This is a genomic window from Microbacterium terricola, from assembly GCF_027943945.1.
GTDB lineage: Bacteria > Actinomycetota > Actinomycetes > Actinomycetales > Microbacteriaceae > Microbacterium > Microbacterium terricola.
This window is the reverse complement of sequence record NZ_AP027141.1, coordinates 684,593-741,251: the sequence shown is the minus strand read 5'-3', so window position 1 is coordinate 741,251 and position 56,659 is coordinate 684,593. Positions and strand designations below refer to the sequence as shown.

The following is a 56,659-nucleotide window of genomic DNA, read 5'->3' as shown; positions in this document are numbered from 1 at the left end:
CGGCGGTGGTCGATTCGAGCGCCTGCATGAGCGCGAAGGCCAGCCGATCGCGATCGCCGTCGGGGCTCGCATCGTCGCCGCCCGCCAGCATCCCGCCGTCCACGACGATCTCGCGGTGCACGGGCGAATCCGCCGCGATGAGAGGCACCCCGAGCGTCAGGGCGTCGAGCACCCGCCAGGGGAACGACGAGCGGCGCGACGGCGCCACGAACGCGACGGCCCCGGCGAACACGGCGGCGCGGTTCGCGACCTCGAGCGACCCGCGCACGTGCAGGCGGCGCTCCGGCAGCCCCGACGCGGCGGCCAGGTCGGCGATCGCGGGCTCGTCACCCTCCCCCGCGTCGATCACGACCACCGGGATGTCGAGGGCGGATGCGGCGACCGCCCCGAGTCCGGTCGCCAGGGCGTCCGACTCCGCCGTGCCGCCGGCGAGCAGGACGAAGCCGTCGGGAAGACCGAGGTCGCGTCGGCGTCCGACCTCATCCGTCGGCACGTGCAGGTCTGCGGGCGCGGCGCCGGTGACGACGCGGATGCGCTCGCGGAGCGGGGCGATCTCGGCCAGGCGCTCGGCGATGGTGTGCGTCGGCACGACGACGGCGTCCGCGTGCCTGACCGCCCGCTTGAGCATGGCCCTGTGCCAGGCGACGCTCGTCCGCGGCAGCTCCTCCGGCGTCTCCCACGGCCGCAGATCCCACAGCGTCACGACGGTCTGGTCGTTGTCGTGCAGCCTGTCGTGCTTGACGAGCGGGGCGAGGAGGGTCGCGGAGTGGATCATCCCGTCGCCGATCCCCGCCGCGGTGCCCAGCTGCAGCGCTGCGGCCATCTCGCGCCTGGCCAGCGCCGTGCGATGCACCGACGCGAGGCCGGGGAGGGATGCGGCGGCGAACGCCTCCTCGGCGGCGCTCGGGATGATGCCCTCGACCTCGCACCCCTGCGGGGCGCTCTCGATGAGCGCCAGCGCGAGCTGCCGCGACGCGGTGGCCAGGTCGGCGTCAGTGGGAGCGGTGAGCTGGTCGAGCATCACCCGCAGCGTGGCGGTCATCTCAGCCTTCCGGCGACGGGCTCGCGGTCGGCGGATGCAGCGTCTCGTTGAGGTACTGCTGGATGAACGCGAAGTCGGGGTTGTCCGGGTCGACGCCGATGCCGCCCACACTCTCGAGGGTCAGCTCGATCGTGGTGACCTTCTGCTCCTTCGCCTTGATCGCGAGGTCCGAGAGGTACGGGAGGAGCGACTGCGGGATGTCGGTGTTGACGATCTCCGCGCCCGCGGCGGCGACGCTCTGGAATCGGGTCAGCACGTTCGCCGGCGTGAACTGATCGAGGATCGCCACCTGCAGCTGCCGCTGACGCTTCATGCGGTCCCAGTCGCTGGTCGTGTACCGGGATCGGGCGTACCACTGGGCGGTGTCGCCGTCCATGTGCTGCGTGCCCTTCTCGATCCAGCCGGTCACGCCGGACAGGCTGCCGTCGCTGTTCTGGTGGATCGCGCCGGTGGGGAGCCGCTCGCTGACCTTCATGTCGACGCCGCCGAGCGCGTCGATGAGCGCCGCGAAGCCGTCCATGTCGATGAAGACGTAATAGGGGATCTCGATGCCGAGGACGCCCTCTGCGGCATCCTTGGTCGCCTCGATGCCGGGGGTCGATCCGTTGTCGGCCGCGTCGGGGTACATGGCGTCGCCGTCGAGGCACTGCCCGACCTCGGTGTTGAGCTGGTTGATCTTGTTGTCCCAGCCGCAGAAGGCGTCCGAATGACCCGCGTGCCCATCGGGGTACATGTCCTGCATCGGGCCGGCGGAGAACGGCACGTTGCGCGTGTCGCGCGGGATGCCGGTGATGGTCGTCGCGCCCGTCTCCGCGTTGACCGAGACGACCGAGATGCTGTCGAAGAGCATGTGGTCGCGGCCCTTCGCGCTGTCCGCGCCGAGCAGGAGGATGTTGTAGTACCCGTCGGACGGCGGCACGCTCGGGCCGCTCTGGCCGAAGATCGTCGCGATGGTGTCGCGCGCACTGCCGGCGACGCCGGCCGCGTAGGCGGCGCCCCCGCTGGAGAACACCATCAGCACGACCGCGACGAGGGCGATACCGAACCGCGCGAGGCCGCCCGTGCGGACGAGGCGAACCAGCCGCAGGGTGTCGATCGTGAGCACGACCCAGAGGACCGCGTAGGCGAGCAGCAGGCCCTGCGCGATCAGCAGCACGAACCAGTTGGTGGCGAGGGTGACCAGCAGCTGGCGCGAGAGCAGCGCGCCGACGGCGGCCAGCACGACCAGCGCCCACATCACCAGAGTGGCGCCGAGGCCGATCCTCGCGAGGCGGCGGCCGCCCGCGACGGCCTGTGCGCTGCCGGGGATCAGGAAGTTCAGGGCGACGAGCCACCAGCCGCGCCGGGTCATCACCTCACGCGACGACAGGTCCGGGTTGCGCATCGGGCGCTGCTCGATGAGCGTCGGTCTCGGGGCGCGCGCCTGCGTCGCTCGCGGAGGCGCGGCGACCGTCACAGCGATTCCTTGAGCCGGCGGTTCTTCTCCTCGACCTGGGCCTCCAGGTCGGCGGCGTACTGCTCGATCGCGTCGGCGATGGCGTCGTCGGAGGTGCCGAGGATCCGGGCGGCCAGCAGGCCGGCGTTCTTCGCGCCGTTGATCGAGACCGTCGCCACCGGGATGCCCGCGGGCATCTGCACGATGCTCAGCAGCGAGTCCAGTCCGTCGAGGGTCGCGAGCTGCACGGGCACGCCGATGACCGGCACCGCGGTGACCGAGGCGAGCATGCCAGGCAGGTGCGCGGCGCCGCCGGCGCCGGCGATGATCGCGCGCAGGCCGCGGGTCCGCGCCGACCGCCCGTACTGCATGAGCTTGTCGGGGGTCCGGTGGGCTGAGACGACCTCGACCTCGTGGGCGATGCCGAGGTCGCTGAGCGCCTGCGAGGCATCGCTCATCACGCGCCAGTCGGAGTCCGAGCCCATCACGACGCCGACCAGCGGCGCGTCAGAGGAATGCAGCGGCCGAGTCACCCACCCAGGCTAGGGTGCCAGCCTGGAAGTTGCCCGCAACGGCACGCCACCGCGGGCGGTCGTCGCGGGCGGGGCGGCTCGCTGCGCTCAGTCGGCGAAGTGGGATGCTGCGGCCCTGGCCTGGTACATCACGTCGTCGAGCTCGTCGCCGACGACGTTCACGTGCCCCACCTTGCGGCCGGGTCGCGGAGCCTTGCCGTAGGTGTGGACCTTGGCGTCGGGATGGGCGGCCATCACCGCGGCGAATCGCGCATCCAGGGTGTCCGCTGACGGGCCGCCGAGGATGTTGACCATCACGGACCAGGCTGCGCGCGGGGTGGTGTCGCCCAGCGGCAGATCCAGCACGGCCCGCAGATGCTGCTCGAACTGGCCGGTCACTGCACCGTCCTGCGACCAGTGCCCGCTGTTGTGCGGGCGCATCGCGAGCTCGTTCACGAGCAGCCGGTCGTCGGTGGTCTCGAACAGCTCGACCGCCAGCATCCCGGTGACGCCGAGCCCCTCCGCGATGCTCACGCCGATGTCCGCCGCGACAGCGACCAGCCGGTCGCCGGCGTGCGGGGCCGGAGCGACCACCTCGGCGCAGACGCCGTCGCGCTGCACCGTCTCGACCACGGGGTAGGCCAGCACCTCGCCGCTCGGGCGGCGGGCGACCTGCTGTGCCAGCTCCCGCGTGAAGTCGACGAGCTCCTCGACCAGGAGGGCTCCGCCGTTGGCGTCCTCGGCGAGCGCCGCGAACCAGTCCGCCGCCTCGGTCGCGGCCGAGACCACGCGCACGCCCTTGCCGTCGTAGCCGCCGCGCGGTGTCTTCACGACGGCGCGGCCGCCGTGGTCGTCGAGGAATGCCTGCAGCTGATCCGCGTCCGACACCGCCGCCCAGTCCGGCTGCGGCATCCCGAGCTCGGCGAGGCGCGCGCGCATGACGAGCTTGTCCTGTGCGAACTGGAGCGCGTCCGGCCCGGGGTGCACGGCGACGCCGGCATCGACGAGCGCGCGCAGCACCGGCTGCGGCACGTGCTCGTGGTCGAACGTCACGACGTCGACCGCGCGGGCGAACGCCAGCACGGCCTCGGCGTCGCGGTAGTCTCCCACCGCCGTCGCGGCGAGGGATGCGGCCATCCCGGCCTCCTCCGCCAGCACGCTCAGCTCGACGCCGAGCTCCACGGCAGGGGCGATCATCATGCGGGCCAGCTGGCCTCCACCGACGACTCCGACTCGCAGCGCCATGCCGCTCCTTCCCTCGCCTCCATCTTCGCGCACGCCGGCCGCACGCGTGTGCCGTGCGGTGCGAGGCGTCAGGGCAGCGGCGGCGGAAGCAGCTGCGCGTCGCGGTGGGCGAGGATCTGGTTGACCTCGATCTGGTCGACGAGGGCCTCGTGCACGAGCAGGACGCTCGGGATGTTGCGCATCCGGATCGGCTCATCCACCCCGTTCGCGAGCGTGAGGGTGCCGGCCCGCCACAGCCGCTGGAGCGGGCCGCGGCGCACCTGGATCGTGTACCCGCGCACGTGGCTGAGCTCGCGGCGGTGCGCTCCGAACCATCCGCTGCGCTCGATGACCCGGCGGGTGGTGATCGTGTAGGTGTGCGCCCACCAGGCGAGGAACGGCAGCACCACCAGCAGCAGCACGACCGCCCCGGCGGCGGCCAGCAGCATCCAGTCCTCGAACGGATCGGGGAGGTTGCCGTAGAGGTAGCCCGTCGCCCCGGCGACGGCGATGAGCACGAGCGCGCTCCACAGGAGCCGTCGCGCGTGACCGCGGAACCGCGCGACCCGCAGCTCAGGGGTCGGTACGCCGAAGGCCGGCGTCAGGGGGCGCCCACCCACGGTCGGCGGCTGGCTCATGCGTCCATTGTGGGCGGTCGGCCAGGCGTCGAACGCGTGCCGCGCCGATCAGCGCACGTGCACGACGTCGCCCGCGGAGACCGGGATCTCCTCCGGGGCCGCGACGACGAGCCGCCCCTCCGCATCGATCCGCACGGCGGTGCCTTCGAGCGTCGACCCGTCCGGCAGCGACACCCGGACAGCGCCGCCGACGGTCGCGCACAGCGCGGACACGTCCTCGAGGACACCGGAGGCTCCGGCATCCCCGCCGGCATCGGCCAGTGCGGCGAGCTGACCGGAGAGACCGGTGAGCCAGTCCGCGAGCAGGCGGTCCTCGTCGACGGTCACGCCGATGGCCGCGAACGACGTGGCTGTCGCGACGGGCAGGTCGGCGGGGCTCATCGTGGTGTTGATGCCCGCGCCGATGACGACGGCTTCCGGATGCTTCGGCACCACCTCCGCGAGGATGCCGCAGAGCTTCCCGCCGTCGAGGAGCACGTCGTTCGGCCACTTCAGCTCGGCCGAGTGGCCGGTGCCGCGCAGCTGATCGCGCACGGCACGGACCATGGCACCGCCGGCGATGAGCGGGATCCACCCTCGGGCGGATACGGGCAGGTCGCCGACGCGCACGAGCACCGACACGGCGAGCGCGGTGCCCGGCGGGGCCGTCCACGACCGGTCGAGCCGACCGCGGCCGGAGCGCTGGTCGTGGGTCAGCATCACTGACAGGTGCGGATGCGCGCCAGGGTCGTGGGAGACCGCGGCCACGAGGTCGGCGTTGGTCGAGCCGGTCGAGTCGATCACCTGCAGTCGCGGGCTCAGGGCCGCCGCCCGTGGATATCCGTCCATGCCCTCCACCCTAGCCGCGGGCCCCTCGCGTGCGGTCGTCCCGTGGTTGCGGAAGCCCCTGCCCTCGACCCCTGTCGTCTGCCCGCTCGCCCCGCGCCCCCCGTCGTGAGGAGAATCGGCGAATCGAGGGGAACCGGGCGCCCCCGCATCCGCGCCCCGCCGAAAGTACTCACGAAGCCCGGGCGAGAGCGCGGCCCGCGAGTCCTCCCCAGACGCGACTGCGAGCTCGGCCGTCCACGACCCGCCGGATGCCGCACGCACTATGACCGCGGGGACTCCAGCATGCCCCCATGGCTTCGCGCAGAATCCGACCCCTGCTCACGGGCGGCTATATCCACCGCCACGACCTGCGGGATCAGGGATGGCGCCCCGATGCGATCCGCGCCGCGGTGAGCGCTGAGGGACTGGAGATCGTGCGGCGGATGTGGGTGCTGGCCCCGTCGGCGCCACCCCTCCTGCGCACCGCGGCCGGGAGCGGCGGCATCCTCACCTGCGTTTCGGCGGTGGAGCTCTGGGGCGGCTGGCGGCCCGGAGATGATTCAACCCTGCACCTTGCGCTCGATCCACACTCCGGGATCACCGCGCGCGGGGCCCACGTGCACCGGTCGGTCGGACCGGTCCCGCTGCCGCGGCGCCGGCTCGTCGACCGCGTCGAGAACGTGCTCGCGGTGACCGCAACCTGCCTCGGCCACGACGACGCCCTCGCGGTGTGGGAGTCGCTGCTGAATCGGAAGCTCGTGACGCGAGACCGACTGGTCGCGACGAGGTGGCGCGGTGACCGCGCCAGGCAACTGCGGGACGAGGCCCGCGCGACCTCTGACTCCGGCGTCGAAACCCGATTCGTCTACCGGGTGCGGCGCGCCGGCATCCCGGTGCTCCAGCAGGTGGCCATCGCGGGGCACGACGTCGACGCATTGATCGGCTCGTGGCTGGTCGTGCAGACCGACGGCTTCGCGTTCCACTCGGACGCCGCACAGCGGCGGCAGGACATCGCGCACGATCGGACGCTCCGGGCCCTCGGCTACACCGTGTTCCGGTTCGACTACCACCAGGTTGTCAACGAGTGGCCGCGGGTGGAGGCGGAGATCCTTGCGGCGATCGCCCAGGGTCTGCACGTCCAACCCCGCCCCCTGCGGCGGGCACGGCCGTATCGCCTCTTGACGTCGTGAGGATAATCGGCGATCCGAGGAGATCGGGGCGGCCCAGCATCCTCACACTGCAGATTCTCCTCACGAAGCGCGAGGTCCCTCCCGCCCGGGCGGACCGGATGCTGGAACGACAGCACACAGAACAGCCGAAGCCCTTGTGCGAACCCTCCAACCGCTGGCGGAAGCCCGCCGCTAGGGTGGAACGCGTGACCGATCAGCCCGACCTCTTCACGACCGCCGGCAAGATCGCCGACCTCCGCGCGCGCTACCAGGAGGCGGTCGTCGACGCCGAGGCCGTCTCGCACGGCAAGCAGTCCGCGAAGGGCAAGCTGACCGCCCGCGAGCGCATCGAGCTGCTCGTCGACAAGGGCAGCTTCGTCGAGTTGGACGAGTACGTCCGCCACCGCACGACCGCGTTCGGGATGGACCGCGCGCGCCCCTACGGCGACTCGGTCGTCACCGGCATCGGCACCATCCACGGCCGCACCGTCGCGGTGTACTCGCAGGACTTCACCACCTTCGGCGGATCGCTCGGCGAGGTCGCCGGCGAGAAGATCATCAAGGTCATGGAGTTCGCGCTCCGCAGCGGCATCCCGATCATCGGCATCCTCGACTCCGGCGGCGCCCGCATCCAGGAGGGCGTCGTCGCGCTCGGCAAGTACGGCGAGATCTTCCGCCTGAACACTCGCGCCTCCGGTGTCATCCCGCAGATCTCGATCATCATGGGCCCGGCCGCGGGCGGCGCGGTGTACTCCCCCGCCCTCACCGACTTCGTGATCATGGTCGACAAGACCAGCCAGATGTTCGTCACCGGCCCGGACGTCATCAAGACCGTGACCGGCGAGGACGTCGGCATGGAGGAGCTCGGCGGCGCGCACACGCACAACACCCGCTCCGGCGTCGCGCACTACCTCGCCGAGGACGAGGACGACGCGATCGACTACGTGCGCACGCTCGTCGGATTCCTGCCCGACAACAACATGGCCGAGCTGCCGGTGTACGAGACCGGCTTCGAGTTCGAGACGACGGATGCTGACCGCTCCCTCAACACGATCATCCCCGACTCGCCGAACCAGCCGTACGACATCCACCAGGTGATCCGCCACATCGTGGACGCTGAGGACTTCCTCGAGGTGCAGCCGCTGTTCGCGCCGAACATCGTGATCGGCTTCGGCCGCATCGAGGGGCGCACGGTCGGCATCATCGCCAACCAGCCCTCGCAGATGGCCGGCACGCTCAACATCGACGCGGGCGAGAAGGCGAGCCGCTTCGTGCGGTTCTGCGACGCGTTCTCGGTGCCCATCGTCACCCTCGTCGACGTGCCCGGATACCTGCCGGGCACCGACCAGGAGTGGACGGGCGTCATCCGCCGTGGCGCCAAGCTGCTCTACGCCTACGCGGAGGCGACCGTGCCCCTCGTGACCGTGATCCTGCGCAAGGCCTACGGCGGGGCGTACATCGTGATGGGCTCCAAGCAGCTGGGTGCCGACATCAACCTCGCCTGGCCGACCGCGGAGATCGCGGTCATGGGCGGCCAGGGCGCCGTCAACATCCTCTACCGCGGCGAGCTGAAGCGCGCGGCGGAGGCCGGCGAGGACGTCGCAGCCGTGCGCACCAAGCTCGCCAACGAGTACACCTACAACGTCGCCTCGCCGTTCCTGGCCGCCGAGCGCGGTGAGCTGGACGGCATCATCGAGCCCGCCCAGACCCGGGTGTCCATCGCCAAGGCGCTGCGGGCGCTGCGCGGCAAGCGCGCGAGCCTGCCGCCCAAGAAGCACGGGAACATCCCGCTGTGACGGCGCAGGATGCGGGGGACCTGCCGGTGTCGGCGGAGGTGCGCCGTGGCGCTCCGACCGCCGAGGAGCTCGGCGCGCTGATCGCCGTCGTGACCGAGCACTACGCGCGCGAGTCCGCCGATGCCGTCGCGGACGAGCAGCCGACGACCTCCGCGTGGATGCGCACCAGCAGGGCGCTGCGCGCGCCGCTGCGCAGGGACATCGGCTGGGGTCGGTTCAGCGGCTGACGCCCGGCCGGTCGTGTCCCCCGAAATACCTACAGACACACCTCTTGCGCCCGGCGGATACTGGATCTGCTGGAACGCTTCTGCGTTCGGCTGGCCTGTCGTCTCCCCCAAGGACGACGTTCCAGGTTCGGCCACCGCGAACGGTTTTCGGGTAACCGTTCGCAGGCGAGGGGCAGGCGGTATCCGCCGCCCCTCGCCTCTTCTCATCTCACCTCCGCTCCCCGCCCCGAATCACCCCTCCCCCTCCGGGGCGGGGAGCGCGCGGAGGGATCAGTCCTGCGCGGGGTGCTCGATCTCGCGCCAGAGGTCGACGGCATCCTCGTCGGACAGCGCCTGGCCCGCGCCGGAACGGCCCACCACCGTGACGGCCACCGACGCGTGCGGGGAGGTGCGGATGAACAGTCGCTCCGACTGCGCCTCCCGCAGCGTCTCGGCGAGCTCGCCGCGGACGACGGCCAGCGCGGCGTCGTCGAGGTGCTCCAGCCCGCCCTCGTCGAGCATCGTGACGTGGGCGCCGCGGCGGCGGGCGCGCTCGAGCTCCGCGCGCACCTCGTCGTCGAGGAGCCGCGCTCCGCGCAGCTCGTCGCGCAGGCTGCCTTCGGCGAGCCGCGCCTCCGCCCGGTCCTCGTCGCTCAGGCGCCCGCCGGCGGCGACGGTCCGGCTGAGCACAGGGCCGGCCACGGCGAGCGCGCGCTGCACCTGCACCCGCCGTTCGCGCTGCCGGACGGTCTGCGCCGCCTGCCACGCCGACGCGGCACGCTGCAGCTGGGCGAGCCGGGCGGTGTCGCTCGCGGCCCGGTCCATGGAGAGCATCAGCACCTGCGCGACGGCCACCCAGACGGCGGAGCCGACGAGTCCGAGGGCGAGCGCCGACACGATGCCGAGCCACGCCATCGACGCGATCGCCAGCGCGACGATACCCGCCCACGCCACCCAGGGCCGGCGGCGCACCATCACGATGGTCATCAGCGCGCCGATGCCGCCGAGGTACCAGGTGGCGAACCCGGCGGTGCGCGAGGCGGCGCCCACCCCGACGGCGATCGCGCTCGGCACGATCACCGCGTTGGCCAGGGCGAGCACGCACGCCCAGACGGGCAGCGCGCCCGGACCGCGCGGACCGTGCGCGGGGCCTGGATCCCACCAGATGCACAGCCACGTGGTGAACAGGTAGAGGCAGAGCGTCACGATGACGACCGTCGGATTGTTCACGGGCGCGGTCCACCACAGCCCGCGCGCGGCCAGGTACGCGGTGAACGCCACCCCCAGCACGACGAGGATGCGCCGGACGCTGATCACGAGTCCACCTCCCGCCACGACAGCAGCACGTGCGTGCCGTCGGCGTTCGAGCGGATGCGGGTCGTGCCGCCGACGGCCGCGACGCGGGCGATCACCGACGCCCGGATGCCCAGCCGATCCTCCGGCACATCCTCCAGGACGAACCCGCCGCCGGTGTCGGCGATCTCGATGCGCACCCGCACCGGAGCGACACCGCCCTGCACCGAGACCGTGAGGCCGGCGCCGTCCGCGTGCTGCACGGCATTGGCCACGGCCTGCGCGGCCGCCAGGACGAGGGCGCGCGCCACGCGTCCGGGGATGCCCTCCACCTTCGGAGGGATGCTGCGCTCCACGGTCAGCGGCACGCCCAGCTCCTCGGCGGTGTGCTCGATGCCGTCGGCGATGGCGGCGGCGTCCGTCGCCGCGTCGCTGCCCTCCTCGGCGCCCCGCTCGGTGTTCGCGAGTCGGGTGAGTGCCTCCTGTGCCATGCCGGCGGCGAGGGCCCGCTGGCGTGGGCTCTGGGCGCGCTCGGCGGCGATGAGGGCGGCCAGCACGCTGTCGTGCATGAGCGCGGCGACCGCGACGCGCTCCTGCTCGGCCGCGTCCGCGGCGGCCGCGGCGGCGAACGACTCCACCGCGCGCCCGCGGGCCGCGTCGACACCGGCCGCCACGGAGCGGAACATCCAGCCGAGCATCAGCAGCATGCCGCCGAGGATCAGGGCGAACGAGACGTCCAGCAGCACGGTGACCCAGAAGTCGCGGGCGAAGCCGCCCTGGATGAGCCGCACGACCCCGTAGAGCACGGGCACGAAGACCGTCCACACGATCTGCAGGTGCACGGGGAACGCCAGGACGCCGGCGACGGTGGCGATGTTGACGAGGTACCAGATCCACGGCTGGCTGGCGGGGTCGGCCACGGTCCCTGCGGTGGCGAGCGGCCACAGCATGAGGGCGATCGGGTAGGCGATCGCGAAGACGCCCGCGGCGAGCGCGACGAGCCGCCCGACGGCGCACGCGAGCAGCATCAGCGCCAGCGGCACGAACACGATGAGCATCAGCGGCAGGTGCCAGCCGTCGAGCTCCTCGCTCGGGCCGAGGGCCGCCACGAACGCCTGCGTGCCGAGCACGAGGCTGCCCAGACCCACCGCGAGGGTGATCACGCGCTCGATGCGACGGCGGGTGAACGAGCCGAGTGCGGTCGATGCGCCGCGGATGTGCGGGATGTGCCCCCAGGCGTCGTCGAGCGCCGCGGCATCAGCGGCGTCAGCGGCGGCCGCGGATCCGGCGGCCGCGGCCGCCTGCGCCTCAGCGCTCCTGGACACCCGCGCCTCCGGCCTCGGGCTCGGCGAGGATGCCGTCCTCCATCGCGCGGCGCAGCAGGTCGACCTTGGTGGGCGCGGGGCGGCCCACCTCGACGTACTTCACGCGTACGCGGGTGATGTTCTCCTTGGCGGTGGAGTACGCCACGCCGAGGCGCTCGGCCACCACCTTCAGCGGAAGCCCCGCCGCGTACAGCCGGAGGACCTCGCGCTCGCGGGTCGACAGCTGCGCGTCGGCGAAGGCGCGATCGCCCTCGACGGCGCTCGCCCACTCGACGTTGTTGAGCACTTCGCCTGCGGCCACCGTGCGCACCGCGGCGATGACGTCGTCGATCGGCGACGACTTGCTGACGACGCCCGCGGCACCGGCGGCGAGCGCCTCGCGCACGGCGGCCGGCCGATCGGCCACGCTGTGGATGATGACGCTGGACCCGTCGCGCACGAGGTTGTGCACGTTCTCGGTGACCGTCGTCCCGTCGCCGAGGGTGAGATCGAGCACGACGACGTCAGCGGGCGGCGACTTGCTGAACACGCGCCAGTCCAGGTACTCGCCGACCGAGCTGCCGGAGAAGACGACCTCGGCCGAGCCCGCCCGCAGGCAGGCGGCCGTGAGCCCCAGGCGCACGGACTCGTGGTCGTCGATGAGGGCAACCCGGGTCATGGCATCAGGCTAGCGAGGCTGGTGTGAGCACGGCGACGGACTCGACGTGGTGCGAGTGCGGGAAGAGGTCGAGGGCCTGCACGCGGGGGGTCTCGTAGCCCAGCGTGCGGAAGGTCGCGAGGTCGCGCGCGAGGGCCACCGGATCGCAGGCGACGTAGACGACGGCCGCGGGGGCGAGACCGGCGATGCGCTCGACGACCTCACGGCCGGCGCCGGCTCGCGGCGGATCCAGCAGCACGACGCCGCGCGTCAGCCGCTCGCGCTCCGCGGCGGATGCGGTGGCCGCGAGCCCCGTCAGCCAGCGGTCGACGCGGCCGGTCTCGGCGCGCGCGCCGACCCACTCCGCCAGGTTCTCCCCCGCGTGCTCGGTGGCACGCGGGTCGGACTCGACGCTGACGATCCTGGTCGCGCCGAGCTCGGCGAGGGTGGCGGCGAAGAGCCCGACGCCGCCGTAGAGGTCGAGGTGGGCGGCGTCCTGATCGATCGTGGTGTCGCGCAGCGCGTCGGTCACGAGTGTCGTGAGGGCGTGCGCAGCGAGGCGGTGCACCTGCCAGAAGCCACCGGCGTCGACGCGGAAGTCGCGACCGCCGACGCGTTCGATCACCGTCTCGCGGGCCTCGGCCGGCGCGGGCGGGCGACGCGCACCGCGGGTCGTCTCGGGGCGCGGGATCACCCGCACCCTGCCGTCGGCCGGCTGGACGAGGTCGATGCGACCCGGCTTCGCGATGCGCGCGCCGAGACCGGCACGGGCCACCTCCGGCGTGGCCAGTGGCAGCTCGTCGACGGCGATGACGCGGTGGCTGCGGGCGGCGAACGGGCCGATGGCGCCGTCCGCGTCGACGTGCAGGCTGACGCGCGTGCGCCAGCCGGTGCCGTCGGCGCTCTCATCGGCGAGCACCTCGCCGGACGGGGAGACCACGGGCAGCGCGGGGCCGATCGTCGCCGGCACGTCGAGCCGCCCGATGCGGGCCAGCGCGTCGCGCAGCACCTCGAGCTTGAGGTCGCGCTGGTGCGCGAGGTCGATGTGCCCGAAGTCCGCGCCACCGGGGCGGTGCTCGGGCGGCACGTCGATGTCGGCCTGGCGCCAGACGTGCGCGCGGCGATGCGGCGACGCGTCGAGCACCTCGAGCGCCTCGCCGCGCCAGAACGACGACTTGGCCGTGTCGGTGAGCCGCACCCTGGCCCGCTCGCCCGGCAGCACGTCGGGCACGAACACGACCCTGCCCTCGTGGCGGCCGACGAAGACGCCGCCGTGGGCGACGCCGGTGAGCTCCAGGTCGATGATGTCTCCGGGGTTCACCCTCCGAGCTTCCCACACCCGCACGATGCGCACCCGTACGCTGTGGGGATGCGCGTGCTGCTCGCCTCGACCTCGCCCGCCCGGCTCATGCTCCTGCGGCAGGCGGGGATCGATCCGGAGACGCTCGCACCGGACGTCGACGAGGACGCCGTGATCGCCGCCGTCGAGTCCGCCGAGGGCCGCACGCTCAGCCCGGAGGAGCACGTGCTGCTGCTCGCACGGCGCAAGGCCGCGGACGTCGCGGCGAGGGTGGCTGCGGAGGAGCCGGGCTTCGACGGACTCGTCATCGGGGGCGACTCGATGTTCGAGATCGACGGCAAGGTGCTCGGCAAGCCCCACACCGCCGAGGTGGCCACGGCGCGCTGGCGCGCGATGCGCGGCCGCACGGGTGTGCTGCACTCCGGCCATAGCATCTACCGGCTCCGCCCCGGCGCAGACGCGGCCGAGGCGCACGCGGTGGCGGCCGCATCCGTCACGTTCGCGGCCGACGTCGACGACGAGGAGGTCGCGGCGTACGTGGCGTCGGGTGAGCCGCTGCACGTGGCCGGCGCCTTCACGATCGACAGTCTCGGCGGGCCGTTCATCACGCGCGTGGAGGGCGAACCCTCGACCGTCGTCGGGATGTCGCTGTCGACGCTTCGGGTGCTCGTGCGCGAGCTCGGCGTCGCGTGGCCGAGTCTGTGGAACCAGTCGTAGACTCCCCCACACGATTTCGGCGGTTTCTTGTGCGGACCGGTCAAAAGGGTGCCCACTGCCCTGGGTAGGCTGGCATCCATGCCTCAGATCGCCAAGGTCCTCATCGCGAACCGCGGCGAGATCGCCGTCCGCGTCATCCGGGCGGCGCGCGACGCCGGCAAGTCGTCGGTCGCCGTCTACGCCGACCAGGATCGCGATGCCCTCCACGCCCGTCTCGCCGACGAGGCGTACGCCCTCGACGGCTCGACCAGCGCCGACACCTATCTCTCCATCGAGAAGATCCTGTCGGTCGCGCGGCGCTCCGGGGCGGACGCCGTTCACCCCGGCTATGGCTTCCTCGCCGAGAACGCCGACTTCGCCCGCGCCGTCATCGCGGCCGGCCTGGTCTGGATCGGCCCGTCGCCCGAGGCCATCGAGGCGCTCGGCGACAAGGTGACCGCACGGCACGTCGCCGAGAAGGTCGGTGCCCCGCTCGCACCCGGCACACCCGGCCCTGTCTCCGGAGCCGACGAGGTCATCGCCTTCGCCGAGGAGTTCGGTCTGCCCATCGCGATCAAGGCCGCCTACGGCGGCGGCGGGCGTGGCCTCAAGGTCGCCCGCGAGCTCGCCGAGGTGCCGGAGGCGTTCGAGTCCGCCACCCGTGAGGCGGTCGCCGCCTTCGGCCGCGGCGAGTGCTTCGTCGAGAAGTACCTCGACAAGCCGCGCCACGTCGAGACCCAGTGCCTCGCCGACGCGACCGGCACCGTCGTCGTCGTCTCCACGCGCGACTGCTCGCTCCAGCGCCGCCACCAGAAGCTCGTGGAGGAGGCGCCGGCGCCGTTCCTCAGCGACGAGCAGAACGCCACGCTCTATGCGGCGTCCAAGGCGATCCTCGCGGAGGTCGGCTACGTCGGCGCCGGCACGTGCGAGTTCCTGATCGGCGCGGACGGCACCATCTCGTTCCTCGAGGTGAACACCCGCCTCCAGGTCGAGCACCCGGTCTCCGAGGAGGTCACCGGCATCGACCTCGTCCGCGAGCAGTTCCGCCTCGCGGTGGGCGGCACCCTCGACTACGCGGACCCAGAGCCCGTCGGCCACTCCATCGAGTTCCGCGTCAACGGCGAGGATCCCGGCCGCGGGTTCCTCCCCCAGCCGGGCCCGATCCACGTGTTCAAGACCTTCGGCGGCCCCGGCATCCGGCTCGACTCCGGTGTGACCGCGGGCGACGAGGTCAGCGGCGCATTCGACTCGCTCCTCGGCAAGATCATCATCACCGGGCGCGATCGCGACGAAGCACTCGAGCGCGCGCGCCGCGCGCTCGACGAGTTCGAGGTCGCCGGGCTGCCGACCGTGCTGCCCTTCCACCGCAAGGTGGTCCGCGACCCGGCCTTCACCGCCGAGGACGGCGTCTTCGGTGTGTACACGCGCTGGATCGAGACGGAGTTCGTGAACGACATCCCGCCGTGGGACGGCGAGATCGGCGACGCGAAGCCCGCGGACCCGCGCCACACCGTGGTCGTCGAAGTCGGAGGCAAGCGCCTCGAGGTCAGCCTGCCCGACCGCATCGTGAGCGCCCCGTCCGCCGCAGGGCGCCCTGCGGCGGTGCCGCCCTCGCGTCGCTCGCACGCCACCGCCGTCTCGGCGGGAGCATCAGGCGACGCCGTCAAGGCGCCGATGCAGGCCACCATCGTCAAGGTCGCCGTCGAGGACGGCCAGCAGGTCGTCAAGGGCGATCTGGTCGTCGTGCTCGAGGCGATGAAGATGGAGCAGCCCATCCAGGCGCACAAGGACGGCGTCATCGGCGCGATCAACGCCGCCGCGGGCAGCACCGTGTCGGCAGGGCACCAGCTCCTCACCATCTCGTAATGCCTGAGCGGGGCGGGGACGTGCGGCACCGCATCCTCGCGCTCGCGTGCGCAGGCGCTCTCCTGGCGGCACTGGCGTCGTGCGCGCCCTCGCCGACCGGCGGCGACGTGTCGCGCCAGCGATGGCTGGCCCGCGCCCAGGCGGCCTACGACGACGCGAACGACCTGCTCGGGGTCGCGTCGGGCCGCACGACGCCGCTCACGCACGAGACGGATCTGGTGCCGAACGCCGAGCTCGTGCGGATCGACTCCGTCGAGGTGCAGTGCTTCGGAGGGGGGATCGCCGCTTTCGGCTACGGCAGTCCGGGCGACGAGGACACCCGCGAGATGCGACCGGTGACGTGCGACGGCAGCCCCGCCGACCTCGTCTTCGGGCCGACCCACGTCCACGGGCCGCTCACCCTGACCATCGAGCGTCACGGTCGTCCGGTCGCGTATGTCGCCGGCGTCCGCGGCGGGGTGGTGCCCCCCGACACGTGGGTCGACCACTTCTCGGGTGCCGAGACGTCGCCGGACTCGGTGTCATCGATGTGGGGGAGCTTCGGACCGCCCGGTCTGGTCTGGGGCGCATACGTGTCGGCAGTCGTGCCGGGCGAGGGCGAGTACGTCGTCGAGGTTACCTGCGCGGGCGCACCGACCGTCTGGGTCACGCTGGCAGACGGCTCCTCGATCACCGTCGAGGAGGGCGGCGGCGAACGGCAGTCGTGCGATGAGGTGGGTCGCTATCCGATCCACGCGTCGGGTGATCTGTCGGTCATGCTCGACCCGCACGGAGAAGAGGGCGCGTACCTCGTCGAGGTGCTGCCCGCACGGTGACGCGCGGGCTTAGTGTGGGCGCATGCACCGTCGCAGCATCGCCGCCATCGCGCTCGCCGGCGCGCTGAGCGCCGTGCTTGCCGGGTGCGGCGTCGTCCCGACCGGAGGCGACGTCGGCCGTGCACGCTGGCTCGACGCGGCGATGAGCGAGTCGGCCGAGCGCCCTGCGGCTGTGGGGACGGTCGCCGGATACAGCTCGCCGGCCGCCTCGGTGAGCCAGGCGATCGAGTTCGAGACACCCGTGCACGTCTACGCGGCCGAGCTGCGCTGCTTCGGCGGCGGAACCATGACGTTCGATCTGACCCTGACGCAGGGCGGCGTTCCCGAGAGCGAGGACGCCAATGTCGTCTGCTCCGGAGTCGTCGAGACGATCATGTACTCCGACCTGTTCTGGGATGTCGAGATGATCAGCGTGACGGCGAGCCGGCCCGGAGCGCCGGCGGCGTTCATCGCGACCCTGCTCGGAGAGGTGCGGCAGGACGACCCGTGGGCGGGCTACTACACCGAGGAGCTGGCGAGCATCGGGGCGGGGGGCACCAGGATGGCGGGCAGCTTCGGCCCTCCCGGCGACACCAGTCCCACGTTCTTCACCGACGGCACGACCCGCTCAGGGCCGCACATGGCGCGCATCCGCTGCGCCGGCGCGACCCGGATCTGGGTGAGCATCGGCTCGGACAGCGACCCCCTCGACGACAACAGGTCGATCGTGCAGACCTGCGACACCGTCGCGAACTACCCCGTGATCTCCGACGACGGCATCACCGTCATGCTCGACAGCCGCGGCGAGCCCGGCGCGTTCATGATCGAGCTCGACCCGGAGGACTGATCAGGATGCCGCGGCCGCAGCATCCCTGATCACTCGCCGCCCTCGGCGCTCCGGTCGACACTGTGCATCGCGCGGGTCGCGTCGGTGATGCTGCCCGTGAGCGAGGGGTACACCGCGAACACCCGCGAGACCTGGTCGACCGTGAGCCGGCGCTCCACGGCGATCGCGATCGGGTAGATGAGCTCGGAGGCCCGCGGGGCCACGATCACCCCGCCCATGACGCTGCCGCTGCCCTTGCGGGCGATGATCTTCACGAAGCCGTCCTTCGTGCCCATCATCTTCGCGCGGGGGTTCGCCGCGATCGGGAGCTTGTGCACGACGCCGTCGACGAGACCCGCCTCGACATCGCTCTCCGACCAGCCGACCGTGGCGATCTCCGGCGCGGTGAAGATGTTCGACGTGATCCGGCGCCGCTCGAGCGGGATCACGGTGTCGCCGAGCGCGTGGAAGATCGCGATGCGCCCCTGCATGGACGCGACCGATGCCAGCGGCACGAAGGTCGTGCAGTCGCCGGCGGCGTAGATGTTCGGGACGGACGTGCGGGCGACGCGGTTGACCTGGATGTGACCGGACGTCGACATCTGCACGCCCGCCTCCTCGAGGCCGATGCCGTGCGTGTTGGGGATGGAGCCCACCGCCATGAGGCAGTGGCTGCCCTCGACCACGCGCCCGTCGGCGAGGTGGACGGTGACGCCGTCGCCGTTGCGCTCGACGCGGTCGGCCCGCGACTTCGAGAGCACCGTCATGCCTCCGCGCTTGAACACCTTCTCGAGCACGGCGGCCGCGTCGCGGTCCTCGCCTGGCAGCACCCGGTCGCGGCTGGAGACGAGCGTGACCTTGGCGCCGAGGTTCATGTACGCCCCGGCGAACTCGGCGCCGGTGACGCCGGATCCGACCACGATGAGGTGCTCGGGGAGCGAGCGCATGTCGTAGAGCTGCGTCCAGGTGAGGATCCGCTCGCCGTCGGGCTTCGCCTCGGGCAGCTCACGCGGGGATGCGCCGACGGACACCACCAGGGTGTCGGCCTCGATGCGGTCGAAGTCGGTGCCGCCGCTCTCGGTGGACACGACGACCGCGTTGCGGCCCTCGAGCCGGCCCTGCCCGGCGATGATGCGCACGCCCGCGTCGACGAGTGCGCTGCGCATGTCGTCGGACTGCTGCCGCGCGAGCGCGAGCAGACGCCGGTTGACCGCCGAGAGGTTGATCGCGATCTGGGGCTTCAGCGGTGTCCCCGCGGCGCCCTTGGCGAACAGCTGCACGCCCAGATCGCTCGCACCGGCGATCGCGACTGCTGCGTCGGCCGTCGCGATCAGCGACTTCGAGGGGACCACGTCGGTGATGACGGCGGAGCCGCCGACCCCCGCGCGCTCGACGAGCGTGACCTCCGCGCCGAGCTGCGCCGCGGCGAGCGCGGCCTCGTAGCCTCCGGGTCCGCCGCCGAGGATGGCGACACTCTGGGTGCTCTCGAAGCTCGCGGTCATGCCTCCATTGTCCCCTGCCGCGCGCCGCCCGACGAACCCTAGAGTGGGGGGCATGTCAGACAACCCTCTCGATTCCGCCGACGCCGACCCGTTCGAGATCGCTGCTCAGGCAGCGGACGACATCGCCAGGATCACCGGCGTCGAGCGCCACGACATCGCCCTCACCCTCGGCAGCGGATGGGGCAAGGCGGCCGAGCTCATCGGCGAGACGACCGCGACCATCCCCGCCACCGAGGTCACCGGCTTCAGCAAGCCGGCCCTCGAGGGCCACGTCGGCACGCTCCGCAGCGTCCGCACGCCGCGGGGCCGCAACGTGCTCGTCATCGGCGCCCGCACGCACTTCTACGAGGGCCACGGACCGCGTCGCGTCGTGCACAGCGTGCGCACGGCGGCGGCCACGGGTGCGCGGACCATGGTGCTCACCAACGGCGCCGGCGGCATCAAGCCGACCTGGAAGCCCGGCACTCCGGTCCTGATCAGCGACCACATCAACCTCACCGGCTCCACGCCGCTCGAGGGTGCCACGTTCATCGACCTCACCGACCTGTACGCCCTCCGGCTGCGCGACCTGGCCCGCACGATCGACCCGAGCCTCGACGAGGGCGTGTACTGCCAGTTCACCGGTCCCCAGTACGAGACGCCGGCCGAGGTGCGTATGGCGAAGGCGATCGGCGGTCACATCGTCGGCATGTCCACCGCGCTCGAGGCGATCGCCGCACGGCAGGCGGGGATGGAGGTGCTGGGCTTCTCGCTCATCACGAACATGGCCGCCGGGATCCAGACCACCCCGCTCAGCCACCAGGAGGTGATCGAGGCCGGCCGTGAGGCGGAGCCGGTGATCTCGTCGCTGTTGGCGCGCGTGATCGGGGCCCTCTGATGAGCACCGCGGCCGAGCAGGCCCGCGCCTGGCTCGCGCAGGACCCGGATCCGGTCACCCGGAGCGAGCTCGAAGAGCTGCTCGCGGCAGCCGACGACGGCGACTCCGCGGCCGCGGCCGACCTGGACGACCGCTTCGCCGGGCGGCTCGCCTTCGGCACGGCAGGGCTGCGCGGGCGCCTCGGTGCGGGCAGCAACCGGATGAACCGGGTGCTGGTGGCGCAGGCGGCGGCCGGCTTCGCGGCCTATCTGCTCGAGCGCGCGGGCGACGACGTGCCGACGGTCGTCGTCGGCTACGACGGCCGCCGCAACTCCGACGTGTTCGCGCGGGACTCGGCCGAGCTCTTCGCCGGCGCGGGGCTGCGCGCGATCCTACTCCCCCGGCTGCTGCCCACCCCGGTCCTGGCGTTCGCGGTGCGCGAGTTCGGGGCGGATGCCGGCGTCATGGTTACGGCCAGCCACAATCCGCCGGATGACAACGGCTACAAGGTGTACCTCGGGGGCGCCGACGAGGGTTCGCAGATCGTCTCGCCCGCCGACGCGGAGATCGCGGCGCACATCCAGCGCGTCGCCGACGAGCACGACGTCACCCGCCTGCCGCGTTCGGTCGGGTACGAAGTGGCGGGCGAGTCCGTGGTCGACGCGTACGTCGCGGCGACCGCCGCCGTCGCTCCCGCCCCGGCCTCGGCCGAGGGGCTGAGCTGGGTGTACACCGCGATGCACGGGGTGGGCTGGGAGACGTTCTCGCGGATCGTGGATGCTGCCGGCTACCCCGCGCCGATCCCGGTGACGGCCCAGATCGACCCGGACGGCGCCTTCCCCACCGTCGCGTTCCCGAACCCCGAGGAGCCGGGGGCGATGGACCTGGCCTTCGAGGCCGCACGTGACGCGGGAGCCGACCTCATCATCGCCAACGACCCGGACGCCGACCGGCTGGCCGTCGCGATCCCCGACCAGGCCGCCGACGGCGGCTGGCGCCGCCTCACCGGCAACCAGATCGGGCTGCTGCTCGGGTGGCGCGCCGCGCGGGAGGCCGCAGAGCGGGGCGAGGTCGACGGACGCAGCCTCGCGTGCTCGCTCGTCTCCTCGCCGGGACTCGCCGAGATCGCCGCCCACTACGGGCTCGACTTCCGCGCCACCCTCACCGGGTTCAAATGGATCTCGCGCGCGCCCGGCATCGTGTTCGGCTTCGAGGAGGCACTCGGCTATCTCGTCAACCCTGCGACGGTGCGCGACAAGGACGGCATCTCGGCCGCGATCGCGATGCTCGGGATGGCCGCAGAGGCGCGCGGGCGCGGGGCCACCGTCGCCGATCTGCTCGACGAGCTCGGTGCGACGTTCGGCCACTTCGCGAGCGACCAGATCTCGGTGCGCGTCGAGGACGTGTCGCAGATCTCGGACATCATGGCGGCGCTGCGCGCACAGCATCCCACGTCGATCGGCGATGTCGCCGTGGATCGAGTGGACGACCTGCTGGCCGGCGGCGGCGACCTGCCCTCCGGCGACGTCGTGCGCATCTGGCTCACCGACGGCTCGCGCCTGATCGTGCGTCCCAGCGGCACCGAGCCGAAGCTCAAGCTCTACATCGACGTGCGCGGCGACTCATCGGCCGACGCGGACGCGCGACTCGCCGCGACCGCCGACGGCGCGCGCGCACTGCTCGACGCCCTGGGGTGACCGTGGCCGACGCCGCACCCGCCGAGAAGGCCGATCCGCCGCACTGGCTGCGCAACGCCGTGCTGTTCCTGGGCGGGCAGACGGTGAGCCTGCTGGGCTCGATGCTCGTGCAGTACGCGGTCTTCTGGTACCTGACGATCACCTACCAGTCCGGCGTCATCATGATGCTGGCGGCGCTGTTCGGCTTCCTGCCGCAGGCGGTGATCTCGGTCTTCGGCGGCGTCTGGGCCGACCGGCACAATCGCAAGCTCCTCGTCATCGCCGCCGACGCCGCCATCGCGATGACGACGCTCGCCCTGGCGCTGACCATGCTGAGCGGCGTCGATGCCGTGTGGGTGCTGTTCCTCGCCCTCGCGATCCGGTCCGCCGGCGCGGGGATCCAGATGCCCGCGGTCGCCGCCCTGCTCCCGCAGATCGTGCCCGTGCGCGCCCTGATCCGCGTCAACGGCATCAACGGGTCGATCCAGTCCGCGATGGCGCTGCTCGCGCCGGCGGCGGCGGGCGCGATCTACGCATGGGCGTCGGCTGGATTCCCTTCGGCGACGGCCGCACTCGTTCCGATCTTCTTCATCGACGTGGTGACCGCCGCCGTCGGGATCGGGCTGCTGCTGCTGATCCCCGTGGCCGCGGTGCGGCGTGCCGGCGACGTCGAGACCGGCTACTTCGCCGACCTCGTCGACGGCGTCCGCTACGTCACAGGGCACGCGTTCGTGCGGTGGCTGCTCGGGCTGTTCGCGATCATCTTCGTGCTGACCGTCGCGCCGTCCAACCTCACCCCGCTCATGGCGGTCCGCTCCTTCGACGCGGGCGAGGAGCAGAACGTCATCAACCTCGCGGTGCTGGAGATCTCGTTCAGCATCGGCATGATGCTGGGCGGCATCCTGGTCGCGTCGCTGTTCGCGAACCGCAGCAGGATCGGACTCATCGTCACGTCCTCCCTCGTCTTCGGCGGACTGTCGATCGGCATGGGGCTGTCTCCGAACATCTGGGTGTTCTTCGGCTTCATGTTCCTGATCGGGCTCGCGGTGCCCTTCTTCTCGACCTCGTCGATGACGCTCCTGCAGGAGACCGTCGAACCGGAGCGCCAGGGCCGGGTGTTCGGCTTCGTCGGCATCGTGATGGCGGTGGCGATGCCGCTCGGCATGGTCGTGTTCGGCCCGCTCGCCGATGTCGTGCCGATCGAGGTGCTGCTGGTAGCCGCCGGGGTGCTCACCTTCGGGGTGGTGGGCGCGGCGGTGTGGCTGCCGGCCGGGCGCAGGGCGATCGCCGCCGCGCGCGCAGCCGCCCAGGCGCCGGCCGATCCACGCGAGCGCGCCGCGGTCGTGGAGGCGGCGATGCACCCGGACGAGGACTGAGGACGGATGCTGCTCCCCTAGGCTCGTGACGTGCAGCTCGCGACGCCCCTCACCCTCGAGAACTCCTTCGTCCGGCTGGAGCCGCTCGCCCTCGATCACGCCGCCGACCTCGCCGTCGCCGCCGAGGGCCTGGAGTCGGCCTGGTACACCTCCGTGCCCCGACCGGACGAGGTGGAGGCGGAGATCGGTCGGCGGCTCGAGCTGAGCGCGTCCGGCTGGATGAACCCGTTCGCGGTGCGCCGGCTGGACACCGGCCGGGCGGTGGGCATGACCACCTTCTGCGACATCGACCAGCCCAACCGGCACGTCGAGGTCGGCTACACGTGGATCGCCCGCGATGCCCAGGGCACGGCGGTCAACCCGGCTGCGAAGCTGCTGCTGCTCGCGCACGCGTTCGAGGCCTGCGACGCGATCGCGGTGGAGTTGCGCACGCACTTCCACAACCGCCAGTCGCGCGCCGCGATCGAGCGGCTCGGCGCGAAGCAGGACGGCATCCTGCGGAACCAGCGGATCGGGCCGGACGGCTCGCTGCGCGACACCGTCGTCTTCTCGATCCTGCCGCACGAGTGGCCGACCGTGCGGCGCGGCCTGGAAGCCCGGCTGGAGCGCTTCGCCTGAGGCTCAGCCGTCGATGACGGCGACGAGCTCGTCGAGGAAACCGGCGAAGTCGGTCGCCCTGCGCACGATCCGCTGCACACTCTCCCGTTCGCTGAACACCTCGACGAACTGCTCGAACACAGTCTGGAACGCCTCACGGTCGGTCTCGGAAAAGGCGACCATCGCGACGACCTGCACCCGCCCCTCGCCCCACGGGATCGAGGGGTCCGCGATGCCGATGGCGATCGAGGTGCGGGTGGCCGTCATGCCGAGCGCGTGCGGGACCGCGAGCGCGTCGGTGAAGGCGGTGGACGACAGCTGCTCGCGCTGGATCGTGCGCTCGACGTAGTCCTCGTCGATCACGCCCTGGCGCACGAGCAGGGATCCGAGGCTGCGGATCACCCCTTCCTCGTCCGCGTCGGAGCTCCAGCCGTGCACGAAGGCGTCCGCGGAGAAGTAGCGCTCGAGCTCTGCACGCAGCCGCCCGAGCCGCCGCGTCCGTCGCAGACGGCCTGCGGCAGCCTGCACATGCTCGATGTCTGCGTCGGTGAGGAACGGCTGGATGCGCACGAAGCGGTCGCCCGGAACGCCCGGTTCGATCGTGGTCAGCACCAGGTCGGTGTCGATCGCCGCCCATTCGGGGTCGACGCGCGTCTCGACGCCGACGACCTCGATGGCCTGGCCGAGCGAGCGGTCCACGCTCGAGCGCAGCAGCTCGTGCAGCTCGTAGTACCCGGGGCACACGATGGTCGCGGTGAGCAGGTGGTCGGAGCGCCGGCTGCGCTCGAGCCGTCCGCCGACGTGCATCGCGATGTACGCGATCTCGTCGTCCAGCAGGGGGATGCCCAGACGCGTGTGCAGGCCGCTCGCGATCGAGACGGCGACCTCGAAGATCATCGGGTACGCGGATTTCAGCGACCGGGTCAGCGGGTTGCGCGACCACGCCTGCTCGCGGGCGCGCTCGCGCAGGTTCTGCACGTGCAGGGCGAGGCGCACGATGAAGTCCTCGTGGGCGATGTCGACGAGGAACGCCGACGCCGCCTGGGCGACGACCTCCCGGACGGCCTGCTCCACGTCGGGATCGAGTCCGGCGCGGGTCTGCTCGGCCGATGTCTCCGCCCCGGGCGCGACCACCCTGGTCAGCACGAGCGACGCGAGATGCTGCAGGTCGCCCGAGCCCAGGCGCACGTCGAGGTGACGCTCGCCGAGGCGGGCGATGATCTCCACGACCTGCTGCTGCGCGCCGTGCGCCTCGCGCTCCGGGCGCTCGAGCGCCCGGTCGTGGGCGACCCGGTCGGCGGCGATCGCGATGTGCATCAGCACATCGCCGATGCCGAACTCGTTGACGAAGTAGCCGAGCGCGCCGAGCTCGGCGACCAGGTCGCTCTTGAACGGGCCGAACGCCTGCGCGCCGACCGACTCCGCGCCCAGCGTGCGGCGCAGGGCGGCGAGATCGAACGACCCCGACTCCATCTCGTCGTGCGCGAGGCGCGAGAGCAGCCTCCGCTGCGCGACCTCGGTGCCCCGCAGCCGTGCGCGGGCTGCGGAGCGCTCCAGGGTCAGCTCGGTCCCGCCGAGGAGGCCCCTTACCCTGGCGAGGTCGGCGTCGAGGGTCGCCGGGCTGACGTGCAGGCGCTCGGCCGTCTCGAACACGTCGATGCCGTCGGGGGCATCCAGCAGGGCCCGCACCAGCGTGTGCAGCCGGTCGCGGGGCGTCCCCGCCTCGACGGCCCTGAGTGCGGCGGCGGCGTCGGCGCCTGCCCGATATCCCTGCGGGCCGGACTCGATCGCCGCACCCGACGGGATCCGGGCGTTGACGGCGGTGACGTACGAACGGATGCTGCGCGGGGTCACGCCGATCGCGTCGGCGAGCACGGCGGCGGTCGCCCAGTCCGGCTCGCGCAGGAGGAGGCCGAGCAGCCGGTCCTGCCGCGCGCGGGTCACTCTGTCAGTCAATCACGGATGCCTTCCGCCCCGGCGGAAGGAGGGATGGTTGCCGCGGGCTCCCCCGGTCACCAGAATGGGCCGGAAGGAAGGCGGGTCGATGAGGATCCTGGTGGTCTGCGGAGCGGGAGCGTCCAGCACGTTCGTCGCTCAACGCGTCCGGCATGCCGCACACGATCAGGGTCTGGCCTACTCCGCCTTCGCCGGCACGGAGCTGTCGCTGCCGATCGACCTGGACGCCGCCGACGTCGTGCTGGTCGGCCCCCACATGTCGCATGCGCTGGAGCGCATCGAACGGGTGGCCTCGACCAGGGGCACGACCGTCGTCCTGCTGCCCGCCGATGTGTTCGACGACCTCGACGGCACGCGGACGCTGGCCCTCGTCCGCGACGCCCTCGCCGTGGCAGACGGTGCCGCTCAGACGACGAGGGACGCGCCATGATGCCCTCCCCACGAAAGGATCCCCCATGCCGACAGTGACCAGAACCGTGCGGATCGGCTCGGCGAACGGGCTCCATGCGCGACCCGCGAAGCTGTTCGCGCAGGCCGCGAAGGATTCCGGCATCCCCGTCACGATCGCGAAGGACGCCGGGGCTCCGGTGAACGCGGCGAGCATCCTCGGGGTCATCGCGCTGGGGATCGAGCGGGGCGACTACGTGACACTCACCGCCGACGGCGACAGTGCCGAGGCTACGTTGGATGTGCTGAGCGAACTGCTCAGCACTGACCATGACGCGGAGTGATGATGCCTGAACTGCGAGGAGTAGGAATCGGTCTGGGAGTAGCCCAGGGCGCGGTGGCGCGGATGGCGGAGCCGCTGCCGGCGCCGAGCGACGCGCCCAGCGAGATCGGCGCGGACGAGGAGCTCGCCCGCGTGCACGAGGCAGTCGCGGCGGTCGCCCGCGAGCTGGAGGCGCGCGGCGCGCAGGCGGGCGGCAAGGCCCGCGACGTGCTCGAGGCGCAGGCGATGATGGCAGAGGACCCCTCGCTCATCGACGGCGTCGACACCCGCGTGAAGCAGGGGAAGACGGGCGAGTGGGCCGTCGCCGACGCGTTCGCGTCGTTCCGCGACCAGCTCACCGCGATGGGCGGCTACCTCGGCGAGCGCGCGGCCGACCTCGACGACGTCGCGCAGCGCGTGATCGCGCACCTGCGCGGCGTACCGGCACCCGGCGTCCCCGACCCCGGTCATCCGTTCGTGCTCGTCGCGAAGGACCTCGCCCCCGCCGACACGGCGCTGCTCAACCTCGACCAGGTGCTGGCGCTGGTGACCAGCGACGGCGGACCCACCTCGCACACGGCGATCCTCGCCCGAGAGAAGTCGATCGTGGCCATCGTCGGCGTCGCCGACGCCGCCGGCCTCGCCGACGGCGATACCGTGATTGTGGACGCGGCGAAGGGGGTTGTGACGACCCAGCCGAGCGCCGACGAACTCGCTCAAGCCGAGAACCGGGCCGCGGCGCGCGCGGCGGCGACGTCTGCGCCGATCACGCCGGGCGCCCTCGCCGACGGCACGCCGGTGCCCCTGCTGGCGAACCTCGGGAACGCGGCGGGCGCGGCCCAGGCCGTCGAGCTCGGCGCAGAGGGCGTCGGCCTGTTCCGCACCGAGTTCCTCTTCCTCAGCTCCGCCAACGCCCCCACGGTCGAGCAGCAGCGGGCCGCGTACACCGAGCTGCTCCAGGCCTTCCCCGGCAAGAAGGTCGTGGTCCGGGTGCTCGACGCCGGCGCCGACAAGCCCCTCGCGTTCCTCAACGACGCGCACGAGGAGAATCCTGCGCTCGGCCTGCGCGGTATCCGCGCCCTCCGGGCCAGCGAGGACATCCTGCGCGAGCAGCTCACCGCGCTCGCCGAGGCCGACAAAGCCACCGACGCCGACCTCTGGGTGATGGCGCCGATGATCTCCACCGTCGAGGAGACCGAGTACTTCACCACGCTCGCGCGCGAGTACGGCGTGAAGACGGCCGGCGTCATGGTCGAGGTCCCCGCGGCGGCGCTGCTGGCCGACAAGGTGCTCGCGATCGCCGACTTCGCCTCGATCGGCACGAACGACCTCACCCAGTACACGTTCGCCGCCGACCGCCTGCTCGGCTCCGTCGCGGCCTTCCAGGACCCGTGGCACCCGGCGGTGCTGCGCCTCATCCACGAGACGGCTCTGGGCGGCAAGGCCAACGGCAAGCCGGTCGGGATCTGCGGCGAAGCCGCGGCCGATCCGCTCCTCGCGGTCGTGCTGGTCGGTCTCGGCGCCGCAACCCTGTCCATGGCCCCCACCGCTCTCGCGGACGTGAGGGCGACGCTGCTGCAGCACACTCTCGACGACGCCAGGCGCGTGGCAGAGGCTGCACTGTCCGCCGCAGACGCGGCATCCGCGCGAGAAGCGGCCAGAGCCGCCTCCTCGAACACCGACGCGGGATAGCCCGCAGAGAAAGTGAGAATGCAATGACAACGGCGTCAACGCCCACCACGGGCACCAACAGGGCGCGAGTCGGAGTTCAGCGCTTCGGCACGTTCCTGTCCGGCATGATCATGCCGAACATCCCCGCCCTGATCGCGTGGGGCATCGTGACGATGTTCTTCATCGAGGTGGGCTTCACTCCGGTCCCCGCGCTCGCGACGATCGTCGGACCGTTCATCCACTACCTGCTGCCCCTTCTCATCGCCTACACCGGCGGCGCCATCGTCTACGGCGTGCGCGGCGGCGTCGTCGCGTCCATCGGGACGTTCGGCGCGATCGCCGGATCCGACTACCTCATCGCCCAGTTCAACGAGCAGCTCCTCGCGAACGACCCCGACGCCTCGACGCTCGGCCAGGTGCACATGTTCATCGGCGCGATGATCATGGCGCCGCTGTGCGCGTACACCATGAAGTGGCTCGACTCGCTCTGGGACGGCAAGGTCAAGGCCGGCTTCGAGATGCTCGTCAACATGTTCTCGGCGGGCATCTGGGGCTTCGTGATGATGATCGTGGGCTTCTACCCGATCGCCTGGCTGGTCAACGGCATCATGCAGGTCCTCAGCACCGCGGTGAACTGGCTGGTGTCGATGAACCTGCTGCCCCTGACGAGCATCGTCATCGAGCCGGCGAAGGTGTTCTTCCTCAACAACGCGATCAACCACGGCGTGCTGACCCCGCTCGGTCTGCAGCAGGCCTCCGAGGAGGGTTCGTCGATCCTGTTCCTGCTCGAGGCCAACCCCGGCCCCGGTGTCGGACTCCTGCTCGCCTTCACGTTCTTCGGCATCGGCGCCGCGCGGGCGTCGGCTCCGGGCGCGGCCCTCATCCAGTTCGTCGGCGGCATCCACGAGGTGTACTTCCCGTACGCGCTCATGAAGCCGATGCTGATCCTGGCCCTGATCGCGGGCGGCGCCACCGGTGTCACCACGAACATGCTGCTCGGCGGCTCGCTCGCCGCGCCCGCGGCACCGGGGAGCATCATCGCCGTCACCGGGCAGGCGATCAATCCGGCGGCCGGCGGCGTTCCCAACCTGATGGTGGTGTACCTGTCGGTCCTCCTCTCCGCGACGGTGACGTTCCTCGTCTCCGCGGTCATCCTCCGCGCCTCCCGCAGGCGGGACCTCGAGGCGATGGCGGCCACCGACGACGCGTTCGGAGCGGCGATCACCCAGACCGAGGCGGTCAAGGGCAAGTCCTCCGGCCACCTCGAGAACCTGCGCGGCGGCGCGGCGACCCAGGCCGGCGGCGGCATCGGCGCTGCGACCCTGGCGCAGAAGGACATCAAGAACATCGTGTTCGCCTGCGACGCGGGCATGGGCTCGTCGGCGATGGGAGCGAGCGTGCTGCGCAACAAGATCAAGAAGGCGGGCGTCGAAGGCGTCACGGTGGTCAACAAGGCCATCGCGAACCTCGACGGCTCGGCGGACCTGGTCATCACGCAGAACCAACTCACCGATCGCGCAAGGGGTCAGGCGCCGAACGCGGTCCACGTGTCGGTCGACAACTTCATGAACTCGCCGAAGTACGACGAGGTCGTGGAACTGGTGGCCGACCAGCAGAACAGCGGCAAGTAGCCGCGCCCGACCGCTGCGGGGTCGGGCGGCGCGATGCCCCCGGCCCCGCGGCGCTTCATCACGACGGAAGGAAGTTCCATGGCACGCGACGTCTTCAGCATCGGTCAGGTGCGCATCCACTCGGGCAGCGTCGCCAAGGAGGACGCGATGAAGGAGGCGGCCGACATCCTCGAATCCGTCGGCGCGGTCACGAGCGCCTACTTCGACGCCATGCAGCAGCGCGAGATGGCCGTCTCCACCTACATGGGCAACGAGCTGGCCATCCCCCACGGCACCAACGAGACGAAGGCCACGATCCTCGAATCCGCGCTGTCGTTCGTGCGGTACGACGGCGGAGTCGACTGGGACGGCGAGCACGTCACCTTCGTCGTCGGCATCGCCGGCAAGGGCGACGAGCACCTCGAGATCCTCTCCCAGATCGCCATCCTGTTCTCGGAGATCGAGAACGTCGACCGGCTGAAGGCGGCGGACTCGCCCGACGAGCTGTTCGCGCTGGTGGCGGAGGCCGGCGTCTCATGAAGGCCGTCCACTTCGGCGCAGGCAACATCGGACGCGGCTTCGTGGGGCTGCTGCTGCACCAGGGCGGCTACGAGCTCGTGTTCTCGGACGTCGCGGCACCGCTCGTCGACGCGATCAACGCGGTCTCGTCGTACACCGTGCACGAAGTGGGCGAAGGCGGCGCCGATCACGAGGTCACCGGGTTCCGTGCGATCAACAGCGCGACAGACACCCAGGCGGTGGTCGATGAGATCGCCAGCGCGAACGTCGTGACGACGGCGGTGGGCCCCACCATCCTGAAGTTCGTGGCGCCCCACATCATCGCGGGGCTCGCGCTCCGCGAACCCGGTGCGCCGCCGCTGCAGATCATGGCGTGCGAGAACGCCATCAACGCCACCGACCTCCTCCGCGAGGAGATGATCGCGCAGGCGGGCGAGGCGTGGGACGCCCTCGCGGGGGGCGCGGTCTTCGCGAACACCGCGGTCGATCGCATCGTCCCCGCGCAGCCCGAGGGCGGCGGCGTGGACGTGACCGTGGAGCCGTTCTTCGAATGGGCCATCGAACGCCCTGCCTTCGGCGACGATCCGCCCCGCATCCCCGGCGCGCACTTCGTCGACGACCTCGCCCCGTACATCGAGCGGAAGCTCTTCACGGTGAACACCGGCCACGCCACCACGGCGTACTTCGGCGCGCAGGCGGGCGTCGAGAGGATCTCGGACGCCCTCGCCGACGACGCGATCGCGGCACGCGTCGCCGCCGCCCTCGAGGAGACCTCAGCGCTCCTCGCCGTCAAGCACGGGCTCGACCCGGCCGATCTCGCCGCCTACCGCAGCACGATCCTCGGTCGCTTCCGCAACCCGTCACTGCCTGACACCGTCTGGCGGGTGGGGCGTCAGCCGCTGCGCAAGCTCTCGCGTCATGAGCGCTTCGTGGGGCCTGCGGCGGAAGCCGCCGAGCGTGGGCTGCCCGTCGACGCGCTCGTCGCCGCGATGGGAGCCGCACTGGCCTTCGACGACCCGGAGGACCCGCAGTCCGTCGACCTGCAGCGCCTGCTCCGCGAGCAGGATGCGGCCGCATTCACCGCGGAGGTGACCGGCCTCGAGCCGGAGCACCCGCTGTTCGGTCGGATCGAAGCGGTCGTGGCACAGCGCCAGGCGTCGCTCTGAGAGACCATAGACTGCCCAGGTGAGTGAGAAGAGCGAGCGCAGCGAGTCGAAACGTCCCCGTCGCGGTCGCCGGATCCTCTGGTGGGTGCTCGGGTCGATCGGCGCTCTGATCGTCGTCGCGGCGGTCGGCATCGTGATCTGGAGCCAGGTCGGCGTCGCGGCGGCCGAGCCCGAGCCGCTGGCGGCCGTGAAGGCCGACGAGGCGATCACGATCACCGATGACAGCGCGGGCATCGTGCTCGCGCCGTCGAACGGCGCCTCCGAGGTGGGCCTGGTGTTCATCCCGGGCGGCAAGGTCGACGCGTGGGCGTACGCGTCGAAGCTGTCCGGTCTCGTCGCCGACGCCGACGTCACGGTCGTGATCACCAAGCCCTGGCTGAACCTGGCGTTCTTCGACCTCCGCGGTCTCGACACGTTCACCGCGCTCGCGCCGGACGTCGACGAATGGGCGGTCGGGGGGCACTCGCTCGGCGGCGTGCGGGCCTGCATGATGGCCGAGGACGCCGACGCGCTCGTGCTGTTCGCCTCGTACTGCTCGGGAGACATCGCCGAGAGCGGCCTGCCCGTGCTCAGCCTCGCCGGCAGCGAGGACGGCCTGTCCACCCCCGACAAGATCGCGGATGCGCGTCACCTCCTGCCGGAGGATGCCGCACTGGTCGAGATCGAAGGCGCCAGCCACTCGTCGTTCGGCGACTACGGCCTGCAGGCCGGCGACGGCACTCCCCGCATCCCCGACGACGAGATGATCGCGCAGATCACCGAGAACGCCGGCCCGTTCCTGGGCGACATCGCCAGCGGTTAGCATCGAGAGGTTGTCCGGGCAGTGGTGCCCGGCACGGACCATTCGGGAGCGCCGGAAGACATGCACGCACAGCGGTACGCCATCATCGGCGCCGGTCCCTCCGGCCTGTCGGCGGCCAGGGCCCTGCAGAAGGCGGGCATCGAGTTCGACGGGTTCGAGGCGTCGCGCGGCGTCGGCGGCCTCTGGGACATCGAGAACCCCCGCTCCACGATGTACGAGTCCGCGCACCTGATCTCCTCGCGCACCACCACAGAGTTCGCGGAGTTCCCGATGCGCTCGCGCGCCGACTACCCGAGCCATCGCGAGCTCATCCGCTACTTCCGCGAGTTCGCGGACCACTTCGGCCTGACCGAGCGCTTCCGCTTCGACACGAAGGTCACCGGGCTCGAGCCGGCGGAGGACGGGGGATGGATGCTGCGCGCCGCCCCGTCCGGAGGCGCCGGGGCCGCCGTCGAGCAGCGCTACGACGGCGTGATCCTCGCCAACGGGACGCTGGCCGAACCGAACGTTCCCGCGTTCCGCGGCGATTTCACCGGTGAGCTCCTGCACACCAGCGCCTACAAGAGCGCGGCGCAGCTCAGCGGCAAGCGCGTGCTCATCGTCGGCGCGGGCAACTCCGGCTGCGACATCGCCGTGGACGCCGTGCACCACGCCGCGTCGGTCGACATGAGCGTGCGGCGCGGGTACTACTTCGTTCCCCGCTACCTGTTCGGACGCCCGTCCGACACCCTCAACCAGGGCAGGCCGCTGCCGGCGCGGATCAAGCAGTTCATCGACAAGCGGGTGCTGCAGGCGTTCACCGGCGACCCGGTGCGCTTCGGCTTCCCCAAGCCCGACTACAAGATCTACGAGTCGCACCCGATCGTCAACACCCTGATCCTCAACCACCTGGGCCAGGGAGACCTGCGCGTGGTGCCGGATGTCGACCGGTTCGACGGCGACACGGTGCACTTCCGCGACGGCTCGCATGCGCAGTACGACACCGTGCTGCTGGCCACCGGGTACACGCTCGACTACCCCTTCGTGGCCCGCGAGGCGTTGAACTGGACCGGCTGGTCGCCGCGGCTCTACCTCAACGTGTTCCCGCCGTCGTTCAACGGGCTCTACGTGATGGGGATGATCGAGGCCTCCGGCATCGGCTGGCAGGGTCGCTACGAGCAGGCCGAGCTGATCGCCGCCTACCTGACCGCCACCCGGGCCGACCCGGCGGCGGCCGCCGCATTCCGCGCGCGGGTGAGCGGGCAGGAGTGGCCGGATCTGACCGGCGGGTACGACTACCTCGGGCTCGAGCGGATGTCGTACTACGTGAACAAGGACGCCTACCGCCGGTCTGTGCGGCAGGCGACCGCCGCCCTGTCGAAGGGAACGGCCGCGTGAGCGCCGAAGAGCTCGTCATCGACGACATCGTCCTGAACTTCAACCCCGGCTCGCTGGTGCTGCTGAACGTCGTGCTGGGGCTGATCATGCTCGGCATCGCCCTGGACACCTCGCCCGAGGACTTCAAGGTCGTCGCCCGCAAGCCCAAGCCCTTCGTCATCGCGATCCTCGCGCAGCTGCTGGTTCTGCCCGCGGTCACGTTCGCGCTCACGCTGGTCCTTCCCGTCACGCCCTCGATGGCCCTCGGGATGCTGCTGGTCGCGTGCTGTCCTCCCGGCAACATCTCCCAGGTGCTCACGCACCGCTCGGGCGGCAACGTCGCCCTGTCGGTGTCGATGACCGCGGTGAGCAACGTGATCTACATCTTCGCGCTGCCGCTCTCGATCGCGTTCTGGGGCTCGCTGCACCCGACCGCACGGCACCTCCTGGCCGCCGTCGAGCTGAACCCCTGGTCGATGCTGCTCGACATCCTGCTGATCATCGGCATCCCGTTCGCGATCGGGCTGTTCGTGCGCGCCCGGTTCCCGCGCTTCGCCGCGCGGGTCGAGAAGCCGGTCAAGTGGTTCTCGCTGCTCGCCCTCGTCGCCTTCATCGTCATCGCGCTCACGGGCAACTGGACGTACTTCGTCCAGTTCTTCGGCGTGATCATCCTGGTCGTGACCATCCACGACGCCGTCGCCCTCGCGATCGGCTACGGCACCGCCGTGGCCGGCGGCCTGGGCACGCGAGAGCGGAAGGCGATGACGTTCGAGGTCGGCATCCGCAACGCCGGTCTCGGCCTCGGGCTCGTCTTCACCTTCTTCGGCGGCCTCGGCGGCATGGCGATCGTGGCGGGCTGGTGGGGCATCTGGGACATCATCGCCGGCCTCATCGTGGCGTCGCTGTGGGCGGTGCGCACCCGCCGGGTCACCGGATCGGCGAAGGGCGACGCGAGCCGCCACGCGCGGGATGCGGTGGAGCCCGCCTCATGACCCGCGTGCTGGTCACCGGAGGCGCCGGGTTCCTCGGCTCGCACGTGGCGGCGGCGCTCGCGGCCCGGCCGGACGTCGAGCGGGTCGTGGCCGGCGATGTGCGGCGGCCCGAGCATCCCGTCGAGGGCGTCCACTACGACGACTGCGACGTCACCCGGTCGGCTGGTCTGGTCGAGCTGCTCGAGCGCCACGAGATCGACGTCGTCGTGCATCTGGCGGCGATCGTGAACCCCGGCCGCGACCGCGACCTGGAGTACCGGGTGGACGTCGACGGGTCGCGCCACATCCTCGACGCGTGCCTGGCCGCAGGCGTACGGCGGATCGTCGTGTCGTCGTCCGGCGCGGCGTACGGCTACCACCCCGACAACGCGGAGTGGCTGCGCGAGAGCGACCCGGTGCGCGGCAACGACGAGTTCGCGTATGCGCAGCACAAGCGCCTCGTCGAGGAGATGCTCGCGGAGGCGAGGACCCGGCATCCCGCGCTCGAGCAGGTGGTGTTCCGCATCGGGACGATCCTCGGCCCGACGGTGCGCAACCAGATCACGGCACTGTGGGACGGGCGGCGCATCCTCGCCGTCCGCGGCTCGGAATCGCCGTTCGTGTTCGTGTGGGTCGATGATGTGGCGGCGGCGATGGTGCGCGCGGCGACGGACGGTCCTCCCGGCATCTACAACGTCGCCGGCGACGGCCGCCTCACCGTGCAGGAGATCGCGGCACGGCTGGGCAAGCCGCTGCTGACGCTGCCCGCCGGCGTGCTCGGATTCGCCCTGCGGATCGGTCGGATGCTGCGCCTCACGGTGCACGGACCGGAACAGGTGCGGTTCCTCCGCTACCGCCCCGTGCTGGCGAACGATGCCCTGAAGCGCGACTTCGGCTTCACGCCCACCCGCACGAGCGCCGAGGCCTTCGAGGAGTATCTGGCCACGCATCCCGGCGTCGCCCTGCGCTGACCCGCTCCCGGGTCTCCTGCGCCGGGTCAGCGAGGGTCGGCGGGAACCTCGAAGCGCGCGAGCCCGGCGAGCACGACCGAGATGGCACCCTCCGCGCGGAGGACCGTGAGCAGCGTCCGGGTGCACCCGCGGCATCGGACGATCGCGGCGACCCGGTCGTCCTCGACCGTCGCTCCGCCCAGCGGTCCGGCAGCGCCGCAGTGGCCGCAGACGAGCACGATGCCGGATGCATCGACGGCGAACAGCCCGGCGAGCGGTCCGGCCAGCGCATTGCCGTCGACCAGGCGCACCGCGCCGGAGGGGACCCGATTCCTCATGCTCCACCGAACCTCTCCGTGCGCACGCGCTCGGGCGGCCAGCCCGCGCTCACCAGCATGTCCGCGACCGACTCGACGAACCCGGTGGGCCCGCAGACGAAGGCGCGCGGGTTCCGTTCGAGCGGCCAGGTCGCGGCCGCCACACCGGCCGGCGTCAGCCGGCCGGTGGGTCCGGTCCAGCCGGGCGGTCCGGAGCGGGTGTAGACCCACGTGACGTCGAGCCCCGCGTCGGCGAGCCCCTCGACCTCGGAACCGTAGAGGGCGTCGGCGGGACTGCGCACCGAGTACAGCAGGCGGAACGGCGCACCGTCCGGCATCGCTGCCCGCGCACGGGCCATGGCGACGAGGGGGACGACGCCCGAGCCGCCGGCGATCAGCTGCACCGGAGAGGGGTCGTCGGCGTCCCAGACGAAGTACGCGCCCAGCGGACCCTTCACCTCGAGCTGGTCACCTGGTTCGATGACGTCGACGAGGTACGGCGACACCTCTCCGTCCGGCACGCGGTCCACGCCCAGCTCGACGGTCGCGTCCGGCCCCCATGATCCGATCGAGTACGACCGCTCGGCCTGGTAGCCGTCCTCCGCCGTGAGCCGGATGTCCAGGTGCTGCCCCGGCAGGTTCCCCGGCCAGCCGGGCACCTCGAGGCGCAGCAGGCGCGCGTGGGAGGTGCTGGGGACCACGTCGGCGACCCGGGCCGGATGCCAGTCGCCGACGATCACCAGTAGCGCTCTTCGGTCCAGGGGTCGCCGTGCAGGTGGTAGCCGTTCTGCTCCCAGAAGCCCGGGTCGTCGTGCTTCTGCATCACGAGCCCGTTCACCCACTTCGCGGACTTCCAGAAGTAGAGATGCGGCACCAGCAGACGCGCCGGACCCCCGTGCTCGGGCGCGAGCGGAGCCCCGTCGAAGTCGAACGCGATCCACGCCTTCCCGCCGAGGAGGTCGGCCATCGCCAGATTCGTCGTGTATCCGCCGTAGGAATGCACCATCGCGTACGCGAAGTCGGTGTCCACAGCGGCGAACAGGGTGTCCAGCGACACACCCCGCCAGGAGGTGCCGAGCTTGGACCACCGGGTGACGCAGTGGATGTCGGTGCTGACGTCCTCCACCGGGAGGGCGGTGAACTGCTCCCACGTCCAGGTGGTCGTGGTGCCCTTCTCGGTGATGATGCGGAAGGTCCAGTCCGCGGTCGCGATGCGCGGGGTGGGACCGGCCGAGAGCACGGGGAAGTCCTCGGTCAGATACTGCCCTGGTGGCAGATTCGGGTCCGCCTCGCGCCGCCGCCCGCCGAACCCTCTCGAGAACACCGCCATGCCCGCTCCCCTCCGTGCCGATACCGCTCAGAATAGGGGCACCGCGGCCCGCAGGCGACTATCGGGCGAAGCCCTCCGCGATCAGCTCGATGAGCTCCTCGCGCTCCTCCACCGGCAGGAAGGCGCCGGCGGCCGCGTTGAGCTGGAACGTCTGCAGGTCGTCGAGGTCGTAGCCGAACGTCTCCGCCAGCAGCGCGAGCTCGCGCGTCAGCGAGGTGGCGCTCATCGTGCGGTTGTCGACGTTCACGGTGACCGCGAATCCGAGCTGGTACAGCAGGTCGAACGGGTGGTCGACCAGCTCGGTGCCCCACGCCGCGATCGCGCCGGTCTGCAGGTTCGACGACGGCGAGAGCTCGAGCGGGATCTCGCGGTCGCGCACCCAGCGGGCCAGGTCGCCGAACTGCACGAAGACGTCCTCGCCCTCCTGCGAGACGATCTCGAGGTCCTCCGCGATGCGCACGCCGTGCCCGAGCCGCAGTGCACGGCCGTCGATGAGGGCGGAGCGGATCGAATCCAGCCCGGCCGCCTCACCGGCGTGCACGGTGGTGGGGAAGAACTCCGCCGCGAGGAGGTCGAACGCCGCCCGGTGGCGGGCGGGCAGGAAGCCGTCCTCGGGGCCGGCGATGTCGAAGCCGACGGCGCCGCGCTCACGCCAGTCGACGGCGAGCTCGGCGATCTCGAGCGAGCGGTCGGTGTGCCGCATCGCGGTGATCAGCTGACCGACCCGGATGTCGGTGCCGGCCGCATCCTCCCCCTCCTCGATGCCCTCCTGCACCGCCTCGACGGCCTCGTCGAGCGAGAGCCCGCGCGCGAGGTGCTGCTCGGGAGCCCAGCGCACCTCGCCGTAGATCACGCCGTCGGCGGCGAGGTCCTCGACGAACTCCCTGGCGACCCGGCGCAGTCCGTCGGCGGTCTGCATGACGGCCGTGGTGAGGTCGAACGTCTTCAGGTACTCGACCAGCGAACCCGAGTCGCTCTTCTCGGCGAACCAGTCGGCCAGCTCGTCGGAATCGGCCGAGGGGACCTCCAGGTCGATCTCGTCCGCCAGCTCGATGATCGTCTGCGGACGGACGCCTCCATCGAGGTGGTCGTGCAGCGACACCTTTGGCAGGCTCCGCAGCGACACCCCCTGCAGCAGGCTGTCTCCGTGCTGGTCGATGGGCATGTCGATCTCCTTCGTGAGCTTTGGGGGTGCGCGTCTGCGACGCTACTGGATCGGGCGACGCGTGTCAGGCGGTGATGCGCTCGCGCACGAGCGGGGTGCGCTCCGGCGCCTCGGCGCCGATCTCCCATGCGCCGTCCAGCGCTTCGAGGGCGCGCGCGAACCTCGCCGGATCATCGGCGGAGAGGGTGAAGACGGGCTGCCCCGCGACGACCTCGTCGCCCGGCTTGACGAGCAGGTCGATCCCCGCGGCGTGGATGACCGGGTCCTGCGCCCTGGCGCGGCCGGCGCCCAGGCGCCAGGCGGCGATGCCGAAGGGCAGCGCCTCCATGCGCGTGATGACGCCTGACGTGGATGCGGTCACCACCTGCGTCTCGCGCGGCACCGGGAGGGCGGCATCCGGGTCGCCGCCCTGCGCCGCGATCATGCGGCGCCACGCGTCCATCGCGCGTCCGTCGGCCAGCGCCGCCTCGACGTCGGCATCGGGCTGTCCGGCCAGGGCGAGCATCTCGCGGGCCAGGGCGACGGTGAGCTCGACGATGTCGGCGGGGCCGCCGCCGGCGAGAACCTCGACCGACTCGCGCACCTCGTTCGCGTTGCCGATCGCCAGGCCGAGCGGGGTGTTCATGTCGGTGAGCAGGGCGGTCGTGCGCACACCCGAGTCCTCGCCGAGCGCGACCATGGTGCGGGCGAGCTCGCGGGCCTTGTCGAGGTCGCGCATGAAGGCGCCTGAGCCGAACTTCACGTCCAGGACGAGAGCGCCGGTCCCCTCCGCGATCTTCTTCGACATGATGCTCGACGCGATCAGCGGGATGGCCTCCACCGTGCCGGTGACGTCGCGCAGGGCGTAGAGCTTCTTGTCTGCGGGGGCGAGACCCGAGCCCGCCGCGCAGATGACGGCGCCCACGTCGCGCAGCTGGGCGAAGAGCTCGTCGTTGCTCAGCGCCGCGCGCCACCCCGGGATGGACTCGAGCTTGTCGAGCGTGCCGCCGGTGTGGCCGAGGCCCCGGCCGGAGAGCTGCGGCACCGCGACGCCGAACACGGCGACCAGCGGGGCGAGGGGCAGCGTGATCTTGTCGCCCACTCCCCCGGTCGAGTGCTTGTCGGCGGTGGGCTTGCCGAGGCCGGCGAAGCTCATCCGCTCGCCGGACGCGATCATCGCGTCGGTCATCACGCGGATCTCGTCGCGGTCCATGCCGTTGAGCAGCACCGCCATCGCGAACGACGACATCTGCGCGTCCGAGACGTAGCCGCGCGTGTACGCGTCGACCATCCAGCGGAGGGCGTCCTCCGCTACGGTGCCGCCGTCGCGCTTGGCGCGGATGACGTCGACGGCGTCGAAGGCTTCAGTCATCGACTGACCTCTTCGAGATCGCGCGGGCCGAACGCGTCAGGCAGCACCTCGTCGATCGTGCGGATGCCCGAGACGGTCTCCAGCAGCATCCCCGGCAGGGAGAACTCGTACAGCAGCTGACGGCACCGGCCGCACGGCATGATCGTCTGCCCGTCGTTGTTCACGCACACGAACGCGACCAGCTGGCCGCCGCCGGACATGTGCAGGTCGCCGACGAGGGCGCACTCCGCGCACAGACCGACGCCGTATGAGGCGTTCTCCACATTGCAGCCGGCGACGATCCGCCCGTCGGAGACGAGCGCTGCCGCGCCCACCCGGTAGCGCGAGTACGGCGCGTAGGCGCGCTGCATGGCCTCGGTCGCGGCTGCACGGAGCTCGTCCCAGTCGATATCGGTCACTGCCGGCCCTTCTACGCCTTGACGTACGCCACGCCGTCGGCGGCGGGCGCTCTGGATTTGCCGACCACACCGGCCACGACGAAGATCGTGACGAGGTACGGCAGCATGAGCATGAACTCGCTCGGGACCGGCGACCCGATCACGCTCAGCGAGTTCTGCAGGCTCGAGGCGAACCCGAACAGCAGGGCCGCCAGCGTGGCCTTGATCGGATCCCACTGGCCGAAGATCACGGCGGCGAGCGCGATGAAGCCCGCGCCCGCGGTCATCTCCTTGTTGAAGGCGATCCCGTTGCCGATCGTGAAGACCGTGCCGCCGAGCCCGGCGATCGCGCCGGCCATCAGCACGTTCCAGAACCGGGTCGGGTTGACCTTGATGCCGACCGTGTCGGCCGCCTGCGGGTGCTCGCCGACCGCGCGCAGGCGCAGGCCCCAGCGGGTGCGGAACATCGCGAACCACACCGCGAAGACGGCGATGTACATGATGTAGACGAGCAGCGTCTGCCGGAAGAACACGGGCCCGATGATGGGGATGTCGCTCAGCAGCGGGATCGGGATGCGGTCGAGCCGCGGCGGCGCGTTGAGCTCGGCCGCGTTGGACTGCAGCACCTGCGAGTACAGGAAGCTGGTCAGGCCCGTGACGAGCACGTTCAGCACCACGCCGACGATCACCTGGTCGACCACGTACTTGATCGCGAACGCCGCGAGCACGAAGGCCACGAGCGCCCCGGACACCATGGCCGCCAGCATCCCCGCGATCGGAGAGCCGGTGATCGTGCCGACGACGGCCGCCGTGAAGGCGCCGGCGAGCAGCTGACCCTCGATGGCGATGTTGACGATGCCGACCCGTTCGCCGATGACGCCGGTGAGGGCGCCGTAGATGAGCGGGACGGCGAGTCCGAGTGCGCCGGCCAGCAGCCCGGGCACCGGGAGCGCCGCTCCGCTGGCCGCCCAGGTGAGGAACCCGACGATGGCGACGAGGACGTAGAGGACCACGAGCCACAGCGGCGAGTGCGCACGGCTGCGCACGAGGAACGCCGACAATGCGGTGAGCAGCGCGAGGAGCACGAGGCAGACGATCACGGTCGGCATGACCGGGAGGACGAGGTCGGGGAGCTGGATCGCGTCGGTCGAGCTGGACAGGCGGAAGGTCGTCTCGCCTGCGCGCGGCGCAGCGAAGATGAGGATGCCGAACAGCACGGTGAACACGGCGAGCGCGATGGGGGTCTTCCAGCTGCGGATGACCGTCGTCTCGGGCAGGACGTCGTCGGTGGACACGGCGATCGTGGTCACGGTGCCACCCCCTCTGCCTCGGCCTTGACTTCGGCTTTCAGGGCCTTCTGCCTCGCCTTCTCCTGCCGGCGCCGGTCACGCTCTGGCGAGGGCAGGAAGAAGATCGTGCGCACGAGCGGCGGGGCCGCGATGAACAGCACGATCACCGACTGGACGACGGTGACGATCTCGACGGGGATGTTCTCGGCCGCCTGCATGGCGAAGCCGCCGGCCTTGAACGCGCCGAACAGCACGCCGGCCGCGAAGGTGCCCCACGGCGTGGAGCGGCCGAGCAGGGCGACGGTGATCGCGTCGAAGCCGATGCCCGCATCGATGTCGGCCGAGAAGCCGGTCGTGATGGTGCCGAGCACCTGGTTCACGCCGGCGAGACCGACGAGGGCGCCGGAGATGAGCATCGCGTAGACGTACATGTTCTTCACGTCGATGCCGGCCACGCGTGCCGCGTTGGGGTTGATGCCCACGGCCCGGAACTGGAACCCGAGGTTCGAGCGGCTGAGGATCCACCACACGACCACGGTGGCGGCGATCACGAGCACGAAGCCGAAGTGCAGGTTGTACTGCGGACCGAGCAGGTCGGGGAAGACCGCGGTCTCCTTCATCGCCGGCGTCTTGGGGTTGCTGGAGCCCGGCGCCTGCAGGAGGCCGGGGGTGCGCAGCATCCACGAGATCAGGTAGAAGGCCACGTAGTTGAGCATGATCGTCACGATCACCTCGTGCGCGCCGGTGCGGGCCTTGAGGAAGCCCGCGATGCCGGCCCACACGGCGCCGCAGAACATGCCGACGACGGTGGCCAGGATCATGTGCAGCGGGAAGGGCAGGTCGAGCGAGAACGCGATCCAGCCGGCGCCGGCGGCCGCCATCAGCATCTGCCCGCGTCCGCCGATGTTGAACATGCCGACGCGGAAGGCCAGCGCGACACCGAGGCCGGCCGCGATGAGCGGCGTGGCGAAGGTGAGCGTCTCGGTGAAGGGGCGGATGCCGCGCGCGAACGAGTCGGCGCCGAAGTTGTAGATCGATCCCTGGAAGAGCGCGCTGTACGCGCCGAAGACGGCGTCCCATGCTGCCGAGATCGTGTCCATCGGGCGGGCGAAGAAGTAGGCGGATGCCTCCTGCACGTCCTCGTCGGTGAACGCGATCATGATGCCGCCGACGATGAGCGCCAGGACGATCGCGAGCACCGAGATGATCGCGTTGCCCTGCGTGATCCGCACCCAGGTGTCGTGCCACTTCGAGGGCGGCTCGATCTTCTCTTCGACGCTCGCGCCGAGTTCGCTGTCGGTGCTCATGCCGCGGCTCCTTCGCTCGGCGCCTCGCCGGCCATCATCAGGCCGAGTGTCTCTCGCGGGGTGTCGCCCGGAACGATGCCGACGATCCGGCCGCGGTACATCACCATGATCCGATCGGCGAGGGCGGCCACCTCGTCGAGCTCGGTGGAGACGACGACGACGGGGACCCCGGCGTCGCGGGTCTCCACGATGCGCTTGTGGATGAACTCGATCGAGCCGACGTCGACGCCGCGGGTGGGCTGCGCGGCGACGAGGAGCGAGAGGTCCTTGCTCAGCTCGCGGGCGAGCACGACCTTCTGCTGGTTTCCACCGGACAGCCGGCCGACGGGTGTGTCGATGCCGGGGGCGCGGACGTCGAACTCGGCGAACTTGTCCTTCGCGAACTCGGCGAGGTAGCCGCGCTGGACGTTCCCCGCCTTGACGAACGGCGCGCCGTGGGCGCGGTCGAGCATGAGGTTCTCGGCGATCGTGAACTCGCCGACCAGGCCGTCCTCGTTGCGGTCCTCGGGGACGAAGCCGACGCCCGCGTCGAGGATGCGTCGCACGCTGTGGCCGACGAGCTCATCGCCGTCGAGGGTGATGGATCCGCGCACCTGCGGCTGGAGGCCGAGCAGGGCCTCGGTGAGCTCGGTCTGGCCGTTGCCCTGCACGCCGGCGATCGCGAGCACCTCGCCGCCGCGGACCTCGAACGAGACGTCGTTGACGACGAGCTGGCCGCGCGGGTCGATGACGCTGAGCCCCTCGACGACGAGGGAGTTGTCGACCAGCTGCGGCGGGTTCTTGTGGACGGTCAGCTCGACGGCGCGGCCGACCATGAGGGAGGCGAGCTCCGCGTTGGTCGCGGTCGGGGCTGCCTCGCCGACGACTTTGCCGAGGCGGATGACGGTGATCCGGTCGGCGACCTCGCGCACCTCGCGCAGCTTGTGGGTGATGAAGACGATGGAGGCGCCGGATTCCTTGAGCTGGCGCATGATGCCCATCAGCTCGTCGGTCTCCTGCGGGGTGAGCACGGCGGTCGGCTCGTCGAAGACGAGCACCTTCGCATCGCGCGAGAGCGCCTTGATGATCTCGACGCGCTGCTGCACGCCGACCGGGAGGTCCTCGACGAGCGCGTCGGGGTCGATGTCGAAGCCGAACCGCGACGAGATCTCCCGCACGCGCTTGCGGGCGGCGTCGAGGTCGAGCACGCCGAGCGCCTTGGTCGCCTCGTGGCCGAGCATGACGTTCTCGGCGACGGTGAAGACCGGGATGAGCATGAAGTGCTGGTGGACCATGCCGATGCCCGCGCGCATCGCGTCGCCGGGGCCCTGGAAGGCCTGCACGTGGTCGTCGAGGAGGATGGTGCCCTCGTCGGCCCGATACAGGCCGTACAGGACGTTCATCAGCGTCGACTTGCCTGCGCCGTTCTCGCCGAGGAGGCAGTGGATCTCACCGGGCTCCACGACGAGGTCGATGTGATCGTTGGCGACCAGACTGCCGAACCGCTTGGTGATGCCGCGGAGTTCGAGCTTCATGCTCCCTGATCCTAATGACGGCGGTACGCGACCGCACGAGATGGGCAGACAGCAGTGGGGAGGCTGGTGTGCACCAGCCTCCCCACTGCGGCGGGATCAACCAGCCAGGTACGACGTGACGGGGATCGACCCGTCGATGATGCCGGCCGTGATGGCGTCGAGCTCACCCTGCAGGTCGCCCGAGACCTTGTCCTCGAAGTCGTGGAACGGGGCCAGGCCCACGCCCTCGTTCTCGAGCGTGCCCACGAACGGGGTGACGTCGAACTCGCCGACGGCGGCCTGGTTCACGGCGTCCTCGACACCCACGTCGATCAGCTTGCGGATCGAGGTGAGCAGCAGGTCGGCGACCGTCGGGTCGGTCTCGAACACATCGGCGTCGACGCCGATGAGCGCGATCTCACGGTCCGAGGCGCGGATCACCGAAGCGGCGCTCTGGTAGATCGGGCCGCCGACGGGCAGCAGCACGTCGACGCCCTGGTCGACGAGGCCCTGTGCCGCGTTGATGGCGTCCTGGTTGGCGACGAAGCCACCGGTGAAGACACCGTCGGTGCCGTCCCAGCCGAGCACCTCGACGTTGTCGTCCTTCTGCTCGTTCCAGTACTCGACGCCCTGCTTGAAGCCGTCCATGAAGATCGTGACGGTCGGGAAGTTCATGCCGCCGAACGTGCCGACCTTCTTCTCGGTCGAGTACGACGCCGCCGCGTAGCCGGCCAGGAACGCCGCCTGAGCGGTGTCGAAGACGATCGGCTTGATGTTGGGCGAGTCGGTCTCGCCGTCGAAGTCGTTGTCGACCATGTCGTCGATCGAGACGTACTCGATGTCGGGGTTGGCCGCGGCGGACTCGCCCGCGGCGGCGGCCAGCGCGAAGCCGACCGTGACGATGAGCGAGCAGTCCTGCTCGACCAGGTTGGTCAGGTTGGGCGCGAAGTCCGACTCGGAGTCGGACTGGACCGTGGTCGGCTCGTCGAGGCCGAGGCTCTCAGCGGCACGGGTCAGGCCCTCGAAGCCGAGCTGGTTGAACGACTTGTCGTCGAAGCCACCCGCGTCGGACACCATGCACGGCTTGAAGCCGTCGACGACGTCAGCGCCGGCGTCGGCGCTCGGGGCGGTCTCTTCGGGCGCGGATGCGCACCCGGCGAGGGCGACGAACATGCTCGCGGCGATGAGGCCGCCGAGCACGCGCTTGTTGGTAGAGATGGTCAACTCAGCCTCCACAGAGATGGGCCCGCGGATTTCGCGGGGAACCCTTGAAAGTTACCCAATGTGTCGGGCCGCTTGCGGTCGGAAGGCGCGCTGGGCGGCCAATGGTTACAAAGACGCAACAACCCCGATACGGCGCCCCCGCCGCGCGGGGTCAGAGCACGTCGCCGCGGCCGGTCAGCTTGAGCGCGTCGACGACGCCCTTCACGCGCTGCGCGTGCTCGCTGGTGGTCACCAGCAGGGCGTCGGGAGTGTCCACCACGACGATGTCCTTGACCCCGATGAGGCTGATCACGCGCGAGCTCTGGCTCACCACGATGCCGCTGGCCGCGTCGCTGAGGATGCGGGCGTTCTCGCCCAGGATGGCGAGGTCGTTCTTGCGCCCGTTCGACATCAGCTTGGCGAGACTGGCGAAGTCGCCGACGTCGTCCCAGTCGAAGTGGCCGGGGATGACCGCGAGGCGGCCCTTCTCCGCGGCCGGCTCCGCGACGGCGTAGTCGATCGCGATCTTGGTCAGCTGCGGCCAGATCCGGTCGACCGCGGGCCCCCTCCGCTCCCGGTCGTCCCACGCCTCGGCGAGCTCGAGCAGGCCGGCGTGCAGTTCGGGCTGGTTCGCTTCGAGCTCGGCCAGCAGCACGTCGGCGCGGGCGATGAACATGCCCGCGTTCCACAGGAAGGACCGGTCGGCGAAGTAGGCCTTGGCCGTGTCGAGGTCGGGCTTCTCGACGAAGCGCTGCACCCGCGCCGCCTCGGGGGCGCCCTCGACGACGATCTCCTCGGCGCGCTGGATGTAGCCGAAGCCGACCGACGGCTCCCCCGGGGGGATGCCGATCGTGCAGATGTAGCCGGCGCGGGCGACGGCCACCGCCTGCTGCACCGCCCACTGGAACACCTGCGCGCCGCGGATCACATGGTCGGCGGCGAACGAGCCGATGACGACGTCGGGCTCGCGGCGGACGAGCACGGCGGCGGCCAGTCCGATGGCCGCGGCGGAGTCGCGCGGCTCCGATTCGAGGAACACGTTGCGGTCGGGGATGCCCGGCAGCTGCTCCTCCACGGCTGCGCGATGCGCGCGCCCGGTGACGACGGAGATGCGGTCGGGGCCGGTGAGCGGCTCGAGACGGTCCCAGGTGTCGCGCAGCAGCGAGTGGCCGGAGCCGGTCAGGTCGTGCAGGAACTTCGGCGCGTCCGCGCGCGAGAGCGGCCACAGCCGGCTGCCGATGCCGCCGGCGGGGATCACGGCGTAGAAGTCGGGAAGAGGCTGGGGCATGGGTCCAGGCTAGCCGCCGCGGTCCGGCAAGATCGGAGGTTCTTGCCCACGGCGAAGGTGGCTGCGGATCTGCCCGCTGTTAGGTTCGCCTTCGTCGCCGGACTCCGCGAGACGGCAATAAGATACAAGCAGAGCGCCCGTGCGACGCTGGGGACGAAGTCCTCCGAGGGGCATCGACCCGCCCCCGCACCATGTTCGATCCAGGGAGGACGGCCGTGTCGGCTCCAGCACGCCTCACACCATCGGTGTCAGAGACCACTTCACGGGTTCCCCGGGGCACCCTCTACCGAGGCCACGAAGGCATGTGGTCCTGGGTGCTGCACCGCATCACCGGTGTCGCCATCTTCTTCTTCCTGCTGGTGCACGTGCTCGACACGGCGCTCATCCGGCTCTCGCCCGAGGCGTACGACGCCGTCATCGGGACCTACAAGAACCCGATCATGGGCATCGGCGAGGTGTTCCTGGTCGCCGCGATCGCGTACCACGCGTTCAACGGGCTGCGCATCATCATCGTCGACTTCTGGTCGAAGGGCGCCAAGTACCAGCGCCAGCTGTGGTGGGGCGTCCTCGGCATCTGGGCGGTGACGATGCTCGGCTTCGCGCCGCGCCACCTCATGAACGTCTTCGCGAACATCGGAGGGGGTCACTGATGATGAGCTCCGCCGCGATCGCCGATCCCCGCGCCCCGCACACCGCCCCCCGCAAGAAGGGCGCCAACCTCGAGAAGTGGGGCTGGATCTACATGCGCGCCTCCGGCGTGCTGCTGGTCGTCCTGATCTTCGGCCACCTGTTCGTCAACCTGATGGTGGGCGACGGCATCCACGGCATCGACTTCGCGTTCGTGGCCGGCAAGTTCGCGAGCCCGTTCTGGCAGTGGTGGGACGTCCTGATGCTGTGGCTCGCCCTCATCCACGGCGCCAACGGCATGCGCACGATCGTGAACGACTACGTCACCCACGCCGGCACCCGCAGGACGCTCGTCTGGGCGCTGTGGATCGCGGCCGGATTCCTGATCCTGCTCGGCACCCTGGTCGTCTTCACCTTCGACCCGTGCCTGGGCCTCAGCGACGACAGCGTCGCGTGGCTGCAGGAGCTGTGCGCCTGACGGCGTCGAACGAGAGAACCAGAGACGGATATCAGCTGACGTGAGCACCCAGACCACCGAGAGCGTCGTCAAGGACGGCGTGCACTACCACCAGTTCGACATCGTCATCGTGGGCGCCGGCGGCGCCGGCATGCGCGCGGCGATCGAGGCAGGCCCCGGTGCCCGCACCGCCGTCATCAGCAAGCTCTACCCCACCCGGTCGCACACCGGCGCGGCGCAGGGCGGGATGGCCGCGGCCCTCGCCAACGTCGAAGAGGACTCGTGGGAGTGGCACACGTTCGACACCGTCAAGGGCGGCGACTACCTCGTCGACCAGGATGCTGCCGAGATCCTCGCCAGGGAGGCCATCGACGCCGTCATCGACCTCGAGAACATGGGCCTGCCGTTCAACCGCACGCCCGAGGGGAAGATCGACCAGCGCCGCTTCGGCGGCCACACCGCCGATCACGGCAAGACGCCGGTCCGCCGGGCCTGCTACGCCGCCGACCGCACCGGCCACATGATCCTGCAGACGCTGTTCCAGAACTGCGTCAAGCTCGGCATCAACTTCTTCAACGAGTTCTACGTGCTCGATCTGGTCACCGTTCAGGCCGAGGATGGCTCGACCCAGGTCGCCGGCGTGGTCGCGTACGAGCTGGCGACGGGCGATCTGCACGTCTTCCAGTCGAAGGCGGTCATCTTCGCCACCGGCGGCTTCGGCAAGATCTTCAAGACGACCTCCAACGCGCACACCCTCACCGGTGACGGCGTCGGCATCATCTGGCGCAAGGGCCTGCCGCTGGAGGACATGGAGTTCTTCCAGTTCCACCCGACCGGGCTCGCCGGCCTCGGCATCCTCCTCACCGAGGGCGCCCGCGGCGAGGGCGCGATCCTGCGCAACGTCTCGGGCGAGCGCTTCATGGAGCGCTACGCGCCGACGATCAAGGACCTCGCCCCGCGCGACATCGTGAGCCGCTGCATGGTGCAGGAGGTCGCGGAAGGCCGCGGCGCCGGCCCGCACCGCGACTACGTGCTGCTGGACTGCACCCACCTGGGTGCCGAGGTCCTCGAGACGAAGCTTCCGGACATCACCGAGTTCGCGCGCACCTATCTCGGCGTCGACCCCGTGGTCGAGCCGGTGCCGGTCATGCCGACGGCGCACTACGCGATGGGCGGCATTCCGACCAACAACAACGCCGAGGTGCTCAGCGACAACACCACCGTCGTGCCCGGCCTCTACGCCGCCGGCGAGTGCGCGTGCGTCTCGGTGCACGGCTCGAACCGCCTCGGCACCAACTCGCTGCTGGACATCAACGTGTTCGGGAAGCGCGCGGGCCGCAACGCGGTCGAGTACGTCAAGACCGCCGAGTTCGTGCCCCTGCCCGAGAACCCCGCCGCCGAGGTGCGCGGACTCATCGAGGGCCTGCGCAACAACCAGGGCACCGAGCGCATCGCCGTCCTCCGCAAGAAGCTGCAGGACGAGATGGACCGCAACGCCCAGGTCTTCCGCACCGACGAGTCGCTCGCCGAGGTCATGGTGACGATCGCCGACCTGCGCGAGCGCTTCAAGAACGTGCACGTCGACGACAAGGGGAAGCGGTTCAACACCGACCTCCTCGAGGCCGTCGAGCTCGGCTTCCTGCTCGACCTGGCCGAGGTCGTCGTCGTCACCGCCCGCAACCGCAAGGAGAGCCGCGGCGGCCACATGCGCGACGACTACCCCACGCGCGACGACGAGAACTACATGAAGCACACGATGGCGTACCTGTCGGGGGATGCCAGCTCCTCGCACTCGGAGGACCACATCCGCCTGGATTGGAAGCCGGTCGTGTTCACGAAGAACGAGTCAGGCGAGTTGCGCTACCCGCCGTTGGAGAGGAAGTACTGATGGCGACCCTCGTCCCCGTGGACGCGCCCGCAGAGGCCGATCAGACTGTCGCCGCCGAGAGCGTGAACGACACCGGCATCCAGTCGTTCCTGGTCACGTTCATCATCCGGCGCTTCGACCCCGAGGTCGACGAGGAGCCGCGCTGGGTCGACTACGACGTCGAGCTGTACTCCACCGACCGCGTGCTGGACGCCCTGCACAAGATCAAGTGGGAGGTCGACGGCTCGCTCACCTTCCGCCGCTCCTGCGCGCACGGCATCTGCGGATCGGATGCGATGCGCATCAACGGCCGCAACCGCCTCGCCTGCAAGACGCTGATCAAGGACCTCGACATCTCGCAGCCGATCTACGTCGAGGCGATCAAGGGCCTTCCGCTGGAGAAGGACCTCGTCGTCGACATGGAGCCCTTCTTCGCGTCGTACCGCGAGGTGCAGCCGTTCCTCATCTCGAGCTCCGTGCCCGAGAAGGGCAAGGAGCGCATCCAGACGATCGCGAACCGCGAGATCTTCGACGACACCACCAAGTGCATCCTGTGCGCCGCGTGCACCTCGTCGTGCCCGGTGTTCTGGACCGACGGGCAGTACTTCGGCCCCGCCGCGATCGTCAACGCGCACCGCTTCATCTTCGACTCGCGCGACGACGCCGGCGACGTCCGGCTCGACATCCTCAACGACAAGGAGGGCGTGTGGCGCTGCCGCACGACCTTCAACTGCACCGAGGCGTGCCCGCGCGGCATCGAGGTGACCAAGGCGATCGCCGAGGTCAAGCAGGCCGTCCTCCGCGGCGGACGCTGAGCGTTCACCTGACGGCTCGGCACGCCGGTGCGGTCCAGGTCGCGGGACTCCACAGCATCCGCGGCTCGCTAGTCTGACTGCGTGACCGAGTCCCACCCGCCGCACACGCGCGCCGCGGCCGAAGAGGCCGAGCGCGAGGAGCAGCGGCTGCGTGCGCGCTTCGAGGCCACCGAGCGATCACTGCGCGAGCGGTTCGAGGCGCCGATCAGCACCGCGACGCGGCTGACCCAGCGCACGCTGGCCTGGTTCCCAGTGCGGGTGTGGCGGCATTTCCTGCAGCACAACGGCTTCCTGCTCGCCGCGGGCGTCAGCTACCAGGCGCTGTTCGCCATCTTCGCGGCCATCTACGTCGCGTTCGCTGCCGCTGGACTGTGGCTCGGCGGCAGCGAAGAGGCCATCGCGGGGATGATCGAGGTCATCAACAGCTACATCCCCGGCCTCATCGGCGAGAACGGGCTGTTCACGACCGAGCAGGTCACCCAGATCGCCACCGGAAGCAGCGGGGTCCTGGCGGTCACGGGTCTCATCGCCCTCGGCGCTGCACTGTGGACCGCGATCGGATTCGTCACCTTCGCGCGCCGGGCCGTGCGCGACATCTTCGGCATCCCGCCCGACCAGCGCAACTACCTCATCCTGAAGTCCGGAGACCTGGTCGCGGCGCTCATCTTCGGCGTCGCGCTCATCCTCGGGTCGGCGGTCAGCTACGCCGGCACCTGGGCCATCAGCGCCTTCTTCCAGCTGTTCGGCTGGAACACCGGGTCGATCTGGTACCAGCTCGGCGTCGGGATCGCATCGGTGCTGGTGTCGTTCGCGCTGTTCTCGGCCGCCCTCGGCGCGCTGGTGCGCTTCCTCACCGGCACATCGCTGCAGTGGCGGCAGATCTGGCCGGGCGCGCTCCTGGGCGGCGGCGCGATCACCGTGCTCCAGCTCGGCGCCGGCTGGCTGCTGCGCTACACCCCGTCGAACCCGCTGCTCGCGACGTTCGCGATCTTCGTCGGCCTGCTCCTGTGGTTCCGGATCATCGGCATCATCATCCTGGTCGCCGCCGCCTGGATCGCCGTGGGAGCCGCCGACGAGAATCTGCCCCTGCTGCGCCAGAGCGAGGCCGAGCGGCTGGCCGCAGAGCACGCCGCGCTGCTGACTGCCGCGCAGGTGCGGCTGCGCACCGCCCGCGCCGCGCAGGACAACGCCCCATGGCCGCGGCGATGGTCGGCCGCCCGCGCGGTGCGCGCGGCGGAGGAGGAGCTCGCCCATGTGGAGGCGTCAGCGCCGCCGCCGCCCCGGAAGCGGGGCGCCCTGCTCGAATGAGTGTCGCCGGCCGCGGCTAGGCTGGCGGTCGTGTCTCGTCAGGTCCGCATCGCCTCTGTCAACGTCAACGGCATCCGTGCAGCAGTGCGCAACGGCATGCTCGAGTGGCTCGAGACCGCCGAGGTCGACATCATGGCCCTGCAGGAGGTTCGGGCCACCGCCGACGAGCTCGCCTCGGCACTGCCCGGCTGGGAGCTCGTGGGCGACGAGGCGCTGGCGAAGGGGCGCGCGGGCGTGGCGGTCGCCTCGCGGCTGCCCTCGGTCGAGGTGCGCAAGGTGCTCGGCCCCGAGCCGCTCGACTCGGCCGGCCGCTGGATCGAGGCCGACTTCGACATCGACGGCGAGCGCGTCGTGATCGTCAGCGCGTACGTGCACTCCGGCGAGGTCGGCACACCCAAGCAGGACGCCAAGTGGGCCTTCCTCGACGCCATGGAGCAGCGGATGCCGCAGCTGCAGGCGTCCGCGCCGCTCGCGCTCATCATGGGCGACCTCAACGTCGGCCACCGCGAGCTCGACATCCGCAACTGGAAGGGCAACGTGAAGCGGGCAGGGTTCCTCCCGCGCGAGCGGGCATACTTCGACCGCTTCCTCGGTGAGGCGGGCGCTCCCGTCACCGGCGCCGACGGCTCGTCCGGCACCGGTCTCGGGTGGGTCGACGTGGGCCGCCGCTTCCACGGCGATATCGACGGTCCCTACACCTGGTGGTCGAGCCGCGGAAAGGCGTTCGACAACGACACCGGGTGGCGCATCGACTACCACCTCGCGACCCCCGCCCTGGCCGAGCGCGTGGCCGGGTACCGGGTCGTGCGAGCACCCTCCTGGGACACCAGGTGGAGCGACCACGCGCCCGTGGTCGCCGAGTACACGCTCGGCAGCTGAGGCGCCTTTCGCGACGACCGGCGTCGGCTGCCCCGCGGGGCGCGGGGCGGCAGCATCCGCTCCGTAGACTTGCCGTGTGAACAAACCGCGTCTCTACTCCGGCATGCAGCCCTCGGCCGACTCCCTCCAGATCGGCAACTACATCGGGGCGCTCATGCAGTGGCGCGACCTGCAGGACTCGTACCAGGCGTTCTTCTCCGTCGTCGACCTGCACGCCCTCACCCAGCCGAACGACCCGGCCGAGCTGCGCGAGAAGACCCGTCGCACCGCCGCGCAGTACATCGCCGCCGGCATCGAGCCGTCGCGCTCGACGCTGTACGTGCAGTCGCACGTGTCGGCGCACGCCGAGCTGGCCTGGATCCTGTCGACCATGACCGGCTTCGGCGAAGCCGGGCGGATGACCCAGTTCAAGGACAAGTCGCAGCGCTACGGCGCCGACGCGACCAACGTCGGGCTGTTCACCTACCCGGTGCTGATGGCCGCCGACATCCTGCTGTACCAGACCGACATCGTGCCGGTCGGCGACGACCAGAAGCAGCACGTCGAGCTGACGCGCGACCTCGCCGAGCGGTTCAACTCGCGGTACGGGAAGACCTTCCAGGTGCCGATGCCGGTGATCCAGCAGGAGACCGCCCGCATCTTCGACCTGCAGAACCCGACCGCCAAGATGTCGAAGTCGGCGGAGTCCGACGCGGGCGTGCTGTGGCTGCTGGACGACCCGGCGGTGTCGGCGAAGAAGATCATGCGGGCCGTCACCGACTCCGAAGGGGCCGTGCGCTACGACCGTGAGGCCAAGCCGGGCGTCTCGAACCTGCTCGTGATCTACGCCGCCCTCACCGGACGGCAGATCCCGGCCATCGAGGACGAGTACGCGGGCCGCGGCTACGGCGACTTCAAGAAGGGGCTCGCCGAGGTCATCGTGAACGAGTTCGGCCCGGTGCGCCAGCGCGCGCTCGAACTGCTCGACGACCCGGCCGAGCTCGACCGCGTGCTCGCGGTGAACGCCGAGCGGGCCGCGGCCGTCGCCGACACCACCCTCGGCGACGTGTACGACAAGGTCGGCCTGCTCCGCCGCGGCCGCTGACCCGCGGGGCCGCGCGGCGCACGGTTCCGGTTGCGCCACCGGTCGACGCGTTGCTAACTCAGGCAAGAACGACGATGCAGCGGCGCAGCGCGCCACAGCGAGCAGTTCTGCCTGAGTTGTGAACCGCGGGTGCCACGGCGCAGCCCGATCCGGTCAGCGGTGTGCGGCGACGAGCCCGCGGACGGCCTCGACGACGACCTCGCGACGATACAGCAGGTGCTCAGCGAGCGGACGCAGTGACGTATAGCCGAGGGCTGCCGCAGCGAGATCCCGCTCGCGGTCGACTTTCTGCTTCGCCCATCCCTCGTGGTACCCCTTGCTGTCGCATTCGATGATGAGCCACCCTTCGACGACGAAGTCGACCCGTCCGACACCGGGAATGTGCACCTGCGTGCGGTATCGCAGCCCGAGCTGTCGCAGAATGAGCCGCATCAGGCTCTCGGGCCCGGACTCCGCAGACGCATCGACCATGCGGAGGATGGGTCGATATCTGCGCGGCAGATGGTCGAACACGTCGCGCACCTCGTCGTGGCCGAGAAGCGACAGGTGGAGGATGCTGTCCACCGTCGCCACGGAGAATCGCGGGGTCTGGCACCGCACGGCCTGAGCCAACGCGTCGGCGATCCCGACCGATCCGAGGATTGCCGGTCCGGCCAGGCGCCACCAGTGCAGTCGTATGCCATCGCGCGAGCGGAGCGGCCCGCTCCCCTCGGGCGCACGCAGCCGCGACATCGAGTGGTCGAGATGGATGTGCAGCACGCTGGCATCAGCCACGAAGACCCCGAGCGGGGCGAGCAGCGAGACGCAGGCGAGGCGCCCGCCGACACGCACGGCCCGATCGAGGTCGCCGTGCGCGGCCAGCATGTAGCGGTCGCGACGGACGCGCAGCAGATCACCCGTGCGAACGGCTCGGGTGATCTGCCGGGAGGTCATCCCGATTGCGCACAGGTCAGCGCGCTGCAGCACCTGCTGAGCCCCCTCGGCGTCCCCGACCACGTCACGACAGTCGCACCGCCCGCCGCACGCGGCGCGCTCCGGTCCGTTTCTGTGGGCGAGCGGGCGGGCACTCGAGCGTGGGGAGGACCCGCGCGACGGCCACAATTCAGGCAGAGAGCGGACGTTCGGCTCCAGATCGCCGGGTGCGGCCACTCCAGCCTGAATTGTGGACACTACGCCGGCGGCCGGGGGCGGCTGGCTACAGTGGCGGGATGGAACCCGTGACTCTGCAGACCGAGCGGCTCGTGCTGTCGGTGCCTGTCGACGGCGACATCGACGCCATCTACGAGGCCTGCCAGGACGCCGCCATCCAGCGGTACACCACCGTGCCCTCCCCGTACCGGCGGGAGGACGCGGAGCAGTTCATCGTGAAGACCGCCGAGCAGTGGGCGGCTGCCGAGCACCTCACCTGGGCGATGCGCAGGGGGGACGAGCTGGTCGGCATGGTGGGCCTCTACCGACTGAGCGGCAAGGGCGACGGCGAGCTGGGCTACTGGGTGTCGCCGCAGGCGCGCGGCCAGGGCCTCATCACCGAGGCCTCGCGCGCGGTCCTCGACTGGGCCTTCGCGGCCGATGGCTTGTCGCTGGTGCGCGTCGAGTGGCACGCCTCCACGGGCAACATCCCGTCGGCGCGAGCGGCTCGCACCCTCGGATTCCACTACGAGGGGCTGCGTCGGCAGGCGCTGGTGAACTCGTTCGGGCGCGACGACGGCTGGACGGCCGCTCTCCTGGTGACGGATGACCGCTCCCCCCAGCCCTGGCCCGTGCTCGAGTACTGACCCGGCGTCAGCCCCGCGTGGCAGGATGAGCGCATGCCCGAGATGCCGGAGGTGCAGGGACTCGTCGAGTTCCTGCGCGGCCGCACGATCGGCCGCACGGTCACGAAGGTGTCGGTCGCGAACATCGCCGCGCTGAAGACCTACGACCCGCCCGTCGACGCCCTCGTCGGCGCCGAGATCACCGGCGCCGACCGCCACGGCAAGTTCATCGACCTGCGCACGACCGGCCCGCACCTCGTCTTCCACCTCGCCAAGGCCGGCTGGCTGCGCTTCACCGAGACGCTGTCCCCCACGCTGATCCGGCCGGGCAAGACCCCGATCGCGCTGCGCGTCGCCCTCGACGACGGCTCGGGCTTCGACCTCACCGAGGCGGGCACGAAGAAGTCCCTCGCCGTCTACGTCGTCCGCGAGCCCGCCGACGTGCCCGGCATCGCGCGGCTGGGCCCCGACCCCCTCGACTCCGGGTTCACACGCGACGCCTTCGCCGCGCTGCTGGCCGGCCGCCGCACCCAGATCAAGGGTGTGCTGCGCGATCAGTCGATCATCGCCGGGGTCGGCAACGCCTACTCCGATGAGATCCTGCACGCCGCAAAGATGTCGCCGTACGCCCTCGCCGCAGGGCTCGACGACGGCGAGATCGACCGGCTCTTCGCCGCGATGACCGACACGCTGACGGATGCTGTCGCCACCGCATCCGGCAAGCCACCCGCCGACCTCAAGGACGCCAAGCGCCGCGGCATGCAGGTGCACGGCCGGCGCGGCGAGACCTGCCCGGTGTGCGGCGACACGGTGCGCTCGGTGTTCTTCGCCGACAACTCGCTGGAGTACTGCGCGACATGCCAGACCGGCGGCAAGGTCCTCGCCGACCGGCGGCTCTCGCGACTGCTGAAGTGACACGGAATGAAACGCCGTCGGGGGCGTTGAGTAGACTCAGAGCATTGAACGTGCTCCGGGGTCGGTGAGAATCCGAACCGGCGGTGACAGTCCGCGAGCTGGCGCAACAGCATCCGATTCGGATGCCGCGCCGGCCGATCCGGTGGAATTCCGGAACCGACGGTGATGTGACAGGAGACTGTCGCTAGTCCGGATGGGAGGCAGCACGAGCGGCGTCCTGCGCGCCGCCACCGGCGTTGCCTCCGTCGCCCCCGGATCACCCGACGGCAGGAATCCGGATGAGCGAGAACCGCGTGGCAGAGCGCGACGCGATGACGCGCGCCCTCACGCTCGCAGAGCGCGGCCCCCGCGGCATCAACCCGCAGGTCGGCGCCGTGATCCTCTCGCCCTCCGGCGAGGTGCTGGCCGAGGGCTGGCACCGCGGTGCCGGCACCGCCCACGCCGAAGTCGACGCCCTCGCGAAGCTCTCACCGGAGCAGGCTCGCGGCGCGACCGCGGTGGTCACCCTCGAGCCCTGCAACCACACCGGACGCACCGGCCCGTGCGCCAT

At 71.0% G+C, this 56,659-nt stretch carries 55 protein-coding genes and 1 riboswitch (2 of these 56 cut by a window edge); of the genes, 31 read left to right on the top strand and 24 right to left on the bottom strand.

Features of this window, described 5'->3' with window-relative positions:
- From Microterr_RS03430 to Microterr_RS03405, 6 genes are all read right to left on the bottom strand, one after another.
- On the bottom strand, window positions 1–1,042 hold the 5' portion of the coding sequence (locus Microterr_RS03430; RefSeq protein WP_263796127.1) for a glycosyltransferase. Its footprint begins 95 nt before the window's first position; 1,042 of the gene's 1,137 nt are visible here — the first part of the coding sequence; it begins with the start codon at window positions 1,040–1,042; its stop codon lies off the left edge, out of view.
- Between the two features lies 1 nt (window position 1,043).
- Window positions 1,044–2,498 carry an LCP family protein gene (locus tag Microterr_RS03425; RefSeq protein ID WP_263796128.1) on the bottom strand — a complete coding sequence of 485 codons (1,455 nt, stop codon included), beginning with the start codon at window positions 2,496–2,498 and terminating at the stop codon, window positions 1,044–1,046.
- Complete coding sequence (gene purE, locus Microterr_RS03420) at window positions 2,495–2,962, bottom strand: 5-(carboxyamino)imidazole ribonucleotide mutase (protein WP_263798841.1); 468 nt, start codon at window positions 2,960–2,962, stop codon at window positions 2,495–2,497. The genes Microterr_RS03425 and purE overlap by 4 nt, the downstream gene beginning before the upstream one ends.
- Before the next feature lie 135 nt (window positions 2,963–3,097).
- The gene (locus Microterr_RS03415; RefSeq protein ID WP_263796129.1) at window positions 3,098–4,234 is read right to left on the bottom strand and encodes a 5-(carboxyamino)imidazole ribonucleotide synthase; all 1,137 of its coding nucleotides are present in this window, start codon (window positions 4,232–4,234) and stop codon (window positions 3,098–3,100) included.
- 68 nt (window positions 4,235–4,302) lie between these two features.
- Entirely contained in the window at window positions 4,303–4,851 is a 549-nt protein-coding gene (locus Microterr_RS03410) for a PH domain-containing protein (protein WP_263796130.1), read from the bottom strand.
- 48 nt (window positions 4,852–4,899) lie between these two features.
- The gene (locus Microterr_RS03405) at window positions 4,900–5,679 is read right to left on the bottom strand and encodes a biotin--[acetyl-CoA-carboxylase] ligase (RefSeq protein WP_263796131.1); all 780 of its coding nucleotides are present in this window, start codon (window positions 5,677–5,679) and stop codon (window positions 4,900–4,902) included.
- Between the two features lie 290 nt (window positions 5,680–5,969).
- On the opposite strand from Microterr_RS03405, the gene Microterr_RS03400 reads away from it, so the two are divergent.
- The 3 genes from Microterr_RS03400 (at window position 5,970) to Microterr_RS03390 (ending at window position 8,850) form a co-directional block, all read left to right on the top strand.
- A complete protein-coding gene (locus tag Microterr_RS03400; protein ID WP_263796132.1) occupies window positions 5,970–6,848 on the top strand; it encodes an endonuclease domain-containing protein in 879 nt (292 codons plus the stop codon).
- Window positions 6,849–7,033: 185 nt separating this feature from the next.
- Window positions 7,034–8,623 carry an acyl-CoA carboxylase subunit beta gene (locus Microterr_RS03395; RefSeq protein WP_404810168.1) on the top strand — a complete coding sequence of 530 codons (1,590 nt, stop codon included), beginning with the start codon at window positions 7,034–7,036 and terminating at the stop codon, window positions 8,621–8,623.
- Complete coding sequence (locus Microterr_RS03390; RefSeq protein WP_263796134.1) at window positions 8,620–8,850, top strand: acyl-CoA carboxylase subunit epsilon; 231 nt, start codon at window positions 8,620–8,622, stop codon at window positions 8,848–8,850. Before Microterr_RS03395 ends, Microterr_RS03390 begins: the two co-directional genes overlap by 4 nt.
- A gap of 270 nt (window positions 8,851–9,120) precedes the next feature.
- Here Microterr_RS03390 and Microterr_RS03385 read toward each other — a convergent pair whose 3' ends face one another.
- From Microterr_RS03385 to Microterr_RS03370, 4 genes are read right to left on the bottom strand one after another with little or no spacing between them, the layout of a single operon-like run.
- A complete protein-coding gene (locus tag Microterr_RS03385; protein WP_263796135.1) occupies window positions 9,121–10,146 on the bottom strand; it encodes a hypothetical protein in 1,026 nt (341 codons plus the stop codon).
- Window positions 10,143–11,447, bottom strand: coding sequence for an ATP-binding protein (locus Microterr_RS03380; RefSeq protein ID WP_263796136.1), 1,305 nt, complete (start codon window positions 11,445–11,447; stop codon window positions 10,143–10,145). The genes Microterr_RS03385 and Microterr_RS03380 overlap by 4 nt, the downstream gene beginning before the upstream one ends.
- Window positions 11,431–12,105, bottom strand: coding sequence for a response regulator transcription factor (locus Microterr_RS03375; RefSeq protein WP_263796137.1), 675 nt, complete (start codon window positions 12,103–12,105; stop codon window positions 11,431–11,433). Before Microterr_RS03375 ends, Microterr_RS03380 begins: the two co-directional genes overlap by 17 nt.
- Before the next feature lie 4 nt (window positions 12,106–12,109).
- Entirely contained in the window at window positions 12,110–13,405 is a 1,296-nt protein-coding gene (locus Microterr_RS03370; RefSeq protein WP_263796138.1) for a class I SAM-dependent RNA methyltransferase, read from the bottom strand.
- Window positions 13,406–13,453: 48 nt separating this feature from the next.
- Between Microterr_RS03370 and Microterr_RS03365 the strand changes: the two genes are divergently transcribed.
- The 4 genes from Microterr_RS03365 to Microterr_RS03350 all read left to right on the top strand — a co-directional run bounded on the left by Microterr_RS03365 (window position 13,454) and on the right by Microterr_RS03350 (window position 17,587).
- Complete coding sequence (locus Microterr_RS03365) at window positions 13,454–14,101, top strand: Maf family protein (protein WP_263796139.1); 648 nt, start codon at window positions 13,454–13,456, stop codon at window positions 14,099–14,101.
- A gap of 78 nt (window positions 14,102–14,179) precedes the next feature.
- Entirely contained in the window at window positions 14,180–15,946 is a 1,767-nt protein-coding gene (locus Microterr_RS03360) for an acetyl/propionyl/methylcrotonyl-CoA carboxylase subunit alpha (protein WP_263796140.1), read from the top strand.
- Window positions 15,946–16,761, top strand: a complete 816-nt coding sequence (locus Microterr_RS03355) for a hypothetical protein (RefSeq protein WP_263796142.1) — start codon at window positions 15,946–15,948, stop codon at window positions 16,759–16,761. Before Microterr_RS03360 ends, Microterr_RS03355 begins: the two co-directional genes overlap by 1 nt.
- A gap of 22 nt (window positions 16,762–16,783) precedes the next feature.
- On the top strand, window positions 16,784–17,587 hold the full coding sequence (locus Microterr_RS03350) for a hypothetical protein (RefSeq protein ID WP_263796143.1): 804 nt from the start codon (window positions 16,784–16,786) through the stop codon (window positions 17,585–17,587).
- A 29-nt stretch (window positions 17,588–17,616) separates the two neighbouring features.
- Here Microterr_RS03350 and Microterr_RS03345 read toward each other — a convergent pair whose 3' ends face one another.
- Entirely contained in the window at window positions 17,617–19,068 is a 1,452-nt protein-coding gene (locus Microterr_RS03345; protein ID WP_263796144.1) for an NAD(P)H-quinone dehydrogenase, read from the bottom strand.
- Window positions 19,069–19,120: 52 nt separating this feature from the next.
- Between Microterr_RS03345 and Microterr_RS03340 the strand changes: the two genes are divergently transcribed.
- Genes Microterr_RS03340 through Microterr_RS03325 form a run of 4 tightly spaced genes read left to right on the top strand, consistent with a single transcriptional unit; the run spans window position 19,121 to window position 23,594 of the window.
- Window positions 19,121–19,945: a purine-nucleoside phosphorylase gene (locus tag Microterr_RS03340; protein WP_263796145.1), complete on the top strand. Its 825-nt coding sequence runs from the start codon at window positions 19,121–19,123 to the stop codon at window positions 19,943–19,945.
- Window positions 19,945–21,621: a phospho-sugar mutase gene (locus tag Microterr_RS03335; RefSeq protein WP_263796146.1), complete on the top strand. Its 1,677-nt coding sequence runs from the start codon at window positions 19,945–19,947 to the stop codon at window positions 21,619–21,621. The genes Microterr_RS03340 and Microterr_RS03335 overlap by 1 nt, the downstream gene beginning before the upstream one ends.
- Window positions 21,618–22,976: an MFS transporter gene (locus Microterr_RS03330; RefSeq protein ID WP_263796147.1), complete on the top strand. Its 1,359-nt coding sequence runs from the start codon at window positions 21,618–21,620 to the stop codon at window positions 22,974–22,976. The genes Microterr_RS03335 and Microterr_RS03330 overlap by 4 nt, the downstream gene beginning before the upstream one ends.
- Window positions 22,977–23,006: 30 nt before the next feature.
- A complete protein-coding gene (locus tag Microterr_RS03325; RefSeq protein WP_263796148.1) occupies window positions 23,007–23,594 on the top strand; it encodes a GNAT family N-acetyltransferase in 588 nt (195 codons plus the stop codon).
- Window positions 23,595–23,597: 3 nt separating this feature from the next.
- Here Microterr_RS03325 and Microterr_RS03320 read toward each other — a convergent pair whose 3' ends face one another.
- Window positions 23,598–25,517 carry a BglG family transcription antiterminator gene (locus Microterr_RS03320; RefSeq protein ID WP_263796149.1) on the bottom strand — a complete coding sequence of 640 codons (1,920 nt, stop codon included), beginning with the start codon at window positions 25,515–25,517 and terminating at the stop codon, window positions 23,598–23,600.
- Window positions 25,518–25,617: 100 nt separating this feature from the next.
- Between Microterr_RS03320 and Microterr_RS03315 the strand changes: the two genes are divergently transcribed.
- The 10 genes from Microterr_RS03315 (at window position 25,618) to Microterr_RS03270 (ending at window position 35,304) form a co-directional block, all read left to right on the top strand.
- Entirely contained in the window at window positions 25,618–25,959 is a 342-nt protein-coding gene (locus tag Microterr_RS03315; RefSeq protein WP_263796151.1) for a PTS sugar transporter subunit IIB, read from the top strand.
- A gap of 25 nt (window positions 25,960–25,984) precedes the next feature.
- Window positions 25,985–26,260, top strand: a complete 276-nt coding sequence (locus tag Microterr_RS03310) for an HPr family phosphocarrier protein (protein ID WP_263796152.1) — start codon at window positions 25,985–25,987, stop codon at window positions 26,258–26,260.
- Between the two features lie 2 nt (window positions 26,261–26,262).
- A complete protein-coding gene (gene ptsP / locus Microterr_RS03305) occupies window positions 26,263–27,930 on the top strand; it encodes a phosphoenolpyruvate--protein phosphotransferase (protein ID WP_263796153.1) in 1,668 nt (555 codons plus the stop codon).
- 23 nt (window positions 27,931–27,953) lie between these two features.
- Complete coding sequence (locus Microterr_RS03300) at window positions 27,954–29,540, top strand: PTS mannitol transporter subunit IIBC (RefSeq protein WP_263796154.1); 1,587 nt, start codon at window positions 27,954–27,956, stop codon at window positions 29,538–29,540.
- A gap of 78 nt (window positions 29,541–29,618) precedes the next feature.
- On the top strand, window positions 29,619–30,059 hold the full coding sequence (locus tag Microterr_RS03295) for a PTS mannitol transporter subunit IIA (RefSeq protein ID WP_263796155.1): 441 nt from the start codon (window positions 29,619–29,621) through the stop codon (window positions 30,057–30,059).
- Window positions 30,056–31,204 (top strand): mannitol-1-phosphate 5-dehydrogenase, encoded by a 1,149-nt coding sequence (locus Microterr_RS03290; RefSeq protein ID WP_263796156.1) that lies wholly within the window; start codon window positions 30,056–30,058, stop codon window positions 31,202–31,204. Before Microterr_RS03295 ends, Microterr_RS03290 begins: the two co-directional genes overlap by 4 nt.
- Before the next feature lie 19 nt (window positions 31,205–31,223).
- Window positions 31,224–32,006 carry an alpha/beta hydrolase gene (locus tag Microterr_RS03285; protein WP_263796157.1) on the top strand — a complete coding sequence of 261 codons (783 nt, stop codon included), beginning with the start codon at window positions 31,224–31,226 and terminating at the stop codon, window positions 32,004–32,006.
- A gap of 60 nt (window positions 32,007–32,066) precedes the next feature.
- Window positions 32,067–33,383: a flavin-containing monooxygenase gene (locus Microterr_RS03280; protein ID WP_263796158.1), complete on the top strand. Its 1,317-nt coding sequence runs from the start codon at window positions 32,067–32,069 to the stop codon at window positions 33,381–33,383.
- Complete coding sequence (locus Microterr_RS03275; protein ID WP_263796159.1) at window positions 33,380–34,354, top strand: bile acid:sodium symporter family protein; 975 nt, start codon at window positions 33,380–33,382, stop codon at window positions 34,352–34,354. Before Microterr_RS03280 ends, Microterr_RS03275 begins: the two co-directional genes overlap by 4 nt.
- Complete coding sequence (locus Microterr_RS03270) at window positions 34,351–35,304, top strand: SDR family oxidoreductase (protein WP_263796160.1); 954 nt, start codon at window positions 34,351–34,353, stop codon at window positions 35,302–35,304. The genes Microterr_RS03275 and Microterr_RS03270 overlap by 4 nt, the downstream gene beginning before the upstream one ends.
- 26 nt (window positions 35,305–35,330) lie before the next feature.
- Here Microterr_RS03270 and Microterr_RS03265 read toward each other — a convergent pair whose 3' ends face one another.
- The 11 genes from Microterr_RS03265 to Microterr_RS03215 all read right to left on the bottom strand — a co-directional run bounded on the left by Microterr_RS03265 (window position 35,331) and on the right by Microterr_RS03215 (window position 46,403).
- The gene (locus Microterr_RS03265) at window positions 35,331–35,621 is read right to left on the bottom strand and encodes a DUF6510 family protein (protein WP_263796161.1); all 291 of its coding nucleotides are present in this window, start codon (window positions 35,619–35,621) and stop codon (window positions 35,331–35,333) included.
- Window positions 35,618–36,340, bottom strand: coding sequence for an FAD-binding oxidoreductase (locus Microterr_RS03260; RefSeq protein WP_263796162.1), 723 nt, complete (start codon window positions 36,338–36,340; stop codon window positions 35,618–35,620). The genes Microterr_RS03265 and Microterr_RS03260 overlap by 4 nt, the downstream gene beginning before the upstream one ends.
- The gene (locus tag Microterr_RS03255; protein ID WP_263796163.1) at window positions 36,337–36,930 is read right to left on the bottom strand and encodes a molybdopterin-dependent oxidoreductase; all 594 of its coding nucleotides are present in this window, start codon (window positions 36,928–36,930) and stop codon (window positions 36,337–36,339) included. Before Microterr_RS03255 ends, Microterr_RS03260 begins: the two co-directional genes overlap by 4 nt.
- 58 nt (window positions 36,931–36,988) lie before the next feature.
- A complete protein-coding gene (locus Microterr_RS03250; RefSeq protein WP_263796164.1) occupies window positions 36,989–38,095 on the bottom strand; it encodes an adenosine deaminase in 1,107 nt (368 codons plus the stop codon).
- A gap of 64 nt (window positions 38,096–38,159) precedes the next feature.
- Window positions 38,160–39,446, bottom strand: a complete 1,287-nt coding sequence (locus Microterr_RS03245; protein ID WP_263796165.1) for a thymidine phosphorylase — start codon at window positions 39,444–39,446, stop codon at window positions 38,160–38,162.
- Window positions 39,443–39,844, bottom strand: coding sequence for a cytidine deaminase (locus Microterr_RS03240; RefSeq protein WP_263796166.1), 402 nt, complete (start codon window positions 39,842–39,844; stop codon window positions 39,443–39,445). Before Microterr_RS03240 ends, Microterr_RS03245 begins: the two co-directional genes overlap by 4 nt.
- An 11-nt stretch (window positions 39,845–39,855) precedes the next feature.
- Window positions 39,856–41,133: an ABC transporter permease gene (locus Microterr_RS03235; protein WP_263796167.1), complete on the bottom strand. Its 1,278-nt coding sequence runs from the start codon at window positions 41,131–41,133 to the stop codon at window positions 39,856–39,858.
- On the bottom strand, window positions 41,130–42,419 hold the full coding sequence (locus Microterr_RS03230) for an ABC transporter permease (protein WP_263796168.1): 1,290 nt from the start codon (window positions 42,417–42,419) through the stop codon (window positions 41,130–41,132). The genes Microterr_RS03235 and Microterr_RS03230 overlap by 4 nt, the downstream gene beginning before the upstream one ends.
- Entirely contained in the window at window positions 42,416–43,933 is a 1,518-nt protein-coding gene (locus tag Microterr_RS03225) for an ABC transporter ATP-binding protein (protein ID WP_263796169.1), read from the bottom strand. Before Microterr_RS03225 ends, Microterr_RS03230 begins: the two co-directional genes overlap by 4 nt.
- A gap of 96 nt (window positions 43,934–44,029) precedes the next feature.
- Window positions 44,030–45,136: a BMP family lipoprotein gene (locus Microterr_RS03220; protein WP_263796170.1), complete on the bottom strand. Its 1,107-nt coding sequence runs from the start codon at window positions 45,134–45,136 to the stop codon at window positions 44,030–44,032.
- A 151-nt stretch (window positions 45,137–45,287) separates the two neighbouring features.
- Complete coding sequence (locus tag Microterr_RS03215) at window positions 45,288–46,403, bottom strand: mannose-1-phosphate guanylyltransferase (RefSeq protein WP_263796171.1); 1,116 nt, start codon at window positions 46,401–46,403, stop codon at window positions 45,288–45,290.
- Window positions 46,404–46,618: 215 nt separating this feature from the next.
- Between Microterr_RS03215 and sdhC the strand changes: the two genes are divergently transcribed.
- The 7 genes from sdhC (at window position 46,619) to trpS (ending at window position 53,440) form a co-directional block, all read left to right on the top strand.
- On the top strand, window positions 46,619–47,053 hold the full coding sequence (sdhC, locus tag Microterr_RS03210; RefSeq protein ID WP_263796172.1) for a succinate dehydrogenase, cytochrome b556 subunit: 435 nt from the start codon (window positions 46,619–46,621) through the stop codon (window positions 47,051–47,053).
- A gap of 2 nt (window positions 47,054–47,055) precedes the next feature.
- Complete coding sequence (locus Microterr_RS03205) at window positions 47,056–47,508, top strand: succinate dehydrogenase hydrophobic membrane anchor subunit (RefSeq protein WP_263798842.1); 453 nt, start codon at window positions 47,056–47,058, stop codon at window positions 47,506–47,508.
- Window positions 47,509–47,548: 40 nt separating this feature from the next.
- The gene (sdhA, locus tag Microterr_RS03200; RefSeq protein ID WP_263796173.1) at window positions 47,549–49,375 is read left to right on the top strand and encodes a succinate dehydrogenase flavoprotein subunit; all 1,827 of its coding nucleotides are present in this window, start codon (window positions 47,549–47,551) and stop codon (window positions 49,373–49,375) included.
- On the top strand, window positions 49,375–50,169 hold the full coding sequence (locus Microterr_RS03195) for a succinate dehydrogenase iron-sulfur subunit (RefSeq protein ID WP_263796174.1): 795 nt from the start codon (window positions 49,375–49,377) through the stop codon (window positions 50,167–50,169). Before sdhA ends, Microterr_RS03195 begins: the two co-directional genes overlap by 1 nt.
- A gap of 81 nt (window positions 50,170–50,250) precedes the next feature.
- Window positions 50,251–51,477 (top strand): YihY/virulence factor BrkB family protein, encoded by a 1,227-nt coding sequence (locus Microterr_RS03190; RefSeq protein WP_263796175.1) that lies wholly within the window; start codon window positions 50,251–50,253, stop codon window positions 51,475–51,477.
- A 30-nt stretch (window positions 51,478–51,507) separates the two neighbouring features.
- Window positions 51,508–52,356, top strand: coding sequence for an exodeoxyribonuclease III (locus Microterr_RS03185; RefSeq protein WP_263796177.1), 849 nt, complete (start codon window positions 51,508–51,510; stop codon window positions 52,354–52,356).
- A 76-nt stretch (window positions 52,357–52,432) separates the two neighbouring features.
- The gene (trpS, locus tag Microterr_RS03180) at window positions 52,433–53,440 is read left to right on the top strand and encodes a tryptophan--tRNA ligase (protein ID WP_263796178.1); all 1,008 of its coding nucleotides are present in this window, start codon (window positions 52,433–52,435) and stop codon (window positions 53,438–53,440) included.
- A gap of 153 nt (window positions 53,441–53,593) precedes the next feature.
- Here trpS and Microterr_RS03175 read toward each other — a convergent pair whose 3' ends face one another.
- On the bottom strand, window positions 53,594–54,436 hold the full coding sequence (locus tag Microterr_RS03175) for an endonuclease domain-containing protein (RefSeq protein WP_263796179.1): 843 nt from the start codon (window positions 54,434–54,436) through the stop codon (window positions 53,594–53,596).
- 212 nt (window positions 54,437–54,648) lie between these two features.
- Between Microterr_RS03175 and Microterr_RS03170 the strand changes: the two genes are divergently transcribed.
- The 3 genes from Microterr_RS03170 to ribD form a co-directional block, all read left to right on the top strand.
- On the top strand, window positions 54,649–55,215 hold the full coding sequence (locus tag Microterr_RS03170; protein WP_263796180.1) for a GNAT family N-acetyltransferase: 567 nt from the start codon (window positions 54,649–54,651) through the stop codon (window positions 55,213–55,215).
- A 33-nt stretch (window positions 55,216–55,248) separates the two neighbouring features.
- A complete protein-coding gene (locus tag Microterr_RS03165; protein ID WP_263796182.1) occupies window positions 55,249–56,109 on the top strand; it encodes an Fpg/Nei family DNA glycosylase in 861 nt (286 codons plus the stop codon).
- 47 nt (window positions 56,110–56,156) lie between these two features.
- Window positions 56,157–56,319: riboswitch (FMN riboswitch) on the top strand.
- 68 nt (window positions 56,320–56,387) lie between these two features.
- Window positions 56,388–56,659, top strand: the start of a protein-coding gene (ribD, locus tag Microterr_RS03160) for a bifunctional diaminohydroxyphosphoribosylaminopyrimidine deaminase/5-amino-6-(5-phosphoribosylamino)uracil reductase RibD (RefSeq protein ID WP_263796183.1). It continues 814 nt past the right edge of the window; 272 of the gene's 1,086 nt are visible here — the first part of the coding sequence; its start codon is at window positions 56,388–56,390; its stop codon lies beyond the right edge, outside the window.

Excerpts from the sequence above, each read along its gene's own strand:
- purE (WP_263798841.1), bottom strand. The coding sequence starts at position 2,962 with ATGGGCTCGGACTCCGACTGGCGCGTGATGAGCGATGCCTCGCAGGCG.
- Microterr_RS03415 (WP_263796129.1), bottom strand. The coding sequence starts at position 4,234 with ATGGCGCTGCGAGTCGGAGTCGTCGGTGGAGGCCAGCTGGCCCGCATG.
- Microterr_RS03410 (WP_263796130.1), bottom strand. The coding sequence starts at position 4,851 with ATGAGCCAGCCGCCGACCGTGGGTGGGCGCCCCCTGACGCCGGCCTTC.
- Microterr_RS03405 (WP_263796131.1), bottom strand. The coding sequence starts at position 5,679 with ATGGACGGATATCCACGGGCGGCGGCCCTGAGCCCGCGACTGCAGGTG.
- Microterr_RS03400 (WP_263796132.1), top strand. The coding sequence starts at position 5,970 with ATGGCTTCGCGCAGAATCCGACCCCTGCTCACGGGCGGCTATATCCAC.
- Microterr_RS03375 (WP_263796137.1), bottom strand. The coding sequence starts at position 12,105 with ATGACCCGGGTTGCCCTCATCGACGACCACGAGTCCGTGCGCCTGGGG.
- Microterr_RS03365 (WP_263796139.1), top strand. The coding sequence starts at position 13,454 with ATGCGCGTGCTGCTCGCCTCGACCTCGCCCGCCCGGCTCATGCTCCTG.
- Microterr_RS03360 (WP_263796140.1), top strand. The coding sequence starts at position 14,180 with ATGCCTCAGATCGCCAAGGTCCTCATCGCGAACCGCGGCGAGATCGCC.
- Microterr_RS03355 (WP_263796142.1), top strand. The coding sequence starts at position 15,946 with ATGCCTGAGCGGGGCGGGGACGTGCGGCACCGCATCCTCGCGCTCGCG.
- Microterr_RS03350 (WP_263796143.1), top strand. The coding sequence starts at position 16,784 with ATGCACCGTCGCAGCATCGCCGCCATCGCGCTCGCCGGCGCGCTGAGC.
- Microterr_RS03345 (WP_263796144.1), bottom strand. The coding sequence starts at position 19,068 with ATGACCGCGAGCTTCGAGAGCACCCAGAGTGTCGCCATCCTCGGCGGC.
- Microterr_RS03340 (WP_263796145.1), top strand. The coding sequence starts at position 19,121 with ATGTCAGACAACCCTCTCGATTCCGCCGACGCCGACCCGTTCGAGATC.
- Microterr_RS03335 (WP_263796146.1), top strand. The coding sequence starts at position 19,945 with ATGAGCACCGCGGCCGAGCAGGCCCGCGCCTGGCTCGCGCAGGACCCG.
- Microterr_RS03315 (WP_263796151.1), top strand. The coding sequence starts at position 25,618 with ATGAGGATCCTGGTGGTCTGCGGAGCGGGAGCGTCCAGCACGTTCGTC.
- Microterr_RS03310 (WP_263796152.1), top strand. The coding sequence starts at position 25,985 with ATGCCGACAGTGACCAGAACCGTGCGGATCGGCTCGGCGAACGGGCTC.
- ptsP (WP_263796153.1), top strand. The coding sequence starts at position 26,263 with ATGCCTGAACTGCGAGGAGTAGGAATCGGTCTGGGAGTAGCCCAGGGC.
- Microterr_RS03300 (WP_263796154.1), top strand. The coding sequence starts at position 27,954 with ATGACAACGGCGTCAACGCCCACCACGGGCACCAACAGGGCGCGAGTC.
- Microterr_RS03295 (WP_263796155.1), top strand. The coding sequence starts at position 29,619 with ATGGCACGCGACGTCTTCAGCATCGGTCAGGTGCGCATCCACTCGGGC.
- Microterr_RS03290 (WP_263796156.1), top strand. The coding sequence starts at position 30,056 with ATGAAGGCCGTCCACTTCGGCGCAGGCAACATCGGACGCGGCTTCGTG.
- Microterr_RS03280 (WP_263796158.1), top strand. The coding sequence starts at position 32,067 with ATGCACGCACAGCGGTACGCCATCATCGGCGCCGGTCCCTCCGGCCTG.
- Microterr_RS03270 (WP_263796160.1), top strand. The coding sequence starts at position 34,351 with ATGACCCGCGTGCTGGTCACCGGAGGCGCCGGGTTCCTCGGCTCGCAC.
- Microterr_RS03265 (WP_263796161.1), bottom strand. The coding sequence starts at position 35,621 with ATGAGGAATCGGGTCCCCTCCGGCGCGGTGCGCCTGGTCGACGGCAAT.
- Microterr_RS03255 (WP_263796163.1), bottom strand. The coding sequence starts at position 36,930 with ATGGCGGTGTTCTCGAGAGGGTTCGGCGGGCGGCGGCGCGAGGCGGAC.
- Microterr_RS03250 (WP_263796164.1), bottom strand. The coding sequence starts at position 38,095 with ATGCCCATCGACCAGCACGGAGACAGCCTGCTGCAGGGGGTGTCGCTG.
- Microterr_RS03245 (WP_263796165.1), bottom strand. The coding sequence starts at position 39,446 with ATGACTGAAGCCTTCGACGCCGTCGACGTCATCCGCGCCAAGCGCGAC.
- Microterr_RS03230 (WP_263796168.1), bottom strand. The coding sequence starts at position 42,419 with ATGAGCACCGACAGCGAACTCGGCGCGAGCGTCGAAGAGAAGATCGAG.
- Microterr_RS03225 (WP_263796169.1), bottom strand. The coding sequence starts at position 43,933 with ATGAAGCTCGAACTCCGCGGCATCACCAAGCGGTTCGGCAGTCTGGTC.
- Microterr_RS03215 (WP_263796171.1), bottom strand. The coding sequence starts at position 46,403 with ATGCCCCAGCCTCTTCCCGACTTCTACGCCGTGATCCCCGCCGGCGGC.
- Microterr_RS03205 (WP_263798842.1), top strand. The coding sequence starts at position 47,056 with ATGAGCTCCGCCGCGATCGCCGATCCCCGCGCCCCGCACACCGCCCCC.
- Microterr_RS03195 (WP_263796174.1), top strand. The coding sequence starts at position 49,375 with ATGGCGACCCTCGTCCCCGTGGACGCGCCCGCAGAGGCCGATCAGACT.
- Microterr_RS03170 (WP_263796180.1), top strand. The coding sequence starts at position 54,649 with ATGGAACCCGTGACTCTGCAGACCGAGCGGCTCGTGCTGTCGGTGCCT.
- Microterr_RS03165 (WP_263796182.1), top strand. The coding sequence starts at position 55,249 with ATGCCCGAGATGCCGGAGGTGCAGGGACTCGTCGAGTTCCTGCGCGGC.